The sequence below is a fragment of the Serratia sp. LACPHL-BACT-2024-00286 genome (assembly GCF_043109535.1).
GTDB lineage: Bacteria > Pseudomonadota > Gammaproteobacteria > Enterobacterales > Enterobacteriaceae > Serratia > Serratia sarumanii.
The window spans coordinates 56,211-112,553 of the sequence record NZ_JBICNA010000009.1; the positions used below are offsets into that span (position 1 = coordinate 56,211).

56 protein-coding genes (2 of these 56 running past the window's edge) are annotated in these 56,343 nt (G+C 60.0%); 33 read left to right on the top strand and 23 right to left on the bottom strand.

All coding sequences use genetic code 11. The features are described 5' to 3' along the window. The 3 genes in view from gpmM to ACF8MC_RS22645 are tightly spaced (at most 9 nt apart) and all read left to right on the top strand, a layout consistent with a single transcriptional unit that may run on beyond the window. A protein-coding gene (gpmM, locus tag ACF8MC_RS22635) for a 2,3-bisphosphoglycerate-independent phosphoglycerate mutase (RefSeq protein ID WP_049212142.1) crosses the window boundary here: on the top strand, positions 1-270 show its 3' portion. It extends 1,275 nt beyond the left edge of the window; the window shows 270 of its 1,545 coding nt (coding positions 1,276-1,545); its start codon lies off the left edge, out of view; the stop codon is at positions 268-270. Positions 271-279: 9 nt separating this feature from the next. Next, the gene (envC, locus tag ACF8MC_RS22640) at positions 280-1,614 is read left to right on the top strand and encodes a murein hydrolase activator EnvC (protein WP_033649727.1); all 1,335 of its coding nucleotides are present in this window, start codon (positions 280-282) and stop codon (positions 1,612-1,614) included. A gap of 2 nt (positions 1,615-1,616) precedes the next feature. Beyond that, complete coding sequence (locus ACF8MC_RS22645) at positions 1,617-2,564, top strand: divergent polysaccharide deacetylase family protein (protein ID WP_049234138.1); 948 nt, start codon at positions 1,617-1,619, stop codon at positions 2,562-2,564. A 41-nt stretch (positions 2,565-2,605) separates the two neighbouring features. Here ACF8MC_RS22645 and tdh read toward each other — a convergent pair whose 3' ends face one another. Together tdh and kbl are read right to left on the bottom strand one after the other, a co-directional pair. Beyond that, a complete protein-coding gene (tdh, locus tag ACF8MC_RS22650; RefSeq protein WP_016929697.1) occupies positions 2,606-3,631 on the bottom strand; it encodes an L-threonine 3-dehydrogenase in 1,026 nt (341 codons plus the stop codon). Between the two features lie 9 nt (positions 3,632-3,640). Next, positions 3,641-4,837 (bottom strand): glycine C-acetyltransferase, encoded by a 1,197-nt coding sequence (gene kbl, locus ACF8MC_RS22655; protein WP_033636462.1) that lies wholly within the window; start codon positions 4,835-4,837, stop codon positions 3,641-3,643. A 240-nt stretch (positions 4,838-5,077) separates the two neighbouring features. Between kbl and rfaD the strand changes: the two genes are divergently transcribed. From rfaD to ACF8MC_RS22685, 6 genes are read left to right on the top strand one after another with little or no spacing between them, the layout of a single operon-like run. Continuing rightward, positions 5,078-6,007 carry an ADP-glyceromanno-heptose 6-epimerase gene (rfaD, locus tag ACF8MC_RS22660; RefSeq protein ID WP_016929696.1) on the top strand — a complete coding sequence of 310 codons (930 nt, stop codon included), beginning with the start codon at positions 5,078-5,080 and terminating at the stop codon, positions 6,005-6,007. Between the two features lie 22 nt (positions 6,008-6,029). Beyond that, on the top strand, positions 6,030-7,076 hold the full coding sequence (rfaF, locus tag ACF8MC_RS22665) for an ADP-heptose--LPS heptosyltransferase RfaF (protein ID WP_033649730.1): 1,047 nt from the start codon (positions 6,030-6,032) through the stop codon (positions 7,074-7,076). 2 nt (positions 7,077-7,078) lie between these two features. Then, a complete protein-coding gene (rfaC, locus tag ACF8MC_RS22670; protein ID WP_047570029.1) occupies positions 7,079-8,044 on the top strand; it encodes a lipopolysaccharide heptosyltransferase RfaC in 966 nt (321 codons plus the stop codon). After that, the gene (locus tag ACF8MC_RS22675) at positions 8,041-9,207 is read left to right on the top strand and encodes a glycosyltransferase (RefSeq protein WP_033654528.1); all 1,167 of its coding nucleotides are present in this window, start codon (positions 8,041-8,043) and stop codon (positions 9,205-9,207) included. The genes rfaC and ACF8MC_RS22675 overlap by 4 nt, the downstream gene beginning before the upstream one ends. 28 nt (positions 9,208-9,235) lie before the next feature. Beyond that, positions 9,236-10,477, top strand: coding sequence for an O-antigen ligase (locus tag ACF8MC_RS22680; RefSeq protein WP_033649733.1), 1,242 nt, complete (start codon positions 9,236-9,238; stop codon positions 10,475-10,477). Continuing rightward, the gene (locus ACF8MC_RS22685; protein ID WP_060457352.1) at positions 10,474-11,451 is read left to right on the top strand and encodes a glycosyltransferase; all 978 of its coding nucleotides are present in this window, start codon (positions 10,474-10,476) and stop codon (positions 11,449-11,451) included. The genes ACF8MC_RS22680 and ACF8MC_RS22685 overlap by 4 nt, the downstream gene beginning before the upstream one ends. A gap of 36 nt (positions 11,452-11,487) precedes the next feature. On the opposite strand, the gene ACF8MC_RS22690 is transcribed toward ACF8MC_RS22685, so the two are convergent. Next, positions 11,488-12,582 carry a glycosyltransferase family 9 protein gene (locus tag ACF8MC_RS22690; protein WP_033636468.1) on the bottom strand — a complete coding sequence of 365 codons (1,095 nt, stop codon included), beginning with the start codon at positions 12,580-12,582 and terminating at the stop codon, positions 11,488-11,490. 8 nt (positions 12,583-12,590) lie between these two features. After that, a complete protein-coding gene (locus ACF8MC_RS22695) occupies positions 12,591-13,547 on the bottom strand; it encodes a polysaccharide deacetylase family protein (protein ID WP_033649735.1) in 957 nt (318 codons plus the stop codon). 210 nt (positions 13,548-13,757) lie between these two features. Here ACF8MC_RS22695 and rfaQ point away from each other — a divergent pair, with 210 nt between their 5' ends. From rfaQ to ACF8MC_RS22710, 3 genes are read left to right on the top strand one after another with little or no spacing between them, the layout of a single operon-like run. After that, complete coding sequence (rfaQ, locus tag ACF8MC_RS22700; RefSeq protein WP_033649736.1) at positions 13,758-14,840, top strand: putative lipopolysaccharide heptosyltransferase III; 1,083 nt, start codon at positions 13,758-13,760, stop codon at positions 14,838-14,840. Beyond that, complete coding sequence (locus ACF8MC_RS22705) at positions 14,837-15,964, top strand: glycosyltransferase family 4 protein (protein ID WP_033649737.1); 1,128 nt, start codon at positions 14,837-14,839, stop codon at positions 15,962-15,964. Before rfaQ ends, ACF8MC_RS22705 begins: the two co-directional genes overlap by 4 nt. A 2-nt stretch (positions 15,965-15,966) precedes the next feature. Beyond that, on the top strand, positions 15,967-17,067 hold the full coding sequence (locus tag ACF8MC_RS22710) for a glycosyltransferase (protein WP_164105627.1): 1,101 nt from the start codon (positions 15,967-15,969) through the stop codon (positions 17,065-17,067). A gap of 44 nt (positions 17,068-17,111) precedes the next feature. On the opposite strand, the gene ACF8MC_RS22715 is transcribed toward ACF8MC_RS22710, so the two are convergent. Continuing rightward, positions 17,112-18,125 (bottom strand): glycosyltransferase family 9 protein, encoded by a 1,014-nt coding sequence (locus ACF8MC_RS22715; RefSeq protein ID WP_164105625.1) that lies wholly within the window; start codon positions 18,123-18,125, stop codon positions 17,112-17,114. A gap of 125 nt (positions 18,126-18,250) precedes the next feature. Between ACF8MC_RS22715 and waaA the strand changes: the two genes are divergently transcribed. From waaA to coaD, 3 genes are read left to right on the top strand one after another with little or no spacing between them, the layout of a single operon-like run. Beyond that, complete coding sequence (gene waaA / locus ACF8MC_RS22720; RefSeq protein WP_025304695.1) at positions 18,251-19,528, top strand: lipid IV(A) 3-deoxy-D-manno-octulosonic acid transferase; 1,278 nt, start codon at positions 18,251-18,253, stop codon at positions 19,526-19,528. Then, complete coding sequence (locus ACF8MC_RS22725; RefSeq protein ID WP_048322029.1) at positions 19,529-20,302, top strand: glycosyltransferase family 2 protein; 774 nt, start codon at positions 19,529-19,531, stop codon at positions 20,300-20,302. It begins immediately after the preceding gene. Positions 20,303-20,305: 3 nt separating this feature from the next. After that, positions 20,306-20,791 (top strand): pantetheine-phosphate adenylyltransferase, encoded by a 486-nt coding sequence (gene coaD / locus ACF8MC_RS22730; protein ID WP_033631353.1) that lies wholly within the window; start codon positions 20,306-20,308, stop codon positions 20,789-20,791. Positions 20,792-20,795: 4 nt separating this feature from the next. Here the strand turns inward: coaD and mutM are convergent, their stop codons facing one another. The 4 genes from mutM to radC form a co-directional block, all read right to left on the bottom strand. After that, complete coding sequence (gene mutM, locus ACF8MC_RS22735) at positions 20,796-21,611, bottom strand: bifunctional DNA-formamidopyrimidine glycosylase/DNA-(apurinic or apyrimidinic site) lyase (RefSeq protein WP_033649742.1); 816 nt, start codon at positions 21,609-21,611, stop codon at positions 20,796-20,798. An 81-nt stretch (positions 21,612-21,692) separates the two neighbouring features. Next, a complete protein-coding gene (gene rpmG / locus ACF8MC_RS22740) occupies positions 21,693-21,860 on the bottom strand; it encodes a 50S ribosomal protein L33 (RefSeq protein WP_002442576.1) in 168 nt (55 codons plus the stop codon). Positions 21,861-21,871: 11 nt separating this feature from the next. Beyond that, a complete protein-coding gene (rpmB, locus tag ACF8MC_RS22745) occupies positions 21,872-22,108 on the bottom strand; it encodes a 50S ribosomal protein L28 (protein WP_004931195.1) in 237 nt (78 codons plus the stop codon). A 262-nt stretch (positions 22,109-22,370) separates the two neighbouring features. Continuing rightward, positions 22,371-23,054 carry a DNA repair protein RadC gene (gene radC / locus ACF8MC_RS22750; RefSeq protein WP_033654522.1) on the bottom strand — a complete coding sequence of 228 codons (684 nt, stop codon included), beginning with the start codon at positions 23,052-23,054 and terminating at the stop codon, positions 22,371-22,373. A gap of 183 nt (positions 23,055-23,237) precedes the next feature. Between radC and coaBC the strand changes: the two genes are divergently transcribed. The 3 genes from coaBC to slmA all read left to right on the top strand — a co-directional run bounded on the left by coaBC (position 23,238) and on the right by slmA (position 25,739). Beyond that, complete coding sequence (gene coaBC, locus ACF8MC_RS22755) at positions 23,238-24,455, top strand: bifunctional phosphopantothenoylcysteine decarboxylase/phosphopantothenate--cysteine ligase CoaBC (RefSeq protein WP_033654544.1); 1,218 nt, start codon at positions 23,238-23,240, stop codon at positions 24,453-24,455. Continuing rightward, positions 24,433-24,891: a dUTP diphosphatase gene (gene dut, locus ACF8MC_RS22760; RefSeq protein WP_049212145.1), complete on the top strand. Its 459-nt coding sequence runs from the start codon at positions 24,433-24,435 to the stop codon at positions 24,889-24,891. The genes coaBC and dut overlap by 23 nt, the downstream gene beginning before the upstream one ends. A 251-nt stretch (positions 24,892-25,142) precedes the next feature. After that, positions 25,143-25,739, top strand: coding sequence for a nucleoid occlusion factor SlmA (slmA, locus tag ACF8MC_RS22765; protein WP_004931203.1), 597 nt, complete (start codon positions 25,143-25,145; stop codon positions 25,737-25,739). A 31-nt stretch (positions 25,740-25,770) separates the two neighbouring features. Here the strand turns inward: slmA and pyrE are convergent, their stop codons facing one another. Further along, a complete protein-coding gene (gene pyrE, locus ACF8MC_RS22770) occupies positions 25,771-26,412 on the bottom strand; it encodes an orotate phosphoribosyltransferase (protein WP_004931204.1) in 642 nt (213 codons plus the stop codon). Between the two features lie 96 nt (positions 26,413-26,508). Then, positions 26,509-27,225, bottom strand: coding sequence for a ribonuclease PH (gene rph / locus ACF8MC_RS22775; RefSeq protein ID WP_025160305.1), 717 nt, complete (start codon positions 27,223-27,225; stop codon positions 26,509-26,511). Positions 27,226-27,351: 126 nt separating this feature from the next. Between rph and ACF8MC_RS22780 the strand changes: the two genes are divergently transcribed. Next, a complete protein-coding gene (locus tag ACF8MC_RS22780; protein WP_015379441.1) occupies positions 27,352-28,215 on the top strand; it encodes a YicC/YloC family endoribonuclease in 864 nt (287 codons plus the stop codon). Positions 28,216-28,270: 55 nt separating this feature from the next. On the opposite strand, the gene ACF8MC_RS22785 is transcribed toward ACF8MC_RS22780, so the two are convergent. Further along, positions 28,271-28,660, bottom strand: coding sequence for a hypothetical protein (locus tag ACF8MC_RS22785; RefSeq protein WP_033636479.1), 390 nt, complete (start codon positions 28,658-28,660; stop codon positions 28,271-28,273). A 360-nt stretch (positions 28,661-29,020) separates the two neighbouring features. Here ACF8MC_RS22785 and ACF8MC_RS22790 point away from each other — a divergent pair, with 360 nt between their 5' ends. Next, entirely contained in the window at positions 29,021-30,205 is a 1,185-nt protein-coding gene (locus ACF8MC_RS22790; RefSeq protein WP_004931212.1) for a NupC/NupG family nucleoside CNT transporter, read from the top strand. A gap of 34 nt (positions 30,206-30,239) precedes the next feature. Here the strand turns inward: ACF8MC_RS22790 and ACF8MC_RS22795 are convergent, their stop codons facing one another. Next, positions 30,240-30,674: a DUF3574 domain-containing protein gene (locus ACF8MC_RS22795; RefSeq protein WP_033636480.1), complete on the bottom strand. Its 435-nt coding sequence runs from the start codon at positions 30,672-30,674 to the stop codon at positions 30,240-30,242. 253 nt (positions 30,675-30,927) lie between these two features. On the opposite strand from ACF8MC_RS22795, the gene ACF8MC_RS22800 reads away from it, so the two are divergent. From ACF8MC_RS22800 to recG, 6 genes are all read left to right on the top strand, one after another. Further along, positions 30,928-31,545, top strand: coding sequence for a trimeric intracellular cation channel family protein (locus ACF8MC_RS22800; protein WP_025304704.1), 618 nt, complete (start codon positions 30,928-30,930; stop codon positions 31,543-31,545). 211 nt (positions 31,546-31,756) lie between these two features. Beyond that, positions 31,757-32,380, top strand: a complete 624-nt coding sequence (gmk, locus tag ACF8MC_RS22805) for a guanylate kinase (RefSeq protein ID WP_033636481.1) — start codon at positions 31,757-31,759, stop codon at positions 32,378-32,380. A 54-nt stretch (positions 32,381-32,434) separates the two neighbouring features. Continuing rightward, positions 32,435-32,710: a DNA-directed RNA polymerase subunit omega gene (gene rpoZ / locus ACF8MC_RS22810; RefSeq protein ID WP_004931221.1), complete on the top strand. Its 276-nt coding sequence runs from the start codon at positions 32,435-32,437 to the stop codon at positions 32,708-32,710. Positions 32,711-32,728: 18 nt separating this feature from the next. Beyond that, on the top strand, positions 32,729-34,840 hold the full coding sequence (spoT, locus tag ACF8MC_RS22815; protein WP_019452189.1) for a bifunctional GTP diphosphokinase/guanosine-3',5'-bis pyrophosphate 3'-pyrophosphohydrolase: 2,112 nt from the start codon (positions 32,729-32,731) through the stop codon (positions 34,838-34,840). Positions 34,841-34,845: 5 nt separating this feature from the next. Further along, positions 34,846-35,541 (top strand): tRNA (guanosine(18)-2'-O)-methyltransferase TrmH, encoded by a 696-nt coding sequence (gene trmH, locus ACF8MC_RS22820; protein WP_033649746.1) that lies wholly within the window; start codon positions 34,846-34,848, stop codon positions 35,539-35,541. After that, the gene (gene recG, locus ACF8MC_RS22825; protein WP_049212146.1) at positions 35,538-37,619 is read left to right on the top strand and encodes an ATP-dependent DNA helicase RecG; all 2,082 of its coding nucleotides are present in this window, start codon (positions 35,538-35,540) and stop codon (positions 37,617-37,619) included. Before trmH ends, recG begins: the two co-directional genes overlap by 4 nt. Positions 37,620-37,661: 42 nt before the next feature. Here the strand turns inward: recG and gltS are convergent, their stop codons facing one another. Next, on the bottom strand, positions 37,662-38,873 hold the full coding sequence (gene gltS / locus ACF8MC_RS22830; protein WP_033636489.1) for a sodium/glutamate symporter: 1,212 nt from the start codon (positions 38,871-38,873) through the stop codon (positions 37,662-37,664). A 240-nt stretch (positions 38,874-39,113) separates the two neighbouring features. Between gltS and ACF8MC_RS22835 the strand changes: the two genes are divergently transcribed. Both ACF8MC_RS22835 and ACF8MC_RS22840 read left to right on the top strand, forming a co-directional pair. Beyond that, entirely contained in the window at positions 39,114-40,514 is a 1,401-nt protein-coding gene (locus tag ACF8MC_RS22835; protein ID WP_019452186.1) for an NCS2 family protein, read from the top strand. A gap of 128 nt (positions 40,515-40,642) precedes the next feature. Continuing rightward, complete coding sequence (locus tag ACF8MC_RS22840; RefSeq protein WP_164105623.1) at positions 40,643-42,304, top strand: AsmA family protein; 1,662 nt, start codon at positions 40,643-40,645, stop codon at positions 42,302-42,304. A 36-nt stretch (positions 42,305-42,340) separates the two neighbouring features. Here the strand turns inward: ACF8MC_RS22840 and fabY are convergent, their stop codons facing one another. The 5 genes from fabY to typA form a co-directional block, all read right to left on the bottom strand. After that, a complete protein-coding gene (gene fabY, locus ACF8MC_RS22845; RefSeq protein ID WP_033636491.1) occupies positions 42,341-43,288 on the bottom strand; it encodes a fatty acid biosynthesis protein FabY in 948 nt (315 codons plus the stop codon). A 21-nt stretch (positions 43,289-43,309) separates the two neighbouring features. Continuing rightward, positions 43,310-43,747 (bottom strand): D-aminoacyl-tRNA deacylase, encoded by a 438-nt coding sequence (gene dtd, locus ACF8MC_RS22850; RefSeq protein WP_016929644.1) that lies wholly within the window; start codon positions 43,745-43,747, stop codon positions 43,310-43,312. Further along, positions 43,744-44,637, bottom strand: a complete 894-nt coding sequence (locus tag ACF8MC_RS22855) for a virulence factor BrkB family protein (RefSeq protein WP_033636493.1) — start codon at positions 44,635-44,637, stop codon at positions 43,744-43,746. The genes dtd and ACF8MC_RS22855 overlap by 4 nt, the downstream gene beginning before the upstream one ends. 51 nt (positions 44,638-44,688) lie before the next feature. Further along, the gene (yihX, locus tag ACF8MC_RS22860; protein ID WP_033636494.1) at positions 44,689-45,279 is read right to left on the bottom strand and encodes a glucose-1-phosphatase; all 591 of its coding nucleotides are present in this window, start codon (positions 45,277-45,279) and stop codon (positions 44,689-44,691) included. Between the two features lie 166 nt (positions 45,280-45,445). Next, positions 45,446-47,269 carry a ribosome-dependent GTPase TypA gene (typA, locus tag ACF8MC_RS22865; protein WP_004931243.1) on the bottom strand — a complete coding sequence of 608 codons (1,824 nt, stop codon included), beginning with the start codon at positions 47,267-47,269 and terminating at the stop codon, positions 45,446-45,448. A 370-nt stretch (positions 47,270-47,639) separates the two neighbouring features. On the opposite strand from typA, the gene glnA reads away from it, so the two are divergent. The 4 genes from glnA (at position 47,640) to ACF8MC_RS22885 (ending at position 51,949) form a co-directional block, all read left to right on the top strand. Beyond that, positions 47,640-49,049 carry a glutamate--ammonia ligase gene (gene glnA / locus ACF8MC_RS22870; protein WP_004931244.1) on the top strand — a complete coding sequence of 470 codons (1,410 nt, stop codon included), beginning with the start codon at positions 47,640-47,642 and terminating at the stop codon, positions 49,047-49,049. A gap of 193 nt (positions 49,050-49,242) precedes the next feature. Next, positions 49,243-50,292, top strand: a complete 1,050-nt coding sequence (gene glnL, locus ACF8MC_RS22875) for a nitrogen regulation protein NR(II) (RefSeq protein WP_004931246.1) — start codon at positions 49,243-49,245, stop codon at positions 50,290-50,292. 8 nt (positions 50,293-50,300) lie between these two features. Continuing rightward, complete coding sequence (gene glnG, locus ACF8MC_RS22880) at positions 50,301-51,713, top strand: nitrogen regulation protein NR(I) (protein WP_015379452.1); 1,413 nt, start codon at positions 50,301-50,303, stop codon at positions 51,711-51,713. Between the two features lie 113 nt (positions 51,714-51,826). Beyond that, the gene (locus ACF8MC_RS22885; protein WP_015379453.1) at positions 51,827-51,949 is read left to right on the top strand and encodes a YshB family small membrane protein; all 123 of its coding nucleotides are present in this window, start codon (positions 51,827-51,829) and stop codon (positions 51,947-51,949) included. 34 nt (positions 51,950-51,983) lie between these two features. Here the strand turns inward: ACF8MC_RS22885 and hemN are convergent, their stop codons facing one another. From hemN to ACF8MC_RS22900, 3 genes are all read right to left on the bottom strand, one after another. Next, entirely contained in the window at positions 51,984-53,357 is a 1,374-nt protein-coding gene (gene hemN, locus ACF8MC_RS22890; protein WP_164105620.1) for an oxygen-independent coproporphyrinogen III oxidase, read from the bottom strand. A gap of 182 nt (positions 53,358-53,539) precedes the next feature. Then, positions 53,540-54,079, bottom strand: coding sequence for a Der GTPase-activating protein YihI (gene yihI, locus ACF8MC_RS22895; RefSeq protein WP_071883854.1), 540 nt, complete (start codon positions 54,077-54,079; stop codon positions 53,540-53,542). A 25-nt stretch (positions 54,080-54,104) separates the two neighbouring features. Beyond that, positions 54,105-54,308, bottom strand: coding sequence for a hypothetical protein (locus ACF8MC_RS22900; protein ID WP_223182053.1), 204 nt, complete (start codon positions 54,306-54,308; stop codon positions 54,105-54,107). A gap of 505 nt (positions 54,309-54,813) precedes the next feature. Here ACF8MC_RS22900 and yihA point away from each other — a divergent pair. Next, entirely contained in the window at positions 54,814-55,458 is a 645-nt protein-coding gene (gene yihA, locus ACF8MC_RS22905) for a ribosome biogenesis GTP-binding protein YihA/YsxC (protein WP_019452177.1), read from the top strand. Positions 55,459-55,975: 517 nt separating this feature from the next. On the opposite strand, the gene polA is transcribed toward yihA, so the two are convergent. Further along, on the bottom strand, positions 55,976-56,343 hold the end of the coding sequence (gene polA / locus ACF8MC_RS22910; protein ID WP_060424785.1) for a DNA polymerase I. Its footprint extends 2,434 nt past the window's final position; the window shows 368 of its 2,802 coding nt (coding positions 2,435-2,802); its start codon lies beyond the right edge, outside the window; it ends in the stop codon at positions 55,976-55,978.

The following is a 56,343-nucleotide window of genomic DNA, read 5'->3' on the forward strand; positions in this document are numbered from 1 at the left end:
ATCGCCCAGGTGGTTGATGCGGTGCGCGACGTCGACGGTCAGCTGCTGATCACCGCCGATCACGGCAACGCCGAGCAGATGCGCGATCCGGCCACCGGCCAGGCGCACACCGCCCACACCAGCCTGCCGGTGCCGCTGATTTACGTCGGTAAACCGGCGCGGGCGGTCGAAGGCGGCAAGCTTTCGGACATCGCGCCAACCCTGTTAACGCTGATGGGAATGGAAATCCCGCAAGAGATGACTGGTAAGCCGCTGTTCATCGTGGAATAATCCTTCTCCATGAGGGAGAAGGCGTTTTTTGCACTATCAAGGGTAACCCGAAGCGCAAACGCAGGCAGCCGGCCGCTGCCTGAACGCACCGCGCCAAGGACGTTCACCGCCATGTGCGCCAGCGTATTTTGCGCTGGCGTCTTGCTGTTGCCGCTCGCCGGCCAGGCGGCGGAGGACAATAAATCCCAGCTGAAAGACATCCAGCAGAGCATCGCCGAGAAAGAAAAGGCGGTGAAGCAGCAGCAACAGCAGCGCAGCTCGCTGCAGGATCAGCTGCGTCAGCAGGAAAAAACCATCGCCCAGGCCAGCCGCCAGCTGCGCGACACCCAGAGCACGCTCACCCAGTTGGGCAAGGACATTGCCGGCCTGAACGCCTCAATAGCCAAACTGCAAAAGCAGCAATCAACCCAACAAAATCTCCTCGCCAAACAGCTCGACGCCGCCTTCCGGCAAGGGCAGCACAGCGCCGTGCAGCTGATCCTCAGCGGTGAAGAAAGCCAGCGCAGCGAACGTATTCTGGCCTATTTCGGCTATCTGAACGAAGCGCGTCAGAAAACCATCGAAGAGCTGAAGCAGACCCGCGCCGAGCTGGCGAAGCAAAAAACCACGCTGGTGGCCAAACAGGGCCAGCAAAAATCCTTACTGGGCGAGCAACAGACGCAGCAGCAGAAGCTGGAGCAGGCGCGCGGCGCCCGCAAGAAAACGCTGACCGCGCTGGAAGCCTCGCTGGAAAAAGACCAACAACGCCTGGTGGAACTGCGCCAGAACGAAGCCCGCATGCGCGACAAGATCGCCCGGGCGGAGCGCGAAGCCCGTGCGCGCGCCGAACGCGAAGCGCGTGAAGCGGCCAAGGTGCGCGAACAGGTGCGCATCAAGGAGCAGCAGGCGAAGAAAACCGGCACCACCTACAAACCTAGCGAAGCCGATCGCTCGCTGATGGCGCGAACCGGCGGCCTCGGTCGTCCGGCCGGCCAGCTGATGTGGCCGGTGCGCGGGCGCACGCTGCACGGCTTTGGCGAACAGCAGCAGGGCGAGCTACGCTGGAAAGGCATGGTGATCGAAGCCCGCGAAGGCAGCGAAGTGAAAGCCGTCGCCGATGGCCGCGTGCTGCTGGCCGACTGGCTGCAGGGCTATGGCCTGATGGTGGTGGTCGAACACGGTAAAGGCGACATGAGCGTGTACGGCTACAACCAGAGCGCGTTGGTCAACGTCGGGGCGCAGGTGCGCGCCGGCCAGCCGATCGCTCTGGTCGGCACCAGCGGCGGCCAGGGAACGCCGTCGCTCTATTTCGAAATCCGTCGTCAGGGACAGGCGGTTAACCCACTGCCGTGGTTGGGAAGATAGATTTGCGCTATGTCAAAACCCGTACAGCTCTGTTAATAGGCTGTCTGCTGCAGGTTTACGCTGCGCAGGCAGGAAAACTCTCCATCGTCATCGATGACGTGGGCTACCGCCCTCACGAAGAAAACGCGGTGCTGCAAATGCCGACGGCGATCTCGGTCGCGGTGTTGCCCAACGCGCCGCATGCCCGCCTGATGGCCACCCGCGCCCACAGCCAGGGCCGCGAAGTCTTGATCCACATGCCGATGGCGCCGCTCAGCAAGCAGCCGCTGGAGCGCGATACCCTGCAGCCCTCCATGAGCAGCGACGAGATCCAGCGCATCATCCGCAACGCGGTGAACAACGTGCCCTACGCGGTCGGCATGAACAACCACATGGGCAGCGCCATGACCTCCAGCCTGCCGGGCATGCAGAAAGTGATGCAGGCGCTCGAAAGCTACCGACTGTATTTCCTCGACAGCATGACCATCGGCAGCAGCCAGGCGACCCGCGCCGCGGCTGGCACCGGCGTGAAGGTGATCAAACGCAAGGTGTTCCTCGACGATACCGCGAACGAAGCCGACATCCGCCGCCAGTTCAACCGCGCGGTCGAATTGGCGCGGCGCAACGGCTCCGCCATCGCCATCGGCCACCCGCGCCCGGCGACGGTGAAGGTGCTGCAGCAGATGCTGCCGTCGCTGCCCGCCGATATCGTGCTGGTCAAGCCGAGCGCGCTGCTGAACGAACCGCAGGGCAACGGCGGCTACGTCCCACCGCCGGTCAAACCGCAAAAACCGCAGCCGAAGAACCCGTTCAGCGGCGGCATCAAGCAGTGCAAGGTCAAACCGCCGAAGGAAAAAACCAACGCCGGCACCGCGCTGGGCGTCATCGCCGACAGCATCGCCACCTCGCCGCCGGTGACCTTCATCAAGCGTCATTGGCAGCACTGGACGCAAGCCAAACCGCAAGCGTAAAAAAAGGGCCGGAATTCCGGCCCTTGTCACGTCTGCAGAGATTAATCCCAGCTCAGCACCACTTTACCCGACTTGCCGGAGCGCATGGCGTCGAAGCCCTGCTGGAACTCGTCGATCGAGAATCGGTGGGTGATGATCGGGGTCAAATCCAGACCGGACTGGATCAGCGCCGCCATCTTGTACCAGGTTTCGAACATTTCGCGGCCGTAAATCCCTTTGATAAACAGCCCCTTGAAGATGACCTGGTTCCAGTCGATCGACATATCCGAAGGCGGAATGCCCAGCATGGCGATGCGTCCGCCGTGGTTCATCGCATTGAGCAGCGTGCGGAACGCCGGCGGCGCGCCGGACATTTCCAGACCGACGTCGAACCCTTCGGTCATGCCCAGCTCGGCCATCACGTCGCTGAGGTTTTCCTTGCTGACGTTCACCGCGCGGGTCACGCCCATCTTGCGCGCCAGTTCCAGACGGTATTCGTTAACGTCGGTGATCACCACATGGCGAGCGCCGACGTGTTTGCACACCGCCGCCGCCATGATGCCGATCGGGCCGGCGCCGGACACCAGCACGTCTTCCCCAACCAGATCGAACGACAGCGCGGTGTGCACCGCGTTGCCGAACGGATCGAAGATCGAAGCCAGTTCGTCGGAGATGTTATCCGGGATCTTGAAGGCGTTGAACGCCGGGATCACCAGGTATTCCGCAAAGCTGCCCGGACGGTTCACGCCCACGCCGACGGTGTTGCGGCACAGGTGCGTGCGGCCGCCGCGGCAGTTGCGGCAATGGCCGCAGGTGATGTGGCCTTCGCCGGACACGCGATCGCCGATGCTGAAGCCTTTGACTTCCTGACCGATTGCCACCACTTCGCCGACGTATTCATGGCCGACCACCATCGGAACCGGAATGGTTTTTTGCGACCACTCGTCCCAGTTGTAGATATGCACATCGGTGCCGCAGATCGCGGTTTTGCGGATTTTGATCATGATGTCGTTGTGGCCCAGCTCCGGCTGAGGCACGTCGGTCATCCAAATCCCTTCTTCCGCTTTCAGTTTTGACAGTGCTTTCATGGTTTTACCTTATGCAATAACGCCAAGATCCTTACCGATACGTGTAAACGCCGCCACTGCGCGTTCGATTTGCTCCGGGGTGTGGTCGGCAGACATCTGGGTACGGATGCGCGCCTGGCCTTTCGGCACCACCGGATAGAAGAAACCGGTCACATAGATGCCTTCCTTGAGCAACGCATTGGCGAATTCCTGCGCCAGCTTCGCCTCACCCAGCATCACCGGGATGATGGCATGATCGGCGCCGGCCAACGTGAAGCCGGCGGCGGTCATTTTTTCGCGGAACAGACGCGCGTTGGCCCACAGGCGATCGCGCAGGGCATCGCCCTCTTCCAGCAGTTCCAGCACTTTGATCGACGCGGCGACGATCGCCGGCGCCAGCGAGTTGGAGAACAGGTACGGGCGCGAACGCTGGCGCAGCCACTCCACCACTTCTTTCCTGGCGGCGGTGTAGCCGCCGGACGCGCCGCCCAGCGCTTTGCCTAACGTACCGGTGATGATATCGACGCGGCCCATCACTTCGCAGTATTCATGGGTGCCGCGCCCGTTGGCGCCGACAAAGCCCACCGCGTGGGAGTCATCCACCATCACCAGCGCCTGGTACTCGTCCGCCAGATCGCACACCCCTTTCAGGTTGGCGATCACGCCGTCCATCGAGAAGACGCCGTCGGTGGCGATCAGGATGTGGCGCGCGCCGTCGGCTTTGGCCTGCTTCAGCTGCGCGGCCAGCTCGGCCATGTCGTTATTGGCGTAGCGATAGCGCTTGGCCTTGCACAGGCGCACGCCGTCAATGATCGACGCGTGGTTCAGCGCATCGGAGATAATGGCGTCTTCCGGGCCGAGCAGGGTTTCGAACAGCCCGCCGTTGGCATCGAAGCAGGAGGAGTAGAGGATCGCGTCTTCCATGCCCAAGAAGGCCGCCAGTTTCTGTTCCAACTGCTTGTGGCTGTCCTGGGTGCCGCAGATGAAGCGCACCGACGCCATGCCGAAACCGTGGCTGTCCATGCCCGACTTGGCGGCGGCGATCAGCGCCGGGTGGTTGGCCAGGCCCAGGTAGTTATTGGCGCAGAAGTTGATCACATGGCTGCCGTCGGCGACGGCGATATCCGCCTGTTGCGCGGAGGTGATGATGCGTTCTTCCTTGAACAGCCCTTCACTGCGAGTGGCGGCAAGCTGTTGTTCCAACTGCTGATAAAAAGACGCTGACATTCGGTTATCTCCAGGATTGGGCTATTTGCGGCATATTTTACTGATTTGTAACCAAACTGACGAGAATGCGCGGGAGAGAATATTAAAATTGCAGCAGATATCACGGCAAAAAGCGGACTTCAATGGCAATGCGGGATATTCGGAGCCCTTCCGCTGTTTGCCGCGGCATGAAATGCTATTATAACCGCCATTGAGCGTGGGGCATTGTGCCCCGCCAGGCAGCTTAGCAGGGGTAACCCAATGATTATCGTCACAGGCGGCGCCGGCATGATCGGCAGCAACATCATTAAGGCACTGAACGACAAGGGATATCGCGATATCCTGGTGGTGGATAACCTGAAAGACGGCACCAAGTTCGTCAACCTGGTCGATCTGGACATCGCCGACTATATCGATAAAGAAGACTTTATCGCCAGCATCGTGGCCGGCGACGATCTGGGCGATATCGAAGCGGTCTTCCACGAAGGCGCCTGCTCCGCGACCACCGAGTGGGACGGCAAGTACATGATGGACAATAACTATCAGTACTCCAAAGACCTGCTGCACTACTGCCTGGATCGCGAAATCCCGTTCCTGTACGCCTCCTCCGCCGCCACTTACGGCGGCCGCGAAGAGTTCATCGAAGAGCGTGAGTATGAAGCGCCGCTCAACGTGTACGGCTACTCCAAATTCCTGTTCGATCAGTACGTGCGCGAGATCCTGCCGGAAGCGGACTCGCAGATCTGCGGCTTCCGCTACTTCAACGTTTACGGCCCGCGCGAAGGCCACAAAGGCAGCATGGCCAGCGTCGCCTTCCACCTGAATACCCAGATCAACCGCGGCGAAAACCCGAAACTGTTCGCCGGCAGCGAAAACTTCAAGCGTGACTTCATCTACGTCGGCGATGTGGCGGCGGTTAACCTGTGGTTCTGGGAAACCGGCAAATCCGGCATCTTCAACTGCGGCACCGGCCGGGCGGAAACCTTCCAGGCGGTGGCCGACGCGGTGGTGGACTTCCACCAGAAGGGCGCGGTGGAATACATCGAGTTCCCGGAGAAGCTGAAGGGCCGCTATCAGGCGTACACCCAGGCCGATCTGACCAAGCTGCGCGCCGCCGGCTACGACGCACCGTTCAAAACGGTCGCCGAAGGGGTGAAAGAGTACATGGCCTGGTTGAACCGCACCGCATAAGCTGAAGGAATTAACGCTGGGTATGAAAATACTGGTTATCGGCCCTTCTTGGGTTGGCGACATGATGATGTCGCAAAGTCTCTATCGCACCCTGAAGGCCGAATACCCGTCGGCGGAGATCGATGTGATGGCGCCGGCCTGGTGCCGCCCGCTGCTGGCGCGCATGCCGGAAGTCAATCAGGCGCTGGCGATGCCGCTGGGCCACGGCGCGCTGGGGCTCGGTGAACGCCGCCGCCTGGGGCGCGCCCTGCGCGCCAACCGTTACGATCGCGCTTACGTTCTACCCAACTCGTTCAAATCCGCGCTGGTGCCCTTCTTCGCCGATATCCCGCAGCGCACCGGCTGGCGGGGCGAAATGCGTTACGGCCTGCTGAACGACGTCCGCGTGCTCGACAAGGCGGCCTTCCCGCTGATGGTGCAACGCTACGTGGCGCTGGCCTATGACAAAGGCCGCATTCAGCGCGCCGACGATCTGCCGCAGCCGCTGCTGTGGCCACAGCTGCAGGTGAGCGACGAAGAGATCGCCGACACCACCGCGGCCTTCAACCTGACCGACAGCCGGCCGATCGTCGGCTTCTGCCCGGGCGCGGAGTTCGGCCCCGCCAAACGCTGGCCGCACTATCACTACGCGACGCTGGCTCAGCGGCTGATCGAGAACGGCTATCAGATCGCGCTGTTCGGCTCGGCGAAAGATCACGAAGCCGGCGAACAGATCCGCGCCGCGCTGCAGGAAGACGCCCGCGATTTCTGCCTTAACCTGGCCGGAAAAACCCAGTTGGAGCAGGCGGTGATCCTGATCGCGGCCTGCCGGGCGGTGGTCAGCAACGACTCCGGTTTAATGCACGTTGCCGCAGCGTTGAACAAACCGCTGATAGCCTTGTACGGACCAAGCAGCCCCGACTTCACGCCGCCGCTCTCCGACAAGGCGCGGGTGATTCGCCTGATCAGCGGTTATCACAAGGTGCGCAAGGGCGATGCCGAGCAGGGATACCACCAAAGTTTGATCGATATTCAGCCGCAGCAAGTATTGGATGCGCTGACGCCGCTACTTGTCGCCAGCGAGGAATAGTCATGCAGGTGTTAATCGTAAAAACCTCCTCAATGGGGGACGTGCTGCATACGCTGCCCGCCCTGACCGACGCGCTGCAGGCCATTCCCGATATCCGCTTCGACTGGGTGGTGGAAGAAGGTTTCAGCCAAATCCCGACCTGGCACCCGGCGGTGGATCGCGTGATCCCGGTGGCCATTCGCCGCTGGCGCAAGAACTGGTTCGGCAACGACACCCGGCAACAGCGCTGCGACTTCAAGCGCGCGCTGCAAGAACGCCGTTATGACGTGGTGATCGACGCGCAGGGCCTGATCAAAAGCGCCGCGCTGATCACGCGCATCGCCAAAGGCAACAAACATGGCCCGGACTGCAAGAGCGCGCGCGAGCCGTTCGCCAGCTGGTTCTACAACGTGCGCCATGAGATAGACAAGCAGCAGCACGCGGTGGAACGCACGCGCGAACTGTTCGCCAAAAGCCTTGGCTACGATAAACCGGGAAGCTACGGCGATTACGCCATCGCCGCGCGCTTTCTCAGCAGCCCGCCGGCCGATGCCGGGCGGTATTTGGTGTTTTTGCACGCGACGACGCGTGACGACAAGCACTGGCCGGAGCAAAACTGGCGCGAGCTGATCGCGCTGACGGCGGACAGCGGGTTGAAGATCAAACTGCCGTGGGGTGCAGAGCATGAACATCAGCGCGCGCTGCGCTTGGCGGAAGGTTTTTCACATGTCGAAGTGCTGCCGAAGCTCAGCCTGCAGCAGGTGGCCGAGGTGCTGGCCGGCGCCAAGGGCGTGGTCTCGGTCGACACCGGGCTCAGCCATTTGACCGCCGCGCTCGACAAACCGAACATCACGCTGTTCGGGCCGACCGATCCCGGCCTGATCGGCGGCTACGGGCAAAATCAGCACTCGTTGATTTCGCCGGAAAAAAGCATGGCGACAATCGACGCCGATACGGCATGGCAGGCGTTGCAAAAGGTTATAGCATGAAAAAACTGCACATTATCAACCTGGGTAAAATGGGCGGCGTCGAACGCCTGTTCCTGCAGTACATCAACGATACCACCGACGGCAGCAACCAGGTCTTGTGCATCAGCGGCGACATTGGCGAAGAAATCCGCCGCCAGTTGCCTGCGCATCAGCCCGTCACCTTCGCCAACCGCCTGATCAATGCGCTGCCGTTGCGCTGCCCGCAGTTCCTGCGCAAATTTTTGCTGAAGTGGAAAATCGAGCGGGCGAACGCCGACGTGGTGATCGTCTGGGACCTGGTGCCGGGGCTGGCGGCCAAACCCAAGCGCGGCAAGCTGGTTTACTACGATCACGGCTGCTCCTGGCGTTACCCCAAGAATAAAAAGACGCTGCGTTTCTTCGCCATGCTGGACGGCGTCATTTCCGCCTCACACGCGTCGAAGCGGGTGATGGAGCTGCGCTTTAATCTGCCTTGCCCAAATCACGTGGTGATCAACCGCATCAAAACACCGGCGGGGATCGATACTGCGCCGAAAACCCTGTCGCAGCCGGTCAGGATCGGCACTGCCTCACGCCTGGTCAGCCTGAAAGGCATCAGCGTGTCATTATTGATGATGCAGGAACTGCTGCGGCGCGGGCATGACGTCACGCTGGAAGTGGCCGGCAAAGGGCCGGATCGCGCGGCGTTCGAGGCGCTGGCGGCTCGGCTACAGCTCGGCGATCGCGTCACCTTCAGCGGTTATCAGGATGACGTCGCCGGCTTCTTCAATCGCACGCACATCTACATGAGCACGCCGATCACCGAGCCGTTCGGCTTGTCCTGCATGGAATCGCTCTATTTCGGCGTGCCGGTCATCTTCCCGCAGGTCGACGGCCAGCCGGAAGCGGTGAAAGACGGGGTCTGCGGCATTGGCCTGACGCCGTCGGTCACCATCGAACAACACCGGCAGCTCACCGATATCGAGGTCGACTTCCCGCATGAGGTCTACGATCCGTTGACCGACAGCCTGGTCGCGCCCAAGCTGCTGTCGCATATCGATTGTGCGGATGCCGTTGAGAAATTGCTGGAGCGAGAAACCTACCAGACTCTGAGCCGAAATGCGCAGCGCTATCCTGCGGAACATTTTAACTATGCTCAGTTCAAAGTTGAATTCGACGACACGCTGCGATCCTTTATCGCTTAATTGAAACGTGAGCCGGAAAATACGCCCGATGCTAAAACACAGAACGCCGCACCCTGCCTTCAGCTATCTGATCTATCTGGGGTGCGCCATCGCTTTTTGCACCATTCCTTTCGGTTCCGCGACCGGACGCAATCTGTTTTACGTTTCCAGCTACATCGCCTTTATCGCCGTTTGCCTGTACCCGCGCTACTACTTCAGCAACGTTAGAAACCTGCTGCTGCCCGCGCTGATGTTCAGCGTGGGCATGGGAACCATCCTCTGGATGCATCACTTCAAACAGCCGGGTGAGTACATCAATATTTATCGCTCTTATATGTCGACCGGCAAACTGCAGCTCGCGACCGCTTTCATCTTGCTGATTGCGCTCAATGAGCGGTTGTGCGTACAGCGCCTGCTGATCGTTGTGGCTCTCGCCACCGGTCTGGCGATCAACGGTTATTCCCTCTATCAGGGGCTGCGTCTGGATATCCCGCGCGTAGAGCTCAACTTCGATCGCGCCACGGTCGCCGCCTATCTGATGACCGCCATCGATCTGGTCATGATGCAAGCCATCCTGATGCTGCGCACCCGCTACCGCCTGGTGTTGTACATTGCGGCATTCCTGCTGTCCTTCTCTGCGCTGGTGCTCACCGGCACGCGCGCAGCCATGTTGGTCTATCCGGTGGCGGTCTGCCTGTCGCTGCTGGCCACCAAGCAGTTGGTTTCCAGAAAACACAAGCTTGCGTTAGTGGCCTCGGTACCGCTGCTGCTCGTAGCCTGCGGCCTGGTGTTTAAACCGCAGATAGAAGAACGCATTCAGGCTTTTGAGACCGACATGCGCCTGATGGACCAGCCGCAGACTGAAAACTCCATCATTTCCCGGCTGTCGATGCAAACGCTGGCATGGCATACCGGATCACAAGCCCCGTGGGGCCAATCCGCCGAACAGCGCGGCGAAGAGATCCGTGCGATGGTCGCACAGCAACCCCGCCTGTCTGGCGTCATGCCCTACATCAACGTCCACCTGCACAACGAGCTGCTGGAAACTTACTCGCTCAAGGGCGTCTGGGGCGTACTGCTGCTGCTGGCGCTGTATGTCAGCCTGTTTTTCTCTTCCTTCCGGCCACAGCGCAACGCGCTGCTGCTGAGCGTCAGCGCCAGCCTGTTCGTTTACGGCCTGAGCGACGTCATCTTCTTCAGCACGGAAGGTACCGCCATGTTCGGCCTGGCGCTGATCGCCGCCGTTCTTTCCGTCACGAAACAGCCCCCTGTTCAGGAGCCCACCCCGTGAATCCTCAGCAGCCGCTGCTCAGCGTTATCGTGCCGTTTTATAATAACGAAGCGTTCGTTATCGCTGCGCTGGATTCGTTATTTGCACAGATTAGCGACGATATCGAGGTGGTGATCATCGACGATGGCTCCACCGACGCCTCCGGCGCGCTGGTCAGCCAATATCTGGCGCAGCGGCGGCACCCGCGCGTGGTCTTTACTTCACAGGCCAACGGCGGCATTGCGCACGCCCGCAACGTCGGCTTACGTCTGGCCACCGGACGCTATATCACCTTCCTCGACGGCGACGATCTGCTGAGCGACGACTATCTGGCGATCCTGCGCCCCCAGCTTACCGCCGGTGAATATGACCTGATCGATTTTAATTATCAGAAGTTCACCGAGCATCCGCCGACACCGGATAACCGCGCGGCGCGGCCCGTAGCCTACGACTTTTCACAATTGGGACTGGGTAGCCTGCAACCGCTGTTTGCACGCTCGATGTGGCATCTCTGGAGCCGGGTATATAAACGCACGCTGCTGGCTGGGGAAGCGTTCGAAGAAGGCAGGCGCTACGAAGACGTGATTTTTACGCCTTTTCAGTATTTCAAAACTCGCCGCATCGCCCATCTTGACGGCGATCTCTACTTCTATCGGGACAACAGCCAGGGCATCACTCGCAATATCAAACCCAAAGATATTGAAGATTTGCTGTTCGCCATGGAGAAGATGCTGCGTTTTGTGGCGCAGCATCCCGGGGATGAGCCGCTGCGCCGGTTGGCCGCCCTGATGCTGGCCAACTGCTTTTCCGAGGTGAAAAGCATGTCGAAGGCGGTATACGGTTATTATCATTACGCGCCGGCAACGCTGCACATCCTGCGCCGCGCCGCCGACGTCTGCCGCAACAGCGACGTGCCGGGCAAAAAAGTCCGCCAGATGCGCTATGCGCGAGTGGATACCTTTCTTTCTAAGCTGCGCGGGCGCAGGCCGCGCTAACCGCATCGGCCTGGCGGCCGATGGGTCGTCTCGCCTTTAGCGCGCTAAAGGCACGTGTGCGACCAGCTCGTCATAAATCCGCTGCGGTTGGATGACCCCCATCGGGCTTTCCGCCTCCAGCGGCATCGTATAACCGGTACGCGACACCTGAATGATGCGGTGCAGTTCAGCATCCTGAATCGGCCCGGTGGAGCGTGAGTCGGCGGTCACGAACAGGCTGATGGTTTTCACCTTCAACGCCACCGCCAGGTGCAGCGGCCCGGTATCGCCGGTGACCAGAACATGGAAACTGTCGATCAACGTCAGCAAGCCTTGCAGCCCCGTTTTACCGATCTGGTTATCCACGCAGGCCTGCGTTTGCGGGCCGATCAGGCTCATAAACTGTTTGGCCTTGCCGTCGTCAAACGGTGCGCCAATCAGCACGATGCGTACATTAGGGTGCTTCGCCACCAGCTCATCGGCCAGCCGCGCATAGTGCGAAACCGGCCAGCAACGCGACTCCGTAGATGCCCCCAATTGAAACCCGATGGTGGGATGCTCGCTGCTTTTGACGCCGCGCTGATAATCCACGGGAATTTCCATCGTCGGATCGTCGCTGCGGCAGCCCAAAATGGAAATCAGCTCCAGCTTGCGGCGCACGAAGTGGCCGTAATAATGGAAGACATAGTTGGTCAGCCAAGGCTCCAGCCCGCAAATGCCCGAACTGTAGTTATCGCGGATAATGTACTTCGCCCCGGCCAGTACGGCGCTGATGATGTCATAAGGCAGGTGGGAGTGCAGAATCAGCGCCAAATCCGGCTGATGTTCGCGCAGCGATTTCAGCAACGGGCGGATCGTCTTGATCTTGCTGTCCCAATACACCACGCGATCGTAATAGCGGCCGTTTTCCACCAGCTCGCGGTTTTTCTTGTGCACCACCAGTGTGATGTGTGCGTTGGGGTAGCGTTCCCGCATCGCCCTCAATGCCGGCGTGTTGAACATGAAGTCGCCCAACGCCGTGGTGGAATAGATGACGATATTGTCAAACTGCTGGGCGCCGTCGAACGTCGTCTTATCCTGAAAACGACCGTACTTCGCCGTATAGCGCCGCAAGAACCAGTCGGCAACCTTGATTTTCCATTTTTTCGACATGTGCGTGCTTAATTCGCTTTAAGTTGATAATACTCGGCCAGCGTCATGCCCACCGTGCGCTGCTGCAGCCAGTCAAACAGCTGTTCCAGATCGCGGTACAGCACTTCGATATCCTGCTCGGTTTTGAACGTCGGGCTGCCGCCCGGCATAAACTCGGAGGAGTGCAGCATAAATTCGACGTAGTCATGCCCCTGCGCCAGCGACGCTTCAGCCACCCCTATCATCTTGGCCACGTTGCCGCCACTTGGCCGCAGCCAGTTGACGGACGGCGAACGCCGCTTGCCGCGCAGCCGATCATAACCTTGCTTGAACGCGTTCATCAGCGCCGAGTGCTTGTACTGAATGCTCATCGGCACTTCCAGCAGCGCCGAAGCGCCCGGTTTGGCAATGTTCTGCGGATCGATGAAATAGGCCTGCGACGGGAACCGGCTGTAATCGGTGCCGCCGTTGCCCTGCGGATTGCCCGGCGAAAACTGCCAGTTGACGCGCGGCGTCACCGAACAGTCCACCTGATAGCCATACTCCAGCAGCAGCGAGGCATAATATTCGTTGAACGCCCAGCGGCCGGCGCGATGGCTGAGCATTTTGGTCTGGAAGGCATCTTCCAGCAGCTTGGTCATGTGATCGACCTTGGCGCGGATCTGATCGGCGGGATACTCGATCAAATACGGTTTGTGGCGCCAGTCGTCGTCGGTGAGCGGCGTTAGCGGCGGGCTGTTCCAGGCGTGCAGGTGCATGCCGACTTCACCCGCGCCGCGGGCGATCACGTCGCGCGCGAACTCGACGTAAGCCGGATCCATCGCCATTTCATAGTTGGTGAGATAAACCGGTTTGAAGGCGTATTTTTCGCACAATGCCTGAAAGCGCGGCAAGAAACGCGTGTTTTCGGTCGCGATGCGATCGTGGTTTTGCCACAGATTATCGCCTTCGGTATCAATGGTGATGAGAAACGCCGGTTTAGTCATGAATATCGAGCCTGATATCAACAGAATGCACTATGTTACGCAGCCCGTTTCGCCAGGGCAAACGACTTTGCTGCCTGGTTTGGACAACATTGAAACGCATTCGTCCCCGGCTCGGCGATTTTTTTGCGGCCCGGCAAGAAAACCTTGCAACAGTAGCCACATGCGATCGGGTCATTTAGAATCAAAGATTGGTTTCCCAGAAAGCGACTCATGATGAACGACGCGCCAGCCCCAACTTCCGCCCCATCCGTACAGCGTATTTTGATCATAAAACTGCGCCATCACGGCGATATGCTGCTGGTCACGCCGGTCATCAGCAGCCTGCGGCAAAACTACCCGCAGGCGCAGATCGATGTGCTGCTGTATCAGGAAACGCAGGAGATGCTGGCCAGTAATCCGGAACTGTCGACGCTGTTCGCCATCGACCGCCAATGGAAAAAACAGGGCGCCCGCGCGCATCTGGGGCACGAACTGGCGCTGCTGCGCCGCCTGAAGGCGCAGCGCTACGATCTGGTGGTCAACCTGGCCGATCAGTGGCGCAGCGCCATCCTCACGCGCCTGACCGGCGCGCGCATCCGTCTGGGCTTCGATTTCCCCAAACGCCGCGGCTTCCTGTGGCGCCACTGCCACACGCAGCTGGTGCCGGTCGACAATCATGCCCACCTGCATACCGTCGAACAAAACCTCTCGCTGCTGGCGCCGCTGAACCTGCCCGCGCTCAGTGATCATGTGACCATGAGTTACGATCCGCAGGATTGGCAGGCATGTGAGCAACGGTTACAGAAACAGGGCGTCACCGGCAGTTATATTGTGGTGCAGCCCACCTCGCGCTGGTTCTTCAAATGCTGGAGCGAAGAGAAAATGGCCGCCACCCTCACCGCCTTGCAGGCCGACGGCCACCAGCTGGTGATCACCTCCGGCCCCGACGCCAGAGAACAAGCCATGGTAGAGCGCATTTTGGCGCTCTGCCCGCCGCAGGGCGTGATTTCGTTAGCCGGCCAGCTGACGCTGCGCCAGTTGGCCGCCCTGATCGACCACGCCAAGCTGTTTATCGGCGTGGATTCGGTGCCGATGCACATGGCCGCCGCGCTGCACACGCCGTGCGTAGCGCTGTTCGGCCCTTCCAAGCTGACTTTCTGGCGGCCGTGGCAGGCTACCGGCGCCGTGATCTGGGCCGGCGACTTCGGCGAACTGCCCGATCCGGACGCCATCGATACCGGCACCGACGAACGGTATCTCGACCTTATTCCTACAGACGCGGTGATTGCAGCCGCGCGGAGCACGCTGGCATGAAAGCATTTCGTTTGGCGATCGTTCGCCAAAAATACCGCCCGGACGGCGGAGCCGAACGTTTCGTTTCCCGCGCCCTGGAGGCGCTGGAGCAACAGGATCTCGATCTGAACGTCATCACCCGCGAATGGCAGGGTGACGCCAATCCCAACTGGCATATCCACCTGTGCAACCCGCTAAAACTCGGCCGCATCAGCCGCGAACGGGGCTTCGCCGTGGCGGCCAGGGCGCTGTGGCAGAAAGAGCATTTTGATCTGGTGCAAAGCCACGAGCGCATTCCCGGCTGCGACATCTACCGCGCCGGCGACGGCGTACACCGCCGCTGGCTGCTGCAACGCGCGCGTCTGCTGCCGGAATGGCGCCGCAAATGGCTGTTCTCCAACCGTTATCACCGCTATGTGATGTGCGCCGAACGCGCCATGTATGCCGCACCGGAGCTGAAAGCCGTCATCTGCAACGCCGAGATGATCAAGCAGGAAATCATCGCAGACTTTGGCGTGCCCGCCGAAAAAATCACGGTGATCTATAACGCCATCGATAATCAAAAGTTCCCGCCCGCCGACGAGGCCCTGCGCCAACGTCTGCGCGAGCAGTATCAGATCCCGCAACAGGCGCACTGCCTGATCTTCGTCGGTTCCGGCTTTGAGCGCAAAGGGCTGGCGGCCGCCATCCGCGCCGTGGCAGCGACCGACAGCCACCTGTTGGTGGTCGGCAAAGACAAGGCCGAAAAACGCTACCGGGCGCTGGCACAGTCGCTGGGCTGCAGCGATCGGGTTCACTTTATGGGCGTGCAGAAGCAGACCTTGCCGTTTTATCAGGCCGCAGATGCGCTGCTGCTGCCGACGCTGTACGATCCGTTCCCGAATGTGATTCTGGAAGCGATGTCGTGCGGCCTGCCGGTTATCACCAGCACCACCTGCGGCGGCGCCGAGTTTATCACCCCCGGCCAGAACGGCTTCGTGACCGATGCGCTCGACGTACCGGCCATCGCGGAGGCCATTCGCGCGCTGCCGCGCCAGGCGCTGGGATCATCCATGGGCGAAGCGGCAAGATTGCGTATTATGCCGGCTACGCCGGCGCATCTGTCCGAACAGCTTATTTCCCTCTATAACCGGTTACTGGATTAGCTATGCGTATTCTGATGATCATCGACGGCCTGCCGGGAGGCGGCGCGGAAAAAGTGGTGCTGACCCTGTGCCAGGGCATGCAGCAACAGGGGCATGACGTCAGTCTGATCTCGCTGCGCGACGTCTGCAATTACCCTATCCCGCCGGGCATTGATTATCAGGTGGTGGCCGATCGCAGCCGCGCCCCCTGGCGCAAGCTGACCGAGCTGTCGCGCCGCGCCGGCGCGCTGGATCGGGCGATAGCCGAACACGAGCGCCAACACGGCGCGTTCGATCTGGTGTTCTCCAACCTGCATAAAACCGATCGCATCGTCAGCCGCAGCAAGCGGTTGGCCGCGGATCGCCTGTGGTTCTGCATTCACGGCATTCTCTCCACCTCCTACCTCGGCCACCGCAAGGGCCTGGATCGCTGGCTGAAGCAACGCAAAATCGCCAACGTTTACCAGGGAAGAAACATCGTCGCCGTTTCACGGGCGGTCGGCGACGATCTGCAGCAGAACTTGCCGATCCGCCCGCGCCGGCTGGCGATCATCAACAACCCGTTCGATATCGACGCCATCCAGCAACAGGCGGCGATGCCTTGCGAACTGGCCGGCCAGGACTATCTGGTGCACGTCGGCCGCTTTCACGCCACCAAGCGGCATGACCGCCTGCTGAAAGCCTATGCGCACTCCGGCATTCAGGCGCCGCTGGCCTTGATCGGCGCCGGGGACGACGCCAGAGTCGCCGAGGTCAAACGTCTGGCGACAGACCTGGGCATTGCAGAGCGCGTGCTGTTTCTCGGTTTCCAGGCTAATCCCTACCCGTTTATTCGCCATGCCTCGCTGCTGGTGCTCAGCTCCGACAGCGAAGGGTTTGGCAACGTGCTGGTAGAATCGCTGCTGTGCGGCACACCGGTGGTCAGCACCCGTTGTCCGGGTGGCCCTGCGGAAATTCTGGAAAAAGCCGGCATGGCTAACGCGCTGGCGGAATTAAACGAAGCGTCGCTGGCAGAAAAAATGGCGGAGATTTACGCCAATCCGCCGCAGATAAATCAACAGCAATTGCTGAGCTATGGGCTTGAGCCTATTTGCCGCCAATATCTGGAACTGGAAAGAAAATAATAAAGAATGAAATAAGGCAGGGGATGCCTGCCTTATTTTCTTCGCTAGCTGAGCGCCTGCATTTTCTGCCAAACCTCATCGACAGAAACATCCTCACAGTGCCCCGACTCACTTTGCAAAATATGATGATGGCCGGTCCATGGATGCCAGGACGCTTTATCGGTATCGCCAAAGAACACCACCATGTCCTTATTCAACGCGGCGGCAAGATGCATCTGCCCACCGTCGCTGCACAGCACCCGGTCGCATAAATCAAACCCGCCCAACAGCTCACGCACCGACGCCGTCGGATAAAGCGCGACGCGTTCGTTTTGACACAGCGCCAGCAGCTGTTCGGCGCGCTGCTGGTCGCCGATGTCGTCCGGCGCCAGCGTGCCCTGCGGCGACCAGAAGATCAGCACGCCGGTGTGGGGATCGGCAACCAGACGGTTGATGATTTCGGCATAGCGTTCAACCGGCCAACGCCTTTTCGGGCTGCGGCTGCTGATATGCACGGCGCATACCCGTTCGACCGGCGGCAGACGCTCCTGCAGCCGTTGCGCCGCCAATTGCCGCTCTTCAGGCGTCAGAAACACCCGCACCGGCGGGATCGGAATGGATTGATCGGTTATCGCCGATAAATAGCTGTAGGTATGTTCGACCTGATGTTGACCGTTGAAATCGTCCTTGCGGAACGGGCGATGAATATCTTTCGTGCCCAAATCGGCGCCGATGATATGGGTGGCGCCGGCCATTTTCGCTAAACGCAAACTGTATTTGCAAGGCACCGGGTTGGCCAGAATGACCGCATCGAATTTTATTTTGCGCAGCTTCAGGAAGATCATCAGACGCTCGAAATAAACGCCCAGCGTGGTCTCATTTTTCGCCTTGTGCTTGGCCTTTTTATAGACAAAGACTTTCTCGAGATGAGGGTTGTTTTTAACGACGTCCTGGCTGACTTTATTGATCAGCAGATAAACTTTTGCGTCCGGATAGGCAATTTTCACCCCTTCAATCAAGGGCGTGGTGCAAACAAGATCGCCGATGTTATCGCGGCGAATAATTAAAATATTCTTCATTCCGAGCCTGTCGGCGAAATCGCTCGCCGGTTGTCTGAAACTGACACCCAAGGTTACCAAATTAGCGCCTTTCCCTTCCAGTTATGGTACTATTCCGAATAACCCATATAAATGAAATTGATAGAATGTTGCTGCGTTTATATCAGGTACTACTCTACCTCATCCAACCCCTGATCTGGCTCCGCTTACTGCTGCGCAGCCGCAAAGCTCCAGCCTACCGTAAACGCTGGGCGGAACGCTATGGCTTCTGCGCCGGGAAAGTCGTGCCAGGCGGCATCATGCTGCATTCCGTCTCCGTCGGCGAAACGCTGGCGGCCATCCCGCTGGTGCGGGCGCTGCGCCATCGTTACCCCGCTTTGCCGATAACTGTGACCACAATGACCCCAACAGGTTCAGAACGCGTCCAGTCCGCTTTCGGCAAAGACGTGCATCATGTCTATCTGCCCTACGATCTGCCCGGCTCCATGAACCGCTTCCTCGATCAGGTGAATCCCAAGCTGGTGATCATCATGGAAACCGAGCTGTGGCCCAACCTGATCAACGCGCTGCATCAGCGGCAGATCCCCCTGGTGATCGCCAATGCGCGCCTGTCGGCCCGCTCCGCCGCCGGCTATAAGAAAATTGGCGGATTCATGCGCGATATGCTGCGCCGCATCACGCTGATCGCCGCCCAAAACCAGGAAGACGGCGATCGGTTTATCGAGCTGGGCCTGAAGCGCTCGCAGCTGGCCGTGACCGGCAGCCTGAAATTCGATATCTCCGTCACCCCGGAGCTGGCCGCTCGCGCCGTTACGCTGCGCCGCCAATGGGCGCCGCGCCGCCCGGTGTGGATCGCCACCAGTACCCATGACGGGGAAGAAACCATCCTGCTGGAAGCGCACCGCAAACTGCTGGAAAAACACCCCGATCTGCTGCTGATCCTGGTGCCGCGTCACCCGGAGCGCTTTCCGACCGCCAAGGAGCTGGTGCAGAAAGCCGGCTTCAGCTACACCCTGCGCAGCAGCGGCGAAATTCCGTCCGGCAGCACCCAGGTGGTGATCGGCGATACCATGGGCGAGCTGATGCTGCTGTACGGCATCGCCGATCTGGCCTTTGTCGGCGGCAGCCTGGTGGAACGCGGCGGACATAACCCGCTGGAAGCCGCCGCGCACGCCATCCCGGTGTTGATGGGCCCGCATACCTTCAACTTCAAAGACATCTGCGCCAAGCTTTCGCAGGCCGAAGGCCTGATCACCGTGACCGACGTGGATTCGCTGGTGAAGGAAGTGGAAACCCTGCTGACCGACGAAGACTACCGCCGCTACTACGGCCGCCATGCGGTGGAAGTGCTGTACCAGAATCAGGGAGCGTTGCAGCGCCTGCTGCAGCTGCTGGAACCGCACCTGCCGCCCCGGAGCCACTGAATGAGCAGCCGCAAAAGCCTGTCGGTGGTGATGATCGCCAAAAACGAAGCCGGGCTGTTGCCGGACTGTCTGCGCTCGGTCGAGTGGGCCGATGAAATCATCGTGCTGGACTCCGGCAGCGAGGACGACAGCGTCGCCATCGCCGAAAGCCTGGGCGCCAAAGTCTTCACGCACACCGACTGGCAAGGGTTCGGCAAGCAGCGCCAGCTGGCACAAAGCTACGCCAGCCATGACTACGTTTTGATGATCGACGCCGACGAACGCGTCACGCCCGAGCTGCGGCAATCCATCGAACGGGTGTTGAACGCGCCGGACGACGGTGCCGTCTACAGCTGTGCGCGGCGCAATCTGTTCCTTGGCCGCTTCATGCGCCACAGCGGCTGGTATCCCGACCGCGTCAACCGCCTGTACGCCAACCGACGCTATCGCTATAACGACGATCTGGTGCACGAATCGCTGAACATCGGCGGCGCCAAAGTGATCCCCCTCAACGGCGATATGCTGCACCTGACCTGTCGCGATTTCTTCGCCTTCCAGCGCAAACAGCTGCGCTACGCCGAAGAGTGGGCAACACAACGCCACCGGGCCGGCAAGCGTTGCGGCTACCTGTCTATCCTGACCCACACGCTCGGCGCCTTCGTCAAAACCTGGCTGCTGCGCGCCGGCTTCCTCGACGGTAAACAGGGGTTGCTGTTAGCGGTGGTCAACGCGCAATATACCTTCAATAAATATGCCGCATTATGGGCATTGGGCCGCAACTACTCAGAGAAGTGAATCATGACCAGCAAAGCCATCTATCCCGGGACCTTCGATCCCATGACCAACGGCCACCTGGATTTAGTGACGCGCGCATCACTGATGTTCGATCACGTGATTCTGGCCATCGCCGCCAGCCCGAGCAAAAAGCCGCTGTTCAGCCTGGATGAACGCGTGGCGTTGGCGACGCAGGTCACCTCGCATCTGGGCAATGTGGAAGTGCTGGGCTTCAGCGAGCTGATGGCGCACTTTGCCGCTCACCAAAATGCCAATATCCTGGTGCGCGGCCTGCGTGCAGTGTCTGACTTTGAATACGAATTGCAGCTGGCGAACATGAACCGCCATTTGATGCCGACGCTGGAAAGCGTGTTCCTGATGCCTTCCGAAGAGTGGTCGTTCATCTCCTCCTCACTGGTGAAGGAGGTCGCCCGTCACGGCGGCGATATCGCGCCTTTCCTGCCGGATGTGGTCACCCAGGCGCTGATGGCGAAGCTCGCCGCCGAGTAATTGCTCAGCGCTGGCAGCGGCGGCAAAAGAAGGTGCTGCGCTGCCCGTGCTTGGCGGATTCGATCGGCGTGCCGCACGCGCGGCAGGGTTCTCCCGCCCGCCCGTAAACCTGCAGTTCCTGCGCGAAATATCCCGGTTTGCCGTCCGACTGCAAAAAGTCGCGCAATGTCGTGCCGCCCTGCTCGATAGAGCGCTGCAACACCGCCTTGATGGTCTGCGCCAGCAGCGCCGCTTCGGCTTTGCTCAACGATCCCGCGGGACGATCGGGCAAGATCCCGGCGCTGAACAGCGATTCGCTGGCGTAAATATTGCCGACCCCGACCACCAGCTTGTTATCCATCAGCCACGGTTTGATCAGCGTGCGCTTATTGCGTGATTTTTCATACAGGTAGTCGCCGTTGAACGCTTCGCTCAGCGGTTCCGGCCCCAGATGCGCCAACACGCTGCTGGTCGCCAAATCTTCGCACCACAGCCAGGCGCCGAAACGGCGCGGATCGGTATAGCGCAGGATCATGCCGTTGCTGATCACCAGATCGACGTGGTCGTGTTTGCCGGCTTCGTCTTCGTTTTCCTCGCGCAGCATGCGCAGGCTGCCCGACATGCCCAGGTGCACGATAATCCAACCGTTCTCCAGCTCGATCAGCAGGTATTTGGCCCGGCGCTGCACGCTGAGCACCGGCCGATCGCTCAGCGTCAGGATCTGCTCGGAAACCGGCCAGCGCAGGCGCGCGTTGCGCACCACCGCATACTGAATGCTGTGGCCGACAAGATAAGGCTCTATACCGCGTCTGCTCGTCTCAACTTCCGGTAATTCAGGCATCTGGCTTCCCCTCCGACGTTTTCTACCCTTTATAAAACAAAAAACCCGGCCAAGGCCGGGTTTTTCATTAATCCACTAAAATTATTTAATTTTAGCTTCTTTGTATACTACGTGCTGACGGACAACTGGATCGAATTTCTTCAGTTCCAATTTTTCCGGCTTAGTACGCTTGTTCTTCGTGGTGGTATAGAAGTGACCAGTACCAGCAGAAGAAACCAGCTTGATCTTCTCGCGAACACCTTTAGCCATGATTCAGTTCCTTAATACTTCTCACCACGGGCACGCAGATCGGCCAGAACCGTCTCAATACCCTTCTTATCGATAACACGCATACCTTTAGCAGATACACGCAGAGTTACAAAGCGCTTCTCAGCCTCAACCCAAAAACGGTGTGAGTGCAGGTTAGGCAGAAAACGGCGTTTGGTCGCGTTCATTGCGTGGGAACGGTTGTTACCGCTCACCGGGCGCTTGCCAGTAACTTGGCAGACTCGGGACATGTCTATTCTCCAAAAATCAAATCAGCTCGAGCTTCGTATAGGGTATGGCCGCCTCGTCAGGCTTTTAGAGCCCATCTCAGCAAACTTCATACTGAGGAGACTCTCGTCATCAGGTAGAAACCACACATCAGGTCAGAAACCTGCTGAGATAGGCTCTTGCGCCAAACCCAAGATTCTCAAAGGTGGCGTAGTATACGCTCTGAAGCGTAAGTGCTCAAGTCCCGAACAGCTAAAGATCCCACAAGGATCGCGAAAAAATCGCTTAAAGCCATCCGCGCTCGGCAAAAGAGACGCATTCACCCCGACCGATCACCAAATGATCAAGCACTCGGATCTCCAATAACTGACAGGCTTTCACCACCTGTTCCGTTATCAAGCGGTCGGCATGACTGGGTTCAGCCTTACCCGAAGGGTGATTATGCGCGAGAATCAGCGCGGCGGCATTAGCCTTCAACGCTTCGCGCACAATTTCTCTCGGGTAGACGACGACGCTGCTGATGGTACCAGCAAACATCTCCTGATGGCGAATAACCCGGTGCTGATTGTCTAAAAACAATACCAAAAAGACCTCCCGCTCGCGATGCGCCAGCAGGCTTTGCAGATAATGCTGGGTGACCCGCGGATTGAGCATGGCGTTTTCCTGCGACAAATGGCTGGAAAAGAAGCGCAGCGCCAGCTCGGCAATCGCCTGCAGCTGCGTATAGCTGGCATCCCCCAGGCCTTTTTGGCTGCAAAAAGCCTGATGATCGGCCGACATCAGGTGATAAAGCGAGCCGAACCGGCGCAGCAGCTGCTCCGCCAGCTGCATCACGTGCACGCCGGGCAACCCGGTGCGCAAGAAAATGGCCAACAGCTCTGCGTCGGACAGCGCCGCCGCCCCCTGCATCAACAGCTTTTCACGCGGTGCCAGCGCGCCCGGCCAGCACGCCACAATCGAGTTGCTCATCGTGTTCCTCCCTGAAAGGGCTACAGCATGCCATGTGCCACCCGGCGCGTTCGACAGGTGTTTGATAACATTGCGAAGTGTTTCGCAAAGCACAATGTAACGCCCTGCAGCCATTGCGGAATCGCTCACCTGAACGGCGGATATGCTAAAATGGCGCATCTTTCGGCTTTCAATCGGACAATGATGATGACGGGACTTTCCGGCAAACATATTGTGCTTGGCATCAGCGGCGGCATCGCCGCCTACAAATGCCCAGAGCTGGTGCGCCGCCTGCGCGACAGGGGCGCGGAAGTGCGCGTGGTGATGACCCACGCCGCCAAGGCGTTCATTACGCCACTGACGCTGCAGGCCGTTTCCGGCTACCCGGTGTCCGACGATCTGTTGGATCCCGCCGCCGAAGCCGCCATGGGCCACATCGAACTCGGCAAGTGGGCGGATCTGGTTATTCTGGCGCCGGCGACCGCCGATCTGCTGGCGCGCGTCGCCGCCGGCATGGCCAACGATCTGCTGACCACCGTCTGCCTGGCGACCGATGCCCCCATCGCCGCCGCGCCCGCCATGAACCAACAGATGTATCGCGCCGCCGCCACGCAGGCCAACCTGCAAACGCTGCAGGCGCGCGGCATGCTGCTTTGGGGGCCGGACAGCGGCAGCCAGGCCTGCGGCGACGTCGGCCCGGGCCGCATGTTGGATCCGCTGAACATCGTCGACCTGGCGAACGCGCATTTTTCCGCCCCGCAGGATCTGCAACATTTGCAGGTTATGATCACCGCCGGCCCGACGCGTGAAGCGCTGGATCCGGTGCGTTTCATCAGCAACCACAGCTCCGGCAAAATGGGCTTCGCCATCGCCCGCGCCGCCGCCGCCCGCGGCGCGCAGGTGACGCTGATCGCCGGGCCGGTCAGCCTGCCGACGCCGCCATCGGTCACCCGAGTGGACGTCACCAGCGCGCTGGAGATGGAGCAGGCGGTGCAACAGCGCGCCGCGCAACAGCAGATTTTCATCTCCTGCGCCGCCGTGGCCGACTACCGCCCCGAGCGGATCGCCGATGAAAAAATAAAAAAACAGGGTGATGAAATCATCCTCAAGATGGTAAAAAACCCCGACATCGTCGCCGGCGTGGCGGCGATGACCAAAAATCGACCGTTTGTCGTGGGGTTTGCCGCCGAAACCCAGAATGTGGAAGAATACGCGCGGCAAAAACTGGCGCGTAAGAAGCTGGATTTGATTTGCGCTAACGATGTATCGCTTGCAGAGCACGGGTTCAACAGCGACACCAATGCCCTGCACCTTTTTTGGCAGGATGGAGAGAAACGCCTGGCGCTGAGCGACAAGGCACTCCTTGGCCAACGTTTAATAGACGAGATAGTCAGCCGTTATGATGAAAAAAATCGACGTTAAGATCCTCGACCCGCGCATCGGTCAGGATTTCCCGCTACCGACCTACGCCACCCCGGGCTCCGCCGGTCTCGACCTGCGCGCCTGCCTGGACAGCGCGGTAGAGCTGGCGCCGGGTGAAACCACGCTGCTGCCTACCGGCCTCGCGATCCATATCGCCGACGCAAGCCTGGCGGCGGTGATCCTGCCGCGCTCAGGCCTGGGCCATAAGCACGGCGTCGTGCTGGGCAACCTGGTCGGCCTGATCGACTCCGATTATCAGGGCCAGCTGATGGTGTCCGTTTGGAACCGCGGCCAGAAGCACTTCACCATAGAGCCGGGTGAACGCATCGCGCAGATGGTCTTCGTGCCGGTAGTGCAGGCAGAATTCAACCTGGTGGAAGAATTCAACGGCAGCGAGCGCGGCGAAGGCGGCTTCGGCCACTCGGGGCGCCACTAAGCGCCACCCAAGGCACGAGGGCCGGCAGGGAAACGTCGCCTGAACCTTGCCTTTCCGGGGAGAAGGATGTCTCTGCGGCAAGGTTTTACCGCGACAATTGCAGCGCACACCAGGCAGCGTGGAAAAAGGCCGTTAAGGCCGCTGACCCCAGCATCGTAAAAAAGCTATCACATAAGCCGCACAGAGCCTGCTCTGCAGCGGCCGGTGCCCGGGTTTCCGTCAGTTAAGTTTTAGCAAGGGTCTAATCAGACATGGCAGAAAAAGAAAAGACGAAAAGGAATCGGCGCGAGGAAATATTGCAGGCGTTAGCCCAGATGCTGGAGTCCAGCGACGGCAGCCAACGCATCACCACCGCCAAGCTCGCCGCGAACGTGGGTGTTTCTGAAGCTGCGCTGTACCGGCATTTCCCCAGCAAGACACGGATGTTCGACAGCCTGATCGAGTTTATCGAAGACAGCCTGATCACCCGCATCAACCTGATCTTGCAGGACGAGAAAGAGACGTTTAATCGTCTGCGCCTGATTTTACTGCTGATTCTGGGCTTTGCGGAACGCAACCCGGGGCTGACGCGCATCATGACCGGCCACGCGCTGATGTTTGAACAGGATCGCCTGCAGGGCCGCATCAACCAGCTGTTCGAACGCATCGAGGCGCAGCTGCGACAGGTGCTGAAAGAGCGCAAATTGCGCGAAGGCAAAGGCTTTATCGTCGATGAAACGCTGCTGGCCAGCCAGCTGCTGGCCTTCTGCGAAGGCATGTTGTCGCGCTATGTGCGTTCGGAATTCCGCTATCGCCCAACGCAGGAATTCGACGCCCGCTGGCCGCTGTTGGCGGCCCAGCTGCAATAAAGATAACGCCGGGCATGCCCGGCGTTTTTACTTACACCCCGTACTGCTCACGGTAAGCGCGCACCGCCGCCAGGTGGTCCGCCATTTCCGGCTTCTCTTCCAGATAGGCGATCAGGTCCTTCAGCGTCACGATCGAAATCACCTTGCAGTGATAGTCGCGTTCCACTTCCTGAATGGCGGAGATATCTGCGCGGCCGCGTTCCTGACGGTCGAGGGAAATCAGCACGCCCGCCAGCGAAGCGCCGCTGGCGCCGATGATTTCCATCGACTCGCGGATCGCGGTGCCGGCGGTGATCACATCATCCACCAACATCACGCGCCCCTGCAGCGGGCTGCCTACCAGCGAACCGCCTTCGCCGTGGGTCTTGGCTTCCTTGCGGTTAAAGCAGTAAGGCACGTCGCGCTCATGGTGTTCCGCCAACGCCACCGCCGTAGTGGTGGCGATAGGAATGCCTTTATAGGCCGGGCCAAACAGCAGGTCGAAATCGATGCCGGAGTCCATCAGAGCTTCGGCGTAGAAGCGCCCCAACAGCGCAAGATCGCGCCCGGTATTAAACAGGCCGGCGTTGAAGAAATACGGGCTGGTGCGGCCGGACTTCAGGGTGAACTCGCCGAATTTCAATACCTGCTTGTTAAGCGCGAACTCGATAAACTGGCGCTGATAGGCTTTCATTACTGCTTCTCCTCGTCTGAATCTGCTTGGGTCTTGTCATTACTGCCGCCCGATCGCCGGGCATAAAAAAGGCGACTTCTCAGTCGCCTTAAAAAATCAGTCCGCCAGCGCCGCTTTCTGCGCCTGGAAGATGGTTTCGATGCCCCCTCGGGCCAGCGCCAATAGCGCCAACAGCTCATCGTGGCTGAACGGCTCGCCTTCGGCGGTGCCCTGCACCTCAATCATGCGGCCATCTTCCATCATCACCACGTTCATGTCGGTTTCCGCCGCGGAGTCCTCCACATACTCCAGATCGCACAGCGCTTCGCCATTGACGATGCCGACGGAAACCGCCGCCACCATGCCCTTCATCGGGTTGGCTTTCAGCTTGCCGTTGGCCACCAGCGTGTTCAACGCATCGGCCAGCGCCACGCAGGCGCCGGAGATCGAGGCAGTTCGGGTACCGCCGTCGGCCTGCAGTACGTCGCAGTCGAGGGTGATGGTGAATTCACCGAGCTTTTTCAGGTCTACCGCGGCGCGCAGCGAGCGGGCGATCAGGCGCTGGATCTCCAGCGTGCGGCCACCCTGTTTGCCTTTGGCGGCTTCACGAGCGTTGCGGCTGTGGGTGGAGCGCGGCAGCATGCCGTACTCGGCGGTGATCCAACCTTGCCCCTGGCCTTTCAGGAAGCGCGGAACGCCCTCTTCTACCGTGGCGGTGCACAAGACTTTGGTATCGCCAAACTCAACCAACACTGAACCTTCAGCGTGTTTGGTATAGTGACGGGTCAGTGTCAGGGGGCGAACTTGCTGTGGTGCTCTGCCTGCAGGACGCATGGGCTCTCTCCGGCTTCAAATCAACTATTGGCTGCGCATTATACGGGCTTCGTGACGTAATGCCTATCCTGCCCGCAGCCGCGACGCTATAATCGTCCCATCTTTTCCTATTACGGGTACGCATCAATGATCCGCAGCATGACCGCCTACGCCCGGCGTGAAATCAAGGGTGAATGGGGCAGCGCAGCCTGGGAGCTGCGTTCCGTTAACCAGCGCTACTTAGAAACCTACATCCGCCTGCCGGAACAATTCCGCAGCCTGGAGCCGGTGATCCGTGAACGTATCCGTGGCCGCCTGACCCGCGGCAAAGTCGAATGCAACCTGCGTTTCGAGCTGGATCCAAGCGCGCAAAGCTCGCTGATCCTGAACGAAAAACTGGCCAAACAGCTGGTCGAAGCCGCCAACTGGGTGAAAATGCAGAGCGACGAAGGTGAAATCAACCCGATCGACGTGCTGCGCTGGCCGGGCGTGATGTCCGCGCAGGAGCAGGATCTGGACGCCATCAGCGCCGAGCTGATGCAGGCGCTGGACGGCGCGCTGGATGACTTCATCGTCGCACGCGAAAGCGAAGGTGCCGCGCTGAAAACGCTGATCGAACAGCGCCTCGACGGCGTCAGCGCCGAAGTGGTCAAAGTGCGCGCCCAGATGCCGAACATCCTGCAATGGCAGCGCGAGCGCCTGGTCAGCAAGTTGGAAGAGGCACAGGTACAGCTGGAAAACACCCGCCTGGAGCAGGAGCTGGTGCTGATGGCGCAGCGCATCGACGTCGCCGAAGAGCTGGACCGTCTGGAAGCGCACGTGAAAGAGACGCACAACATTCTGAAGAAGAAAGAAGCCGTCGGCCGCCGCCTCGACTTTATGATGCAGGAGTTCAACCGCGAATCGAACACCCTGGCCTCCAAGTCGATCAATGCCGACGTCACCGCTTCCGCCATCGAGCTGAAAGTGCTGATTGAGCAAATGCGCGAGCAGATCCAGAACATCGAGTGATCCTGCCCCGCATGCCATCAAGCCCGCGCCAAGCGGGCTTTTTTATGGCTGCAGATCAGCGATGGGCGGCCGCCTGCTCTTCATCAATCAGCCCCATTTTCTGCAGCTGCACCGCAATGCTCCAGGTTGAGCGCTCGAACTCATCGCTCAGCGCTTCCAGCGTCGCCCCGGCCGCATGGCTCTCACGCAGCCGCAGTTTTTCTTCTTCCGGCCAAGGGAAGTAGGCATTGGCCGGCCGGCCCTCGGCCAGATTCTTCTGCCGCTTCTCCTCCGGCGTCAGCCGGGCTTTTTTCTGCAGTTCGGCTTCACCGTCGAACTCGTTGGCCAACGCGAACAGCAGGCGGATAGCCTCCGGCGCACAGGCCGCCGAAGCCGGTCTCAACAGCTCGCCGGTGTCGGGATTAACGCCGTTGGCCAGCGCCCTGAGCAACGTGCCGGTATTCATCGTTCGCCTCCTTGTCCGAGAAAATACGCGCCGGTCGTGGCGCTTTGTTCAGGCATTTTTCTCTGCCTCTCTCGAGAAAACCACGCTTTACGCCATGAAAAAGCGCCAGTTGCGAGCCAGATTCCAGGCGTTTGCACGCGAGTGACGGCGATTGCATCAGGTTGCGAGCCGGCAGGCCTCTGGGCAACCGGCCACCGGGAAGCTTATGAAAAACTGCCGAGCAGCGCGTGCGGATGACAATCGGCAAGATATCCCGCACGCCATAAGTATTTTGTTCTAATTATCACGCAAGGTAATGAAAGGGCGGCGATGCTGTGGCTAAATGTGTTTTTTCCTGCCCGTGAACCGTACGGACCGTTTATGCCACAAATTCTGCAATTTATTATGGCTCTGGTGGTGATCATCGCCCTGGCGCTGCTGGTCAGCAATAATCGCAAGAAAATCCGCCTGCGCTATATCATCCAGCTGCTGGTGATCGAAGGCGCGCTGGCCTATTTCTTCCTGCACTCCGCCAGCGGGCTCAGCGTGATCAAACACGTCGCCGGCTTCTTCGACACTCTGCTCGCCTACGCCGCCCAAGGATCGGAGTTCGTGTTCGGCGGCATGAGCAAGGATGGTCTGGCATTCATCTTCCTCGGCGTTTTGTGCCCTATCATCTTTATTTCCGCCCTGATCGGCATTTTGCAGCATTTCCGCATCCTGCCGCTGATCATTCGCCTGGTCGGCACCTTGCTGTCCAAGGTCAACGGCATGGGCAAGCTGGAATCGTTCAACGCCGTCAGCACGCTGGTGCTGGGGCAGTCGGAGAACTTCATCGCCTATAAAGGCATCATCGGCGATATCTCGCCGCGCCGCATGTACACCATGGCCGCGACCGCCATGTCGACGGTATCGCTCTCCATCGTCGGCGCCTACATGTCGATGATCGACGCGCAGTACGTGGTGGCGGCATTGATCCTTAACATGTTCAGCACCTTCATCATTCTGTCGATCATCAACCCGTATCAGGTCGAAGACGAGCCGGAGCTGAAGCTGAACAAACTGCATGAAGATCAGAGTTTCTTCGAAATGTTGGGCGAATACATTCTGGCCGGCTTCAAAATTGCGATGATCATCGCGGCGATGCTGATCGGCTTTATCGCGCTGATCTCCGCCGTCAATGCGCTGTTCTCCGCGGTGCTCGGCATCAGCTTCCAGCAGATCCTCGGCTATGTGTTCTATCCGCTGGCCTGGCTGATCGGTATCCCGGCGGAAGAGGCTCTGAAGGCGGGCAGCATCATGGCGACCAAACTGGTGGCCAACGAATTCGTGGCGATGATTGAGCTGAAGAAAATCGCGGCGGAGCTGTCGCCGCGCGGGCTGGGCATTCTGTCGGTGTTCTTGGTGTCGTTCGCCAACTTCGCCTCCATCGGCATCGTCGCCGGCGCCATCAAGGGGCTGAACGAGCAGCAAGGCAACGTGGTTTCCCGTTTTGGCCTGAAGTTGGTTTACGGCTCGACGCTGGTGAGCCTGTTGTCGGCGGCCATCGCCGGCCTGGTGCTGTAATCCCCACTCCCGGCCGCAGGGCCGGGAGTTCGCTTTAAAACGCCACGCACACCGGCGCATCCACCCGCATTACCGAATCCTGCGCAAACTGCTGCTTGTAGCCGCTGCGCAGCGCCTCGATATTCATCTCACTCTCTTTGCCCGGTGCATGGATCAGCAGCAGCGCCTTGCTGTTCTCGCGCGCCAACTTGCCGTCGTGGCCCAGCCACTGCCCTTTGGCATCAAAGACCGTCAGCCCGTCTTTAAAGCGCGGCGTCACCTGGCTATCGACGAAGGTTTGCCACTCGGCGGCGGTGATCGCCGGCCCCGCCGGGCGATTCAGGCCGAAGTAGAGCGTTGTCTGCACCAGCGGATCGCCGGTGCGGCAAGCCGGGGCGGGTGGCACAGCCTGGTGGCCTGGCGCCACGCAGCCGCTCAGCAGCAGGGCGGCCACCACGGCGCCGGCGGCCAATCTCGGGGAGTTTTTCATCTGCAGTCTCGGTTTATCGGTTGAAGGATTCGCTGCAAAAAGCATAGTCAGCGATGGAAACCAGCGCGAAATTTCTAATGCTTTCATCAACAGCCAGATGTTAAAAAAGGCTGGTTATCGGCAATAAAAACGGAGTTTGGATTAGCTAAATTAATCCGAAAAGCCATCGGTGAAAAAAACTCAGTGGCGCGCGTCCTCGGCGGCGATTACCCTGCCGGCCATCATTCTGACGCAAGTACGCTGTGAATCCCTTATGTTACTGAGCATCCTTTATATCATCGGCATCACCGCCGAAGCCATGACCGGCGCGCTGGCGGCCGGCCGCCGCCAAATGGACATGTTCGGCGTGATCATCATCGCTTCGGTCACGGCGATCGGCGGCGGGTCGGTGCGCGATATGCTGCTCGGGCATTTTCCTTTGGGCTGGGTCAAACACCCGGAATACATCGTCATCGTCGCGATAGCGGCGATCGTCACCACCTGGGTGGCTCCCCTGATGCGCCATTTGCGCCGCCTGTTCCTGGTGCTCGACGCCGTCGGCCTGATCGTCTTCTCGATCATCGGCGCGCAGGTGGCCCTGGATATGGGACACAGCGCCATTATCGCCGCCATCGCCGCAGTGATCACCGGCGTCTTCGGCGGGGTGCTGCGCGACATGTTCTGCAACCGTATCCCGCTGGTTTTCCAGAAAGAGATCTACGCCGGCATCTCCTTCAGCGCCGCCTGGCTGTATATCGGCCTGCAGCACCTCAGCCTGCCGCACAATCTGGTGGTGATCCTCACGCTGGTCGCCGGCCTGAGTGCGCGTCTTATCGCCCTGCGCTTCCGCCTCGGCCTGCCGGTGTTCAACTACCAGCATCCGGATCACTGATCTCGGGGCGGCAACGCGCCGCCGCCGAGGCCAAAACAGCTGAAATGTCGCCCTTCGACGCGCAAATTCGCTCATTCGCCGCTTTTTCCGCGCAAAGCGGCGGGCAAAATGCGAGCTAACGCTGCACCCGGCGCGTTAGCCGTGTATACTGTGCGGAGAAAATACACATCCGCTGTTATTGGCATATCAACCGTTATCAACGAACATCATCATGGCTCAAGGCACGCTTTATATTGTCTCTGCTCCCAGTGGCGCAGGTAAATCAAGTCTGATTCAGGCTTTGTTAAAGACGCAACCGCTGTACGACACGCAGGTTTCGGTTTCGCACACCACGCGCGACAGCCGCCCGGGTGAAAATCACGGCGAGCACTATTTCTTCGTCTCGAAAGACGAATTCCGCCGGATGATCGAGCAGGACGCGTTTCTTGAGCACGCCGAAGTGTTCGGCAACTATTACGGCACCTCGCGCGCCGCCATCGAACAAGTATTGTCGACCGGCGTGGACGTGTTTCTGGATATCGACTGGCAGGGCGCGCAGCAAATCCGCGCCAAAATGCCGCAGGCGCGCAGCATCTTCATTCTGCCGCCGTCGAAGGAAGAACTGGGCCGCCGCCTGCGCGGGCGCGGGCAGGATTCCGAAGAGGTGATCGCCAAGCGCATGGCTCAGGCCGTGGCGGAAATGACGCATTACGCGGAGTACGATTACCTGATCGTGAACGATGATTTCGATCTGGCGCTGTCCGATCTAAAGACCATCATTCGCGCCGAACGCCTGCGTTTGGGCCGCCAGTTGCTGCGGCATGACGCTTTAATCAGCAAACTATTGGCAGACTGAAGGCAGTTTCAGTATCATGCCCAGTCTTTTCGTCACCTGTGGAGTAGCACAAATATGGCACGCGTAACTGTTCAAGACGCTGTAGAGAAAATTGGTAACCGTTTTGACCTGGTGTTGGTCGCTGCTCGTCGGGCGCGTCAGATCCAGACCGGCGGCAAAGATGCACTGGTTCCGGAAGAGAACGACAAGTACACCGTTATCGCCCTGCGCGAAATCGAAGAAGGCCTGATCACCAGCCAGATCCTCGACGTGCGTGAGCGCCAGGAGCAGCAAGAGCAGGAAGCCGCAGAGATTCAAGCGGTTACCGCGATTGCTGAAGGTCGTCGTTAATTAGACTGCGAGTCCGCCTTGTACCTGTTTGAAAGCCTGAATCTGCTGATTCAACGTTACCTGCCCGAGGAGCAGATTAAGCGCCTCAAACAGGCATACCTCGTCGCGCGCGACGCGCACGAGGGCCAGACACGCTCCAGCGGTGAGCCTTACATTACTCACCCGGTCGCCGTGGCCTGCATCCTGGCGGAAATGCGTCTCGATCACGAGACGCTGATGGCGGCATTGCTGCACGACGTCATCGAAGACACCCCAGCCACCTATCAAGATATGGAACAGCTGTTCGGCAAGAGCGTCGCCGAACTGGTTGAGGGCGTCTCCAAGCTCGACAAGCTGAAGTTCCAGGACAAGAAAGAAGCGCAGGCGGAAAACTTCCGCAAGATGATCATGGCGATGGTGCAGGATATCCGCGTCGTGCTGATCAAGCTGGCCGACCGTACGCACAACATGCGCACCCTCGGTTCGCTGCGCCCCGACAAACGCCGGCGCATCGCGCGTGAAACCCTGGAAATCTACAGCCCGCTCGCCCACCGTCTGGGTATTCATCACCTGAAGACCGAGCTGGAAGAGCTGGGCTTCGAGGCGCTGTATCCGAACCGTTATCGCGTGATCAAGGAAGTGGTGAAAGCCGCGCGCGGCAACCGCAAAGAGATGATTCAAAAAATCCTCTCCGAGATCGAAGGGCGACTGACCGAAGCCGGTATCGCCTGCCGCGTCAGCGGGCGGGAAAAACACCTCTACTCCATCTACCTCAAGATGCACCTCAAGGAACAGCGTTTCCATTCCATCATGGATATCTACGCGTTCCGGGTGATCGTGAAAGAGGTCGATACCTGCTACCGCGTGCTCGGCCAGGTGCACAGCCTGTACAAACCGCGCCCGGGGCGAGTGAAAGATTACATCGCCATTCCCAAGGCCAACGGCTATCAATCGCTGCATACCTCGCTGATCGGCCCGCACGGCGTGCCGGTCGAAGTGCAGATCCGCACCGAAGACATGGACCAGATGGCTGAGATGGGGGTAGCCGCGCACTGGGCTTACAAGGAAAGAGAACAGGGCGAAACCGGCACCACGGCGCAGATCCGCGCCCAGCGCTGGATGCAGAGCCTGCTGGAACTGCAGCAAAGCGCCGGCAGTTCGTTTGAGTTTATCGAGAGCGTCAAATCCGATCTGTTCCCGGATGAGATTTACGTTTTCACCCCGGAAGGCCGCATCGTCGAGCTGCCCGCCGGCGCCACGCCGGTCGATTTCGCCTATGCGGTGCATACCGATATCGGCCATGCCTGCGTCGGCGCGCGCGTCGATCGTCAGCCGTACCCGCTGTCGCAGTCGCTGACCAGCGGCCAGACCGTCGAGATCATCACCGCGCCGGGCGCGCGGCCCAACGCCGCCTGGCTGAACTTCGTGGTCAGCTCGAAAGCGCGCGCCAAAATTCGCCAGATGCTGAAGAACCTCAAGCGCGACGACTCCGTCGGCCTCGGCCGCCGTCTGCTCAACCACGCGCTGGGCGGCAGCCGCAAGCTGGCCGAAATCCCGCAGGAAAACATTCAGCACGAGCTGGACCGTATGAAGCTGGCGACGCTGGACGATCTGCTGGCGGAAATCGGCCTCGGCAACGCCATGAGCGTGGTGGTGGCGAAGAACCTGCAGGGCGATCAGTCCAGCCTGGGCGCATCCTCCGGCGTGCGTAACCTGGCCATCAAGGGCGCCGACGGGGTGTTGATCACCTTCGCCAAGTGCTGCCGTCCGATTCCGGGCGATCCGATTATCGCTCACGTCAGCCCGGGCAAAGGGCTGGTGATCCACCATGAGTCCTGCCGCAATATTCGCGGCTATCAGAAAGAGCCTGAGAAGTTCATGGCGGTCGAGTGGGATAAAGAGACCGAGCAGGAGTTCATCGCCGAGATCAAGGTGGATATGTTCAACCACCAGGGCGCGTTGGCCAACCTGACGGCGGCGATCAACGCGGCCGAGTCCAATATTCAGAGCCTGAACACCGAAGAGAAAGACGGTCGGGTTTATAGCGCCTTTATCCGCTTGACCACCCGCGATCGCATCCATTTGGCAAACATTATGCGTAAAATCCGTATCATGCCGGATGTGATCAAAGTTAACCGCAACCGAAACTAGCGCTTATGAGTCCTGAACGCTATGCGCGGATTTGTGAAATGCTCGCGACCCGGCAGCCGGATTTGACGGTCTGCCTGGAGCAAGTGCACAAGCCGCATAACGTCTCCGCCATTATCCGCACCGCCGACGCCGTCGGCGTGCATCAGGTCCACGCCGTGTGGCCCACCACCCGCATGCGCACCCTGGTTTCCTCCGCCGCCGGCAGCAACAGCTGGGTCAGCGTCAAAACCCATCGTTCCATCGGCGACGCGGTCGGTCATCTGAAAGCGCAGGGCATGCAAATTCTGGCCACCAATCTGTCTGCGCGCGCGGTCGATTTCCGCGAGGTGGACTACACCCGGCCCACCTGCGTGCTGCTCGGCCAGGAAAAAACCGGCATCACCGAAGAAGCGCTGGCGCTGGCCGATCGGGACATCGTCATTCCGATGATCGGCATGGTGCAATCGCTCAACGTCTCCGTGGCCTCGGCGCTGATCCTGTATGAAGCGCAGCGCCAGCGGCAGAACGCCGGCCTGTATCGCCGCGACAACAGCATGCTGGATGAAGAAGAGCAGCAGCGTCTGCTGTTCGAAGGCGGTTACCCGGTGCTGGCCAACGTGGCCAAGCGCAAAGGGCTGCCACGCCCGCAGATTGACGAGCAGGGCCAGGTGGTCGCCAGCGCCGAATGGTGGGCGGCCATGCAGGCGACGGTGCGCAAATGAAAGGCCGCCTGCTGGATGCTGTCCCACTCACCACGCTTTCCGGGGTTGGCGCCAGCCAGGCGGGCAAACTGGCCAAACTCGGCCTCGAGACCATTCAGGATCTGCTGCTGCACCTGCCGCTGCGCTACGAAGACCGCACTCGCCTCTACCCGATCAACGATCTGCTGCCGGGCATCTACGCCACGGTAGAAGGGGAAGTGCTGCGCAGCGACATCAGCTTCGGCCGCCGCCGCATGCTGACCTGCCAGATCAGCGACGGTACCGGCATCCTCACCATGCGGTTCTTCAACTTCAACGCCGCGATGAAGAACAGCCTGGCCACCGGCCGCCGCGTGACCGCCTACGGCGAGATCAAGCGCGGCAACCACGGCGCGGAAATCATCCATCCGGAATACCGCATTCAGGGCGAAGCCAGCGAGGTTGAGCTGCAGGAGTCGCTGACGCCGGTCTACCCCACCACCGAGGGGGTAAGGCAGGCCACGCTGCGCAAGCTAACCGATCAGGCGCTGGAGCTGCTGGATACCTGCGCCATCGCCGAACTGCTGCCGCCGGAGCTGAGCGGCGGCCTGATGAGCCTGCCGAAGGCGCTGCACACCCTGCATCGCCCGCAGCCGGACATCCAGCTGGCGGATCTGGAGCTGGGCAAACACCCGGCACAAAAACGCCTGATCCTCGAAGAGCTGCTGGCACATAACCTCAGCATGCTGGCGGTGCGCGCCGGCGCGCAGAGTTACCAGGCGCAGCCGCTGCTGCCGGACGATCGGCTGAAAAACCGTTTTCTTGCCCAGCTGCCGTTCTCGCCGACCGGCGCGCAGACGCGCGTGGTGGCCGACATCGAAGCCGATATGCAAAAAGACTTCCCGATGATGCGGCTGGTGCAGGGCGACGTCGGTTCCGGCAAAACGCTGGTGGCGGCGCTGGCGGCGCTGCGCGCCATCGCGCACGGCAAGCAGGTAGCGCTGATGGCGCCGACCGAGCTGCTGGCCGAGCAGCACGCCAACAATTTCCGTCAGTGGTTCGAACCGCTGGGGCTGGAGGTCGGCTGGCTGGCCGGCAAACAGAAAGGCAAGGCGCGCATCGCGCAGCAGGAGGCTATCGCCAGCGGCCAGGTGTCGATGGTGGTCGGCACCCACGCCATCTTCCAGGAGCAGGTGCAGTTTAACGGCCTGGCGCTGGTGATCATTGATGAGCAGCACCGCTTCGGGGTGCATCAGCGGCTGGCGCTGTGGGAGAAAGGCGAAGAGCAAGGCTTCCACGCCCATCAGCTGATCATGACCGCCACGCCGATCCCGCGCACGCTGGCGATGACCGCCTATGCCGATCTCGATACCTCGGTCATCGACGAGCTGCCGCCGGGCCGCACGCCGGTGACCACCGTCGCCATCCCCGATACCCGCCGCACCGACATCATTCAACGGGTGAAAAGCGCCTGTCTGGAAGAGGGGCGGCAGGCTTACTGGGTATGTACGCTGATCGAAGAGTCCGAGCTGCTGGAAGCGCAGGCGGCGGAAGCCACCTGGGAAGAACTGAAAACCGCGCTGCCAGAGCTGAAGGTAGCGCTGGTGCACGGCCGCATGAAAGCGCAGGAAAAGCAGGCGGTGATGCAGGCGTTTAAACAGGGCGAGCTGCAGCTGTTGGTGGCCACTACGGTGATCGAAGTCGGCGTCGACGTGCCGAACGCCAGCCTGATGATCATCGAAAACCCGGAGCGGCTGGGCCTGGCGCAGCTGCACCAGCTGCGCGGCCGCGTAGGGCGCGGCGCCGTGGCCTCACACTGCGTGCTGCTGTACAAAACGCCGCTGAGCAAGACTGCGCAAACGCGCCTGCAGGTGCTGCGCGACAGCAACGATGGCTTCGTCATCGCGCAGCGCGATCTGGAGATCCGCGGCCCGGGCGAGCTGCTGGGCACCCGCCAGACCGGCAGCGCCGAATTCAAGGTGGCGGATCTGCTGCGCGATCAGGCGATGATCCCCGAAGTGCAGCGCGTCGCTCGCCATCTCCATCAGCACTATCCGGAGCACGCCCAGGCGCTGATCGAACGCTGGCTGCCGGAGAAGGCGCGCTACTCCAACGCATAAAAAAGGGCGCCGCAGGCGCCCTTTTCGCGATGACCCGCGATATCACCCCACCGCCGGGAACACCGGCAGCAGCAGATACAGCTTGATGACGATGGCATTGGCGATATCGATAAAGAACGCCCCCACCATCGGCACCACCAAAAACGCCACGTGCGACGGGCCGAAACGATCGGTGATCGCCTGCATGTTGGCGATCGCCGTCGGCGTGGCGCCCATGCCGAAGCCGCAGTGGCCGGCAGCCAGCACCGCCGCGTCGTAGTTTTTACCCATCACCCGATAGGTGACGAAGATCGCGTACAGCGCCATGACCAGCGTCTGCACCGCCAGGATCGCCAGCATCGGCAGCGCCAGCGAGGCCAGCTCCCACAGGCGCAGGCTCATCAACGCCATCGCCAGGAACAGCGACAGGCTGACGTTGCCCAGCACCGACACCGCCCGCTCGAACACGGTATAGAAACCGGTGAAGGCCAGCGTGTTGCTGAGGATCACCCCGACGAACAGCACGCAAACGAAGTTCGGCAGTTCAAACACCGTGCCGCCCAGCAGGCCGGCAATCAGCTGCCCCAGGCTCAGACAGATGGCGATCATGGCGATGGTTTCGATCATCACCAGCGAGGTGATCAGACGGCCGCTTTCCGGCTTCTCGAAGCCGCTCGGCTGCACGCTGTCATCCGGGGTGCCTTCCGGCGTGGAGGAGTGCTTGACCAGATAGCGCGCCACCGGGCCGCCGATCAGGCCGCCCAGCACCAGGCCGAAGGTGGCGCAGGCCATGGCGACTTCCGTGGCGTTCTCGAAGCCGTAGCGCTCGATGAATAGCTTGCTCCAGGCCGCCCCGGTGCCGTGGCCGCCCGACAGGGTGATCGACCCGGCGATCAGGCCCATCAGCGGATCCAACCCCAGCATTTTCGCCATGCCGATGCCGATGGCGTTCTGCACGATAAGCAGCCCCAGCACCACGAACAGGAACACCACCAGCACCTTGCCGCCGGCGCGCAAACGCGCCAGGTTGGCGTTCAGGCCGATGGTGGCGAAGAAGGCCAGCATCAGCGGATCCTTCAGCGACATGTCAAAACTGATTTCCCAGTTGACGAGCTTTTTCAGGGCTAACAGCAGGAGGGCCACCAGCAAACCGCCGGCGACGGGAGCGGGAATGGTATATTTTCGCAGCAGAGGAATGGTTCTGACGCACTTGCCCCCGAGGAGCAAAACCAGCGTCGCCGCGACTAACGTGCCATAAGTATCAAGATGAAACATCCAGGTACTCCATGTAAGGAAAAAGATCCAAATAAAAATAATAAGTTATAGAAAACCACTGAGTTTTTAAACTTGATGAGTGCAGGATTAGAAGTAAAAAACGCTGAGATGACAAGAAAAAATGAATGAAAATGCGACATAAACAGGAAAGTCGGCAACATAATATTTACGCGCAACCGTTTGCTTTTGCGGAGTGGAGCATTAAAATGCCTGCTTTGCCGTATCTGGAAACGCCACACCATGAGCATGTCATCCTCCGAGCTTGATGCCGCGCGCCAAGCCGCCTCAGAACCCCGCGCCAGTGAACTGATTTATCGCCTGGAAGATCGCCCGCCGCTGCCGCAAACGCTGTTTGCCGCCGGCCAGCATCTGCTGGCGATGTTCGTCGCGGTGATCACCCCGGCCCTGCTGATCTGCCAGGCGCTGGGTCTGCCGGCACAGGATACCCAGCACATCATCAGCATGTCGCTGTTCGCCTCCGGTCTGGCTTCCATTCTGCAAATCAAAACCTGGGGGCCGGTGGGTTCCGGGCTGCTGTCGATTCAGGGCACCAGCTTCAACTTCGTTTCGCCGCTGATCATGGGCGGCCTGGCGCTGAAAAACGGCGGCGCCGACGTGCCGACCATGATGGCCGCGCTGTTCGGTACCCTGATGGTCGCCTCCTGCACCGAAATTCTGCTGTCGCGCGTGCTGCATCTGGCGCGCCGCATCATCACCCCGCTGGTTTCCGGCATCGTGGTGATGATCATCGGCCTGTCGCTGATTCAGGTCGGCCTGACCTCGATCGGCGGCGGCTACGCCGCGATGAACGATCATAGCTTCGGCTCGCCGAAAAACCTGCTGCTGGCCGGCGCGGTGCTGGCGGTAATCATCCTGCTGAACCGCCAGCGCAACCCTTACCTGCGCGTGGCTTCGCTGGTGATCGCCATGGCGGTCGGCTATCTGTTGGCCTGGGCGATGGACATGCTGCCCGCCGATGCGCCGGCGGCCCCCACGGCGGCGATCACCATCCCCACGCCGCTCTATTACGGCCTGGGCTTCGACTGGAACCTGCTGCTGCCGCTGATGCTGATTTTTATGGTCACCTCGCTCGAGACCATCGGCGACATCACCGCCACCTCCGACGTCTCCGAACAGCCGGTCAGCGGGCCGCTGTACATGAAGCGCCTGAAGGGCGGCGTGCTGGCCAACGGCCTGAACTCGATGCTGTCGGCGGTGTTCAACACCTTCCCCAACTCCTGCTTCGGCCAGAACAATGGCGTGATCCAACTGACCGGCGTCGCCAGCCGCTACGTCGGCTTCGTGGTGGCGCTGATGCTGATCGCGCTGGGGCTGTTCCCGGCGGTGGCCGGCTTCGTGCAGCACATCCCCGAACCGGTACTGGGCGGCGCGACCATCGTGATGTTCGGCACCATCGCCGCCTCCGGCGTGCGCATCGTGTCGCGCGAGCGTCTCAACCGCCGCGCCATCATGATTATGGCGTTGTCGCTGGCCGTCGGCATGGGCGTCTCCCAGCAGCCGCTGATCCTGCAGTTCGCGCCGGACTGGCTGAAAACCCTGCTCTCTTCCGGCATCGCCGCCGGCGGCATTACCGCCATCGTGCTGAACCTGGTGTTCCCGCAAGAACACGAGAAGAAGTAACCCGTCCATCGGCGTTCAAACGGCCGCTTGCGGCCGTTTTTTATTGTCTATCAGACCATTGCCCTTGAGATGCCCGGCCAATTGCGGCATAAACAGGGTATCTTTTTTGACCGATGCGGATGTAGACGATGAAATTTATCGGAAAGCTGTTGCTGACGTTGCTGCTGCTGATCGTACTGGCGGCAGTGGTGCTGTACCTGGTGGGGCAAACCCGCTGGGCGGCAGGCCGCCTGAGCGCCTGGATCAGCGACAACAGCGAATACCGCCTGTCGATAGGAAAAATCACCCATTCGTGGAGCCAGCCGAACCAGATTGAGCTGGAAGACGTGCAACTGGCGCGCAACGGCCAGCCGCAGGCGCTGGTCGCCAAACGCGTCGATCTGGGCCTCAGCCTGCGCCAAATCACCGAGCCGCGCTATTTTCACAGCGTCACGCTGCGCGACGGCACGCTGAACGTGCAGCCGCAGGCGGCGGCGCTGCCTGTACAGGCCGACGTGCTGCAGCTGAGCAACATGGCGTTGCAGTCCAACGATAACGAGTGGCAACTCAACGCGCAGCAGGTCACTGCCGGCATCACGCCGTGGCGCCCGCTGGCCGGTCATCTGCTGGGGGACAGCAACCAGTTCCAGTTCAGCGCCGGTTCGATGACGCTGAATGGCATCCCCGCCTCGAAGGTGTTGGTGCAGGGGGAGCAGAAGCAGGGCCAGCTGCTGTTGAACAACTTCGGCGCCGATCTGGCGCAGGGCGACCTGACCGGCGTGGCCAGCCGCGCCGCCGACGGCAGTTGGCAGGTGGATCGCCTGCGGCTGAGCGGCGTGCGCATGCAGACCCCGCTGACGCTGGCGGAATTCATGCAGCGCTTTACCACCCTGCCGCCGGTCACCCTCAAGCGTTTCGATCTGATCGACGCGCGCCTGGAAGGCAAGGCATGGGCGTTTAACGATCTCGATCTGTCGCTGCAAAACGTCAGCGTCGAAAAAGGCGACTGGCGCAGCGAAGACGGCTCGCTCAACGTCAACGCCAGCGACGTGATCAACGGCGGCTTCCACCTGATCGATCCGATCGCCACCCTGCGGCTCTCCTCCGCCGGCATCGCCATTCAACAGTTCACCACCCGCTGGGAAGGCGGGCTGCTGCGCACCTCCGGCAACTGGCTGCGCGCCGGCAAACGCCTGCAGCTGGATGAAGTGGCCATGGCGGCGCTGGAGTACACCCTGCCGAGCGACTGGCGCGAACTGTGGCTGAAACCGCTGCCGGACTGGCTGGCGGAGGTGTACGTCACCAAGCTGACCACCAACCGCAATCTGATCATCGATATCAACCCGGCATTCCCGTTCCAGATCACCGCGCTGGACGGCTACGGCAGCAACCTGCTGCTGGCGCGCGATCGCCAGTGGGGCATATGGTCCGGATCGCTCAACCTGAACGGCAGCGAGGCGACCTTCAACAAGATAGACGTGCGGCGCCCTTCGCTGGCGCTGAACGCCGACGCCAATCAGATTAACGTCACCGAGCTCAGCGCCTTTATGCCTAATGGGTTGCTTGAGGCCAAAGCGACCGTCGATCAGCTGCCGGGCAAGCCGTTCCAGCTGACGCTGCGCGGCCGTTCGGTACCGATGAACACCTTGCAGCAATGGGGATGGCAGCCGGTGCCGCTGACGGGCGACGGCAACCTTGAGCTGCAGTTGAAAGGGCTGCTGAACAGCGACGGGCCGTTCAAAGCCTCGTTGAAGGGAAATCTGCAGGCCACCGCCGGCGACGGCCAAGCGGTGAACCAGCAACTGCCGTAATGCTCTGCGCGGCCCGCCCTCAGGCAGGCCGCCGTCTTACTCTTCCAGCGCCTCAGAGCCGCCCTGATCCAGCGGCACATCCGGCTCGGCCGGCAGCACCATGTAGGTGCCTTCGAACACCGCACCTTTATCCTCGTCGCCGAACAGATGCACTTCGGCGTGCACGCGCGCGCGGCGGCCGCGCGCCAGACGCGCCAAGTCGCCGCTCAGCGAGCCGAGATCCGCCACCGCTCGCGGCCTGCCGGTAATCGGTTTGCTGTAGCGAATGTGCGCGTCCGCCAGAATGATGGTGCCGCCGAGGTGGCGCTCGCGCAGCAGCAGCCAAATCAGCCCCCAGGCGGTCAGCGTCGCCAGCGAGAACAGGCTGCCGGCGAACAGCGTGTGGTGCGGATTCTGGTTGCCGGTCTCCGGCATGGTGGTGACGAAGCGCTGGCCGGTGTATTGGCTGATGCGCACGCCCATCTTTTCGCTCAGCGGGATGTGTTCATACCAGGCCTGCTGCAGTTGGCCGCACCAATCGGGGCGATGCAGGATATCGTCCAGCGTCGCTACCGGTTTGATCATCAAAAAGTGGCGGATCGGGGTGGTCTGCGGCGCAGTGATCTCCCCCTGATTGACGAACCCCAGCTTGGCGAAGAAGTCCACCGCGTCTTCACGGGCGCTGCACACCACCCGCTTCACGCCCTCCTGCCGCGCGACGGACTCCAGCGTCATCGCCACCAGCGTCCCCAGCCCTTTATCCTGCAGCGTCGGATCTACCGCCAGAAAACGGATCGCCGCCTCGTTGTCGGCATTGATGTACAGCCGCCCGATGGCGACGATTTTACCGGCCTCGTCCACCACCATTTGGTGGTGGGCCATGGCGTCATAGGCATCCTTTTCCGAACCCACCGGCTGGTGCAGCGGCTTGCGCAGCATTTCCCAGCGAAACTGGTAATACTCCTTCAGTTCTTGCTCTGTTACGGGTACTCGTAGGTGATACATAGACGCCTGTTCTCCGAATGCTTAGACCTGTAGCCAGAATGTCACCGGACCATCGTTGACCAGCGCCACCTGCATGTCGGCGGCGAATTCGCCGGTCTGGGTCTCTACGCCGCGTTCGCGGCACTGGCCAACAAAATATTGATACAACCGATCGGCGACCAAAGGTGCGGCGCCGCGCGAGAAGCTGGGCCGCATGCCCTTTTGGGTGTCCGCCGCCAGGGTGAACTGCGAAACGACCAGCACGCTGCCCCCGGCCTGCTGGACGTTGAGATTCATCTTGTCGTTCTCGTCGCCGAAAATGCGGTATCCCAACACGCGTTCGCACAGGCGCTGCGCTTTTTGCTCGTTATCGCCCTGCTCCACGCCCAATAACACTAACAAACCGGGGCCAATCTTGCCTACCGTCTCGCCACCCACCGTGACGCTGGCGTTTAACACCCGTTGAATCAACGCAATCATTCCTGCTGCCCTTCTGGTTTCTGTTCCTGTTGCTCCGCCTTCTGCCGGCGGTAGTCGCGGTATTCGCCGATGGTCACGGTGATTTCCGCGCCGAGTAACACGATACACCAGCTCCAGTAGACCCACAGGAATAAAATCGGGATCACCGCCAGCACGCCGTAAATCAGCTGGTAGGAAGGGAACATGGTGACGTACAGCGCGAATCCCTTCTTGCCCAGCTCGAACAGCAATCCGGCCACCAGCGCGCCAATCAGCGCATCTTTGGGCGGCACCCGCACCGTCGGCACGATGCAATACAGCAGCCAGAAGGAAGCGCACGACAAAATCAGCGGGAAGATGCGCAGCACCTGATCCACCAGGCCGTTGACGCCGGTCTGCGCCAGCCAGTTGAGCGACAGCAGGTAGGAGCTGATGGCCATGCTGGCACCCACCAGCAGCGGCCCCAGCGTCAGCACCATCCAGTACACGGCGAAGGAGAAGACGATCGGCCGCTTGTTCTTGCTGCGCCAGATGGTGTTCAGCACGCTGTCCACCGAGGAGATCAACAGCAGCGCGGTGACGATCAGCCCGCAGGTGCCGACGGCGGTCATCTTGTTGGAGTTGGCGACGAACTGTTCCAGGTAGTTCTGTATGACGTTGCCGGCGGCCGGCACGAAATTGGAAAAGATGAAGCTCTTCAGCTGTTCGCTGATGTCGGAAAACATCGGGAAAGCGGCGAACAGCGCGAACACCACGGTGACCAGCGGCACCAGCGACAATAGGGAAACATAGGCGAGATGGCCCGCCAACATCGTCAGGCCATCGTGATCGATACGCTGGTACAGCAGCCGTCCGAAGGTGACGCCGGGCTTAATCGCAGAGGGCAGCTTCTTGCGGCGGAAAAACGACATGGTCACTCCTTGATGTCCGTTGATACGCCTTAAGCTTAACGCGCCCTGCGCTCATTGAGCAAAATAGGCCGGCACCACGTCGCGATCGGTGACGTGCACCGTCTTGATCCCCAACGCCTGCGCGGCGAGGACGTTCGCCGGGTGATCGTCGAAGAACACCGCGTCGGCGGCGGCGGTGTTTTCCGCGGCCAGCACATGCTGGTAGATCTCGGCCTCCGGCTTGCGCATGCCGAGATCTTGCGACAGATAGAGGTGATCGGCGGCGGCGGCCACTTCAGGATAGTGCTGCGGCCAGTAGTTGCAGTGCAGACGGTTGGTGTTCGACAGCACCACCACCCGGTGGCCCTCGTTGCGCAGGCGCTGCATGATGTCGATCACTTCCGGGCGCAGCGCGACGAATACCGCCTGCCAGCCGGTGGCGAATTGCTCGAAGCTGAGCGCGATGCCCATTTCATCGCACAGCTTGCCGGCGAAGTCTTCGTCGCTGATTTCACCGCGCTCATGCTGCTGGAACACCTCACCCATAGTGAAACGATCGGACAGCACCGCCAACGGCGTGCCGCTCAAATTGCTCCACACGCCCAGCACACGCTTGAAATCGATATCGACGATCACATTACCTAAATCAAAGATATACAGCATAGTCCTCTCCTGATGGGCCGGTGAGATTTCACTGTAGCGGGAAAAGGAACAGCTGAACAGGGAACGAACGGAAAAGCGCATAGCGCGCCGCACAAACGGGGAACAACAGAGGAAAAAACTCAGGGCGCGAGAACCGCGCCCTAAGCATGAGACACTCAATCAGCGATTAAGCGTCTTTAGGACCGCGGCTGGCGCGCTTACGATCGTTTTCCGTCAGGTGACGCTTACGGATACGGATCGAGGTTGGCGTCACTTCTACCAGTTCGTCGTCATCGATGAACTCCAGAGCTTGCTCCAGGGTCATTTTGATGGCCGGAACCAGGGTAGTCGCTTCGTCAGTACCGGAAGCACGCATGTTGGTCAGCTTCTTACCGGTCAGGCAGTTTACGGTCAGGTCGTTGGAACGCGAGTGAATACCGATGATCTGGCCTTCATACACTTCCGCACCGTGGCCCAGGAACAGCTTGCCGCGATCCTGCAGGCCGAACAGCGCGAACGCGACCGCTTTGCCCTGGCCGTTGGAGATCAGCACGCCGTTCTGACGCTGGCCCACTTCGCCCGGACGCACGTCGTCGTAGTGGCTGAAGGTGGAGTACAGCAGACCGGTGCCCGAAGTCATGGTCATGAATTCGTTACGGAAGCCGATCAGACCGCGGCTTGGGATCACGTAGTCGAGACGCACGCGGCCCTTACCGTCCGGATCCATGTTTTTCAGGTCGGCTTTACGCTCGCCCATCGCCTGCATCACGGAACCCTGATGCTGCTCTTCGATATCCAGCGTCACGTTCTCGAATGGCTCCTGCTTGCGGCCATCGATTTCGCGGAAGATAACTTTCGGACGGGAAACCGCCAGCTCGAAACCTTCGCGACGCATGTTTTCGATCAGCACCGACAGGTGCAGTTCGCCACGGCCGGAGACGCGGAAGGCGTCCGCATCGTCGGTTTCTTCAACGCGCAGCGCCACGTTGTGCACCAGCTCTTTGTTCAGACGGTCAAGGATCTGACGCGACGTCACGTACTTGCCTTCTTTACCGCAGAACGGCGAGGTGTTGACGTTGAAGAACATGGTGACGGTCGGTTCGTCGACGGACAGCGCCGGCAGCGCTTCTACGGCGTTGGTGTCGCAGATGGTGTCGGAGATGTTCAGCTCGCCCAGGCCGGTGATGGCGATGATGTCGCCCGCTTCCGCCAGGGTGCTGTCGATACGCTCCAGACCCAGGTGGCCCAGCACTTTGCCCACTTTACCGTTGCGAGTTTTACCTTCGCTGTCGATGATGGTGACCTGCTGGTTCGGCTTCACTTTACCGCGCTTGATGCGGCCGATGCCGATAACGCCCAGGTAGTTGTTGTAGTCCAACTGGGAGATCTGCATCTGGAATGGCGCTTCCAGCTCAACCTGCGGCGCAGACACGTGGTCGACGATCGCCTGATACAGCGGGGTCATGTCTTCCGCCATGTCGGTGTGGTCGACGCCGGCGATGCCGTTCAGCGCAGAAGCGTAGATGATCGGGAAGTCGAGCTGCTCGTCGGTCGCGTCGAGGTTCACGAACAGGTCGAACACCTGATCCACAACCCAGTCAGGGCGCGCGCCAGGACGGTCAACCTTGTTGATGACCACGATCGGCTTCAGACCGTTGGCGAAGGCCTTCTTGGTCACGAAGCGGGTTTGCGGCATAGGGCCATCCATTGCATCCACAACCAGCAGCACCGAGTCAACCATCGACATCACGCGCTCTACCTCGCCGCCGAAGTCGGCGTGTCCCGGGGTATCCACGATGTTGATACGGTAACCGTTCCAATTAATGGCGGTGTTTTTTGCGAGGATGGTAATCCCACGCTCTTTCTCCAAATCGTTGGAGTCCATTACGCGTTCGGTGGCTTCCGCACGCTCTCCGAAAGTACCGGATTGTTGCAGCAGCTTATCAACCAGGGTGGTTTTACCATGGTCAACGTGGGCAATAATGGCGATGTTACGCAAATTTTCGATCACAGCTTTGCCTCGGGCATTAGAAATAGCGCGCTATTGTACACGTATTAAGCGAGGGACTAAACAAGATCACAACCATCTCTTATAAACAACCGCGTACCGGTCAGTTTGTGATCCCTTTCACGGTGCAAAAAGCCGCAATCGCTGCACTTTTGCACCACTTCAGTGCTCGCACCCACCGTTATTGCACCATAACAGTGCAATTTATCGTTGATGGTGCATACTGTGGCTGGGTAAAACCCGCGCAGAAAGGCGATGAACGCCTTTTTAAAAAGTTGGCACGCTTTTCGCTTTAGTCTTTTCAAGGCGAAAAAAAGCCAGTTCCACAGATTCGTTCCACGACGACGACAATGATAAACCGGGAGAGTTAAGTATGTCCGCTGAACACGTTTTGACGATGCTGAATGAGCATGAAGTGAAATTCGTAGACCTGCGTTTCACTGACACCAAGGGTAAGGAACAGCACGTGACTATCCCGGCTCACCAGGTAAACGCCGACTTCTTCGAAGAAGGCAAAATGTTTGACGGCTCCTCTATCGGTGGTTGGAAGGGCATCAACGAATCTGACATGGTGCTGATGCCGGACGCCAGCACGGCGGTTCTGGATCCGTTCTTCGAAGAACCTACCCTGATCATTCGCTGCGACATTCTCGAGCCGGGCACCATGCAAGGCTACGATCGCGACCCGCGCTCCATCTCCAAACGCGCCGAAGACTTCCTGCGCTCCTCCGGCATCGCGGATACCGTGCTGTTCGGGCCAGAGCCTGAGTTCTTCCTGTTCGACGACATCCGCTTCGGCAGCAGCATCCGCGGTTCCCACGTGGCCATCGACGACATCGAAGGCGCCTGGAACTCCGGCACAAAATACGACGGCGGCAACAAAGGCCACCGTCCGGCGGTGAAAGGCGGTTACTTCCCGGTTCCACCGGTCGACTCTTCGCAGGATCTGCGTTCCACCATGTGCTTGACCATGGAAGAGATGGGCCTGGTGGTTGAAGCGCACCACCACGAAGTGGCGACCGCCGGTCAGAACGAAGTGGCAACCCGCTTCAACACCATGACCAAGAAAGCCGACGAAATTCAGATCTACAAATACGTGGTGCACAACGTGGCGCACGCTTTCGGCAAAACCGCGACCTTCATGCCGAAGCCTATGTTCGGCGACAACGGTTCCGGCATGCACTGCCACATGTCGCTGTCCAAGAACGGCACCAACCTGTTCGCCGGCGACAAATACGGCGGCCTGTCTGAAACCGCGCTGTTCTACATCGGCGGCATCATCAAGCACGCCAAGGCGATCAACGCCCTGGCCAACCCGACCACCAACTCGTACAAACGTTTGGTGCCAGGCTACGAAGCGCCGGTGATGCTGGCTTACTCCGCCCGTAACCGCTCCGCGTCCATCCGTATCCCGGTGGTCGCCAGCCCGAAAGCGCGCCGCATCGAAGCCCGCTTCCCGGATCCGGCGGCTAACCCATACCTGTGCTTCGCCGCGCTGCTGATGGCCGGCCTGGACGGCATCATCAACAAGATCCACCCTGGCGACGCCATGGACAAAAACCTGTACGACCTGCCGCCGGAAGAAGAAGCCGAGATCCCAAAAGTGGCCGGCTCGCTGGACGAGGCGATGGCCGCACTGAACGAAGACCGCGAGTTCCTGACCCGCGGCGGCGTGTTCACCGACGATGCGATCGATGCCTACATCGAACTGCGCAAAGAAGAGATGGACCGCATTCGCATGACGCCACACCCGGTTGAGTTCGAACTGTACTACAGCGTCTAAGCCCTACCCGCGCCGTCTGCGCAGGCGGACGGCGCCCACATTTTTGTTATCGCTTTTTTGTTGCCGTGGAAACTTTCAGCCCATCTTCGGATGGGTTTTTTTCTCCACCGTATTTTCTGCAAAACTATTCCATACCGCGCCGATCCCGGATGGAGTAGGATAGATGCACTAAAAAGGTGCAGGAGTCTGCTGTATGGCAACTGGCAAGCTGCCCGATGCTGGGCAGATCCTCAATTCACTCATCAACAGCATCCTGCTGTTGGATGACTCTCTGGCGGTTCACTACGCCAACCCTGCGGCACAGCAATTGCTGGCGCAAAGCTCCCGCAAGCTGTTCGGCACGCCGCTGCCCGATTTGCTCGGTTATTTTTCGCTGAACGTCTCTTTGATGCGTGAAAGCCTGCGCGCCGGTCAGGGCTTCACCGACAACGAAGTGACCCTGGTGGTCGACGGCCGTGCGCATATCCTTTCCCTGACCGCTCAGGCGCTGCCGGAAGGCTATATTCTGGTCGAGCTGGCGCCGATGGACAATCAGCGCCGCCTGAGCCAGGAACAGCTGCAGCATGCCCAACAGGTGGCGGCCCGCGATCTGGTGCGCGGTTTGGCGCACGAGATTAAAAATCCGCTGGGCGGTCTGCGCGGCGCGGCACAGCTGCTGGCCAAGGCGCTGCCCGATCCGGCGCTGACCGAATACACCAAGGTGATCATCGAGCAGGCCGATCGGCTGCGCAATCTGGTGGATCGCCTGCTCGGCCCGCAGCGGCCCGGCCAGCACATCACCCAGAGCATCCATCAGGTCGCGGAGCGCGTCTGCCAACTGGTGTCGCTGGAAATGCCGGATAACGTCACGCTGGTGCGCGATTACGATCCGAGCCTGCCGGAAATGGCCCACGACCCGGATCAGATAGAACAGGTGCTGCTGAACATTACCCGCAACGCGCTGCAGGCGCTGGGCGAAGCGGGCGGCACCATCACGCTGCGCACCCGCACCGCGTTTCAGATTACGCTGCACGGCACCCGCTACCGGCTGGCGGCGCGCATCGACGTCGAAGACGACGGCCCCGGCGTGCCGGCGCAGCTGCAGGACACGCTGTTCTACCCGATGGTCAGCGGCCGCGAGGGCGGCACCGGCCTGGGATTATCCATCGCCCGCAATCTTATCGATCAGCATTGCGGAAAAATTGAATTCAACAGTTGGCCAGGTCATACCGAATTCTCGGTCTACCTGCCCATTCGTCAGTGAGGTTTGCTATGCAACGAGGGATAGTCTGGATCGTCGATGACGATAGCTCCATCCGCTGGGTGCTTGAGCGCGCGCTCACCGGCGCGGGCCTGAGCTGCGCCACCTTCGAAGGCGGCAATGACGTGCTGGAAGCCTTGGCCACGCAAACCCCCGACGTGCTGCTGTCCGATATCCGCATGCCAGGCATAGACGGCCTGGCGCTGCTCAAGCAGATCAAACAGCGCCACCCGATGCTGCCGGTGATCATCATGACCGCGCATTCGGATTTGGACGCCGCCGTCAGCGCCTATCAGCAAGGGGCCTTCGACTACCTGCCGAAGCCGTTCGATATCGATGAAGCGGTGGCGCTGGTCGAGCGCGCCATCAGCCATTATCAGGAGCAGCAGCAGCCGGTGCGCAGCCAGCCGGCCAGCGATCCGGCGGCGGACATCATCGGCGAGGCACCGGCGATGCAGGACGTGTTTCGCATCATCGGCCGGCTGTCGCGTTCGTCGATCAGCGTGCTGATCAACGGCGAATCCGGCACCGGCAAGGAGCTGGTGGCGCATGCGCTGCACCGCCACAGCCCGCGCGCCAAGTCGCCGTTCATCGCCCTGAACATGGCCGCCATCCCCAAGGATCTGATCGAGTCCGAGCTGTTCGGCCACGAGAAAGGCGCCTTCACCGGCGCGAACCAAATTCGTCAGGGCCGTTTTGAACAGGCCGACGGCGGCACGCTGTTCCTCGACGAGATCGGCGATATGCCGCTCGACGTGCAAACGCGCCTGCTGCGGGTGCTGGCGGACGGCCAGTTCTACCGGGTCGGCGGCTATGCGCCGGTGAAGGTCGACGTGCGCATCATCGCCGCCACGCACCAGAATCTGGAGCTGCGGGTGCAGGAAGGCAAGTTCCGCGAGGATCTGTTCCACCGCCTGAACGTGATTCGCGTACACCTGCCGCCGCTGCGCGAGCGCCGTGAAGACATCCCGCGGCTGGCGCGCCACTTCCTGCAGATCGCCGCCAAAGAGTTAGGCGTCGAGGCCAAGAACCTGCACCCGGAAACCGAAACCGCGCTGACCCGCCTGCCCTGGCCGGGCAACGTGCGCCAGCTGGAGAACACCTGCCGCTGGCTGACGGTGATGGCCGCCGGGCAGGAAGTGCTGATCCAGGATCTGCCGGGTGAGCTGTTCGAAACCGCCGCGCCGGAAAGCCCCAGCCACAGTCTGCCGGACAGCTGGGCCACGCTGCTGGCGCAGTGGGCCGATCGCGCGCTGCGTTCCGGTCATCAAAACCTGCTGTCGGAAGCGCAGCCGGAGATGGAGCGCACGCTGCTCACCACCGCGCTGCGCCACACCCAGGGGCACAAACAGGAAGCCGCGCGCCTGCTGGGCTGGGGGCGTAATACCCTGACCCGCAAGCTCAAAGAGCTGGGTATGGAATAGGAACGGGGATGGATGATGAAAAACGCCGTCCGGCGCACAAAAAAACGCCAACCGCAGGCTTTACAGCCGGTGCGGGCGCAGTATGATCGTGTCGCACACTCTGGAGGTTGACGATGCTGGACTCATTCATCGTATTCATTTCTCAGGGCGCGGAGCTGGGCTCCGCCGCCAGCCACACCCCGCAGGCGGCGGTTGCCGCGGTATTGTGCGCCGCGCTGATTAACTTCTTCAGTTAAAAAAACAGCCGCATCAGCGGCTGTTTTTTCATCCTCAGATCACCCGTGAGAACTGCTGGCTGCGCGCCTGTTGCCGCAGATAGCGATCGAAACACATGCAGATATTGCGGATCAGCAAGCGCCCGCGCGGCGTGACGCGAATGCCCTGCTCGTCGCGCTCCACCAGCCCATCGCGTTCAAACGGCGCCAGCAGCTGCAGGTCTTCGGCGAAGTAGGCGGTGAAATCGATGCCGTATTGCCGTTCGAGCGGCTGATACGCCAACCGGAAATTGCAGATCAGGGTTTTGATCAGATCGCGCCGCAGGCAATCGTCGTCCGTCAGCGCCAGCCCGCGCCACAGGGCGTTGCCCTGCGCCGGTACGCTGTCAGAGTAACGCTTCAGCTCTTTCTGGTTCTGCGCATAGCTGTCGCCGAGCATGCTGATGGCCGACACGCCCAACCCCAGCAGATCGCTGTCGCCCTGGGTAGTATAGCCCTGGAAATTGCGGTGCAGCTTGCCTTCGCGTTGGGCGATTGCCAGCTCGTCGTCCGGGCGCGCAAAGTGATCCATGCCGATGAACTGATAGCCGGCGCCGGTCAGGAAAGCGATGCTCTGTTGCAGGATATCCAGCTTCTGCTGGGCGCTGGGCAGATCGGCGTCTTTGATTTTGCGCTGGGCGGCGAACAAGTTCGGCATATGCGCGTAGTTGAACACGCTGAGGCGATCGGGATTCAATTCAGCCACCCGCTGCAGCGTGAAAGCGAAGCTTTCCGGCGTCTGTTTCGGCAGGCCATAGATCAGATCGATATTGGTCGAGCGGAAGCCCAGCGCTTTGGCCCGCTCAATCAGGGCGAAGATAAAGGCTTCGTCCTGCTCGCGGTTGACCAACTGCTGCACCTGTTTGTTGAAATCCTGCACCCCCATGCTCAGACGGTTAAAGCCTTCGGCGCGTAAATGATCGAGCACATCCAGCGCTATCTCGCGCGGATCGACCTCGATCGACATCTCCGCATCGGGCAGGAAATCAAAGTGTTCGCGCAGCAACGCCACCAACCGGCTGATTTGCGCTTTATCCAGGTAGGTCGGCGTACCGCCGCCCCAGTGCATCTGGCCGACCTTGCGGCCGGCGAACAGCGGCGCACGGCTGGCGATCTCTTGCGCCAAAACGTTCAGGTACTCGTCGGCCTTGTGGGTCTGGCGCGTCACCAGCTTGTTGCAGCCGCAGAAGTAACACAGCTTATGACAGAAAGGGATATGCACATACAGCGACAGCGGCCGCTCAGGGTAACGCGCAGCGGCGCGTTGAAACGCCGCTTCGTCGTAGCGCTGGTTAAACTCCAGCGCCGTGGGGTATGAAGTATAACGCGGCCCTGAGTAGTTATATTTTTGGATCAGGGCCAAATCCCAGACAATCGTCTGCTCTGACATGCTCACTCCTTCCGATATCTTTTTCTACCGGGCCTGGAGAGAGGCGGTTGTCTGCGCTGTCTGGCCACGGAAGCGCTGCGAAAACGCGCTTTGCGCTTAGACAGCCGCCATAGTTTACCGAATAACCACAGCAGATAACACATCAAGAGTAGGGCTATTGCCGGGATTAGCCACATAGCGCGTTAAAAAGCGTCTTTCGGGTTGCCGCCTTTCAGCAGCTTCAGAATATCTTCCTGCTTCTCTTCTTCTTCGTCGTCGTCTTCACCCAGTTCAATGCCCAACACGTCCATCAGCACATCGATGCGATCCAACGTTTTGTCGACATAGGTCTGCTCTTCCGCGTTCAGCGTTTCGCCATCGTCGATGCGATCCAGCAGCGCGTTCAGGCGTTCGTCATTTTCCAGCTTCGCCAGCTCTTCTTCCGGCGACAGGCGCGGTTTCGCTTCGGCCTTTGGCTTCGGCTGCGGTTTGGCCTTCACTTTGGTTTCGTCGACCACCAGCGCTACCGGCACTTTACTGCCGATACGCGGATCTTTGGCTTCCGCCGCCGATTTGTTCTTCTGGCTGCCGGACTCGACCTGGGTGCGCGAACCGGAAGCGTGGCCGCGGCGCTTTTTCAGGCGTTTGCGCTCGCGCGCTTCCTGATCGAGCTCCATACGGCTTTTCTTTTTCGTTTTTGACTTCGCCGCGCTGCCGCGAGGTGCTTTTGATGGCTGGTTCATAGCGTGTGCTCTTAGGTATGTAGATTCAGTATAGAATTGCGGCGGAATCTAGCAGAAAGCGGACAAAGAAAAAAGGCGGCAGGTTAAACCTGCCGCCTATTTCGCACCTTCTTGCGAAGGGTATTCCTGTTACGCGCTCCTTGCGCACATGCAACATCCCGGTTTTTCCTTCTGCTATAACCGCATTCCCTGCCACTACGTCCTTCATCCTGAAAGAAAAATCGTCCATGGCGCAATCCATTCGCATCCGCTCTTCCCGAGCGAGCTTCCTGCCGGCATCCAAACTGCCAATACTTCACCATCCGATGTGCCTGCCGCCTGTTCCGGTGCGAAAGGGTCACTTCCTGTTGCGTTCATCCTGGCACTCATTGCACGCCCTGTGCATTCCCTGAGATTTGTCATCCTTCCCGGATGTTCCTTAATCCTGCGCAACCCTGCGTTAACGACTACTTTACGTTATTGTTGCCAAGGCTCAAGGCACCTGACGCCGATTTGGACGACATTTCCCTACAACGAAAAAACAACATATTGTTTTTAAAATAAAAACAGAAACATCACTTTCGAATAAAGCGACATTACCCGCGATTCGAATGGCAAATGTCTCACAACGTACGCGCGGCATAACCGTCGTTTTATCGCGTCCCGCCGCTTAAAAACCGAGAAACACGCCATTTTTACCGCTGATGCAGTTATAATCGCCAACCAGTTAGCCATCCTCACGGAGACGAAAAATTTTGACCAGCAAGAACTACAACTATCATGTGACCCATTTCGTCACCAGCGCACCCGATATTCGCCATCTGCCGGGGGATGCAGGAATTGAAGTCGCCTTTGCCGGCCGTTCCAACGCCGGGAAATCCAGCGCGCTGAATACGCTGACCAACCAAAAAAGCCTGGCGCGCACCAGTAAGACGCCGGGGCGCACCCAGCTGATCAACCTGTTCGAAGTGGAAGACGGCATCCGCCTGGTCGACCTGCCGGGTTACGGCTACGCCGAAGTGCCGGAAGAGATGAAGCGCAAATGGCAGCGCGCGCTGGGCGAATACCTGCAGATGCGCAACAGCCTGAAAGGCCTGGTGGTGCTGATGGATATTCGCCATCCGCTGAAAGATCTCGACCAGCAGATGATCCAGTGGGCGGTCGACGTCGGCACGCCGGTGCTGGTGCTGCTGACCAAGGCCGACAAGCTGGCCTCCGGCGCACGCAAGGCGCAGCTCAATATGGTGCGTGAAGCGGTGCTGCCGTTTATGGGGGATATCCAGGTTGAAGCCTTCTCGTCGCTGAAGAAGATCGGCGTCGACAAGCTGCGCCAGAAGCTGGACACCTGGTTTAACGAGATCCCACCGGAAGTGCTGCCGGAAGACGAAGCCGGCGAATAAGCCCAGGCCGAACGCCAGAGCCGATGCCTCGCCGCATCGGCTTTTTTATACCCGCAGTTCAGCCGCAGGCGGGATTTTTTGTTATCTAATTACAGTTCTGAAATAAAGCCATCATAAAAACTTATCGCCAGGGCTGGCTTATCTCGCCGGATTACGCGAGTCGAAAGGAGGAAAGCTGGAACGAAAAGCGGTGCGGAGCGATAGGAAAAACGTATGGTTTGCTGCTGTTTTTACAATAAAAAACGCCCCAGTCAATACTGACTGGGGCGGCTAAATATTCAGCCAAATCCGATTACGTGAAGTAAAAGGTCTGAAAGATAGAACATCTTACCTCTGTACCCTACGCCTGTAACTCTACCTTATTTTTTCGCAGGGCAAAAGAATTTTTTGTAGTTTACTTACACAATTTGCGGCGCAAGAACGGCGAAGTTGGGGAAACTATCGCCGCATCTTGTAGCTTAATTACGAAAAGTGCTTAGGTTATCGCCAGTTAGCGCATCCGGCGATAACCCGGTAATCAGTGCGCCTCATCCCAGTTCATGCCGACGCCCACGTCGACCTTCAGCGGCACCGCCAGAGTCATGCTGCCTTCCATCAATTGACGGATGCGTTGGCTGGCTTCTTCGATCACCGACTCATGCACCTCAAATACCAATTCATCGTGCACCTGCATGATCGCGCGCACCAACGGCTTCTCCTGCCCTTGCAGCCAGGCGTCGACCTCGATCATCGCACGCTTGATGATATCGGCCGCGGTGCCCTGCATCGGGGCGTTGATGGCGGCGCGCTCGGCCGCCTTGCGGCGCATGGCGTTGCTGGAGCGGACGTCCGGCAGGTACAGGCGGCGCCCGTCCAGCGTGCTGACATAGCCCTGTTCGGAAGCCT

Bases quoted from the DNA above. Each gene is read 5' to 3' on its own strand.
- envC (WP_033649727.1), top strand. From the start codon at position 280: ATGAGGGAGAAGGCGTTTTTTGCACTATCAAGGGTAACCCGAAGCGCA.
- tdh (WP_016929697.1), bottom strand. From the start codon at position 3,631: ATGAAAGCACTGTCAAAACTGAAAGCGGAAGAAGGGATTTGGATGACC.
- kbl (WP_033636462.1), bottom strand. From the start codon at position 4,837: ATGTCAGCGTCTTTTTATCAGCAGTTGGAACAACAGCTTGCCGCCACT.
- rfaD (WP_016929696.1), top strand. From the start codon at position 5,078: ATGATTATCGTCACAGGCGGCGCCGGCATGATCGGCAGCAACATCATT.
- rfaF (WP_033649730.1), top strand. From the start codon at position 6,030: ATGAAAATACTGGTTATCGGCCCTTCTTGGGTTGGCGACATGATGATG.
- rfaC (WP_047570029.1), top strand. From the start codon at position 7,079: ATGCAGGTGTTAATCGTAAAAACCTCCTCAATGGGGGACGTGCTGCAT.
- ACF8MC_RS22675 (WP_033654528.1), top strand. From the start codon at position 8,041: ATGAAAAAACTGCACATTATCAACCTGGGTAAAATGGGCGGCGTCGAA.
- ACF8MC_RS22680 (WP_033649733.1), top strand. From the start codon at position 9,236: ATGCTAAAACACAGAACGCCGCACCCTGCCTTCAGCTATCTGATCTAT.
- ACF8MC_RS22690 (WP_033636468.1), bottom strand. From the start codon at position 12,582: ATGTCGAAAAAATGGAAAATCAAGGTTGCCGACTGGTTCTTGCGGCGC.
- ACF8MC_RS22695 (WP_033649735.1), bottom strand. From the start codon at position 13,547: ATGACTAAACCGGCGTTTCTCATCACCATTGATACCGAAGGCGATAAT.
- rfaQ (WP_033649736.1), top strand. From the start codon at position 13,758: ATGATGAACGACGCGCCAGCCCCAACTTCCGCCCCATCCGTACAGCGT.
- ACF8MC_RS22705 (WP_033649737.1), top strand. From the start codon at position 14,837: ATGAAAGCATTTCGTTTGGCGATCGTTCGCCAAAAATACCGCCCGGAC.
- ACF8MC_RS22710 (WP_164105627.1), top strand. From the start codon at position 15,967: ATGCGTATTCTGATGATCATCGACGGCCTGCCGGGAGGCGGCGCGGAA.
- ACF8MC_RS22715 (WP_164105625.1), bottom strand. From the start codon at position 18,125: ATGAAGAATATTTTAATTATTCGCCGCGATAACATCGGCGATCTTGTT.
- waaA (WP_025304695.1), top strand. From the start codon at position 18,251: ATGTTGCTGCGTTTATATCAGGTACTACTCTACCTCATCCAACCCCTG.
- ACF8MC_RS22725 (WP_048322029.1), top strand. From the start codon at position 19,529: ATGAGCAGCCGCAAAAGCCTGTCGGTGGTGATGATCGCCAAAAACGAA.
- coaD (WP_033631353.1), top strand. From the start codon at position 20,306: ATGACCAGCAAAGCCATCTATCCCGGGACCTTCGATCCCATGACCAAC.
- mutM (WP_033649742.1), bottom strand. From the start codon at position 21,611: ATGCCTGAATTACCGGAAGTTGAGACGAGCAGACGCGGTATAGAGCCT.
- rpmG (WP_002442576.1), bottom strand. From the start codon at position 21,860: ATGGCTAAAGGTGTTCGCGAGAAGATCAAGCTGGTTTCTTCTGCTGGT.
- rpmB (WP_004931195.1), bottom strand. From the start codon at position 22,108: ATGTCCCGAGTCTGCCAAGTTACTGGCAAGCGCCCGGTGAGCGGTAAC.
- radC (WP_033654522.1), bottom strand. From the start codon at position 23,054: ATGAGCAACTCGATTGTGGCGTGCTGGCCGGGCGCGCTGGCACCGCGT.
- coaBC (WP_033654544.1), top strand. From the start codon at position 23,238: ATGATGACGGGACTTTCCGGCAAACATATTGTGCTTGGCATCAGCGGC.
- dut (WP_049212145.1), top strand. From the start codon at position 24,433: ATGATGAAAAAAATCGACGTTAAGATCCTCGACCCGCGCATCGGTCAG.
- slmA (WP_004931203.1), top strand. From the start codon at position 25,143: ATGGCAGAAAAAGAAAAGACGAAAAGGAATCGGCGCGAGGAAATATTG.
- pyrE (WP_004931204.1), bottom strand. From the start codon at position 26,412: ATGAAAGCCTATCAGCGCCAGTTTATCGAGTTCGCGCTTAACAAGCAG.
- rph (WP_025160305.1), bottom strand. From the start codon at position 27,225: ATGCGTCCTGCAGGCAGAGCACCACAGCAAGTTCGCCCCCTGACACTG.
- ACF8MC_RS22780 (WP_015379441.1), top strand. From the start codon at position 27,352: ATGATCCGCAGCATGACCGCCTACGCCCGGCGTGAAATCAAGGGTGAA.
- ACF8MC_RS22785 (WP_033636479.1), bottom strand. From the start codon at position 28,660: ATGAATACCGGCACGTTGCTCAGGGCGCTGGCCAACGGCGTTAATCCC.
- ACF8MC_RS22790 (WP_004931212.1), top strand. From the start codon at position 29,021: ATGCCACAAATTCTGCAATTTATTATGGCTCTGGTGGTGATCATCGCC.
- ACF8MC_RS22795 (WP_033636480.1), bottom strand. From the start codon at position 30,674: ATGAAAAACTCCCCGAGATTGGCCGCCGGCGCCGTGGTGGCCGCCCTG.
- ACF8MC_RS22800 (WP_025304704.1), top strand. From the start codon at position 30,928: ATGTTACTGAGCATCCTTTATATCATCGGCATCACCGCCGAAGCCATG.
- gmk (WP_033636481.1), top strand. From the start codon at position 31,757: ATGGCTCAAGGCACGCTTTATATTGTCTCTGCTCCCAGTGGCGCAGGT.
- rpoZ (WP_004931221.1), top strand. From the start codon at position 32,435: ATGGCACGCGTAACTGTTCAAGACGCTGTAGAGAAAATTGGTAACCGT.
- trmH (WP_033649746.1), top strand. From the start codon at position 34,846: ATGAGTCCTGAACGCTATGCGCGGATTTGTGAAATGCTCGCGACCCGG.
- recG (WP_049212146.1), top strand. From the start codon at position 35,538: ATGAAAGGCCGCCTGCTGGATGCTGTCCCACTCACCACGCTTTCCGGG.
- gltS (WP_033636489.1), bottom strand. From the start codon at position 38,873: ATGTTTCATCTTGATACTTATGGCACGTTAGTCGCGGCGACGCTGGTT.
- ACF8MC_RS22835 (WP_019452186.1), top strand. From the start codon at position 39,114: ATGAGCATGTCATCCTCCGAGCTTGATGCCGCGCGCCAAGCCGCCTCA.
- ACF8MC_RS22840 (WP_164105623.1), top strand. From the start codon at position 40,643: ATGAAATTTATCGGAAAGCTGTTGCTGACGTTGCTGCTGCTGATCGTA.
- fabY (WP_033636491.1), bottom strand. From the start codon at position 43,288: ATGTATCACCTACGAGTACCCGTAACAGAGCAAGAACTGAAGGAGTAT.
- dtd (WP_016929644.1), bottom strand. From the start codon at position 43,747: ATGATTGCGTTGATTCAACGGGTGTTAAACGCCAGCGTCACGGTGGGT.
- ACF8MC_RS22855 (WP_033636493.1), bottom strand. From the start codon at position 44,637: ATGTCGTTTTTCCGCCGCAAGAAGCTGCCCTCTGCGATTAAGCCCGGC.
- yihX (WP_033636494.1), bottom strand. From the start codon at position 45,279: ATGCTGTATATCTTTGATTTAGGTAATGTGATCGTCGATATCGATTTC.
- glnA (WP_004931244.1), top strand. From the start codon at position 47,640: ATGTCCGCTGAACACGTTTTGACGATGCTGAATGAGCATGAAGTGAAA.
- glnL (WP_004931246.1), top strand. From the start codon at position 49,243: ATGGCAACTGGCAAGCTGCCCGATGCTGGGCAGATCCTCAATTCACTC.
- glnG (WP_015379452.1), top strand. From the start codon at position 50,301: ATGCAACGAGGGATAGTCTGGATCGTCGATGACGATAGCTCCATCCGC.
- ACF8MC_RS22885 (WP_015379453.1), top strand. From the start codon at position 51,827: ATGCTGGACTCATTCATCGTATTCATTTCTCAGGGCGCGGAGCTGGGC.
- hemN (WP_164105620.1), bottom strand. From the start codon at position 53,357: ATGTCAGAGCAGACGATTGTCTGGGATTTGGCCCTGATCCAAAAATAT.
- yihI (WP_071883854.1), bottom strand. From the start codon at position 54,079: ATGAACCAGCCATCAAAAGCACCTCGCGGCAGCGCGGCGAAGTCAAAA.
- ACF8MC_RS22900 (WP_223182053.1), bottom strand. From the start codon at position 54,308: ATGGACGATTTTTCTTTCAGGATGAAGGACGTAGTGGCAGGGAATGCG.